This window comes from Pseudomonas sp. ADAK2 TE3594 (assembly GCF_053628675.1).
The window spans coordinates 830,737-888,407 of the sequence record NZ_JBRJGV010000001.1; the positions used below are offsets into that span (position 1 = coordinate 830,737).

The 57,671-nt window shown below is 59.6% G+C and carries 50 protein-coding genes and 1 pseudogene (2 of these 51 only partly in view); 28 read left to right on the forward strand and 23 right to left on the reverse strand.

Annotation, left to right across the window (positions count from 1 at the left end; genetic code table 11):
• Positions 1-3,081, reverse strand: the 5' end (the start) of a protein-coding gene (locus tag AB7M22_RS03690; protein ID WP_454185280.1) for a VCBS domain-containing protein. Its footprint begins 16,977 nt before the window's first position; 3,081 of the gene's 20,058 nt are visible here — the first part of the coding sequence; it begins with the start codon at positions 3,079-3,081; its stop codon lies off the left edge, out of view.
• Between the two features lie 1,260 nt (positions 3,082-4,341).
• Here AB7M22_RS03690 and AB7M22_RS03695 point away from each other — a divergent pair.
• The 4 genes from AB7M22_RS03695 (at position 4,342) to AB7M22_RS03710 (ending at position 9,619) form a co-directional block, all read left to right on the forward strand.
• Complete coding sequence (locus AB7M22_RS03695) at positions 4,342-5,946, forward strand: tetratricopeptide repeat-containing response regulator (protein ID WP_007899136.1); 1,605 nt, start codon at positions 4,342-4,344, stop codon at positions 5,944-5,946.
• A complete protein-coding gene (locus AB7M22_RS03700) occupies positions 5,943-6,635 on the forward strand; it encodes a sensor histidine kinase (protein ID WP_454185281.1) in 693 nt (230 codons plus the stop codon). The genes AB7M22_RS03695 and AB7M22_RS03700 overlap by 4 nt, the downstream gene beginning before the upstream one ends.
• A gap of 288 nt (positions 6,636-6,923) precedes the next feature.
• On the forward strand, positions 6,924-8,165 hold the full coding sequence (locus AB7M22_RS03705) for a glutamine synthetase family protein (RefSeq protein ID WP_177319019.1): 1,242 nt from the start codon (positions 6,924-6,926) through the stop codon (positions 8,163-8,165).
• A gap of 71 nt (positions 8,166-8,236) precedes the next feature.
• Complete coding sequence (locus AB7M22_RS03710; protein ID WP_454185282.1) at positions 8,237-9,619, forward strand: MFS transporter; 1,383 nt, start codon at positions 8,237-8,239, stop codon at positions 9,617-9,619.
• A 63-nt stretch (positions 9,620-9,682) separates the two neighbouring features.
• Here AB7M22_RS03710 and AB7M22_RS03715 read toward each other — a convergent pair whose 3' ends face one another.
• The 4 genes from AB7M22_RS03715 to flgA form a co-directional block, all read right to left on the reverse strand.
• Complete coding sequence (locus AB7M22_RS03715) at positions 9,683-10,429, reverse strand: flagellar brake protein (RefSeq protein ID WP_454185283.1); 747 nt, start codon at positions 10,427-10,429, stop codon at positions 9,683-9,685.
• Between the two features lie 88 nt (positions 10,430-10,517).
• Entirely contained in the window at positions 10,518-10,985 is a 468-nt protein-coding gene (locus AB7M22_RS03720) for a flagella synthesis protein FlgN (RefSeq protein WP_007899131.1), read from the reverse strand.
• A gap of 48 nt (positions 10,986-11,033) precedes the next feature.
• A complete protein-coding gene (gene flgM / locus AB7M22_RS03725) occupies positions 11,034-11,360 on the reverse strand; it encodes a flagellar biosynthesis anti-sigma factor FlgM (protein WP_007899130.1) in 327 nt (108 codons plus the stop codon).
• A gap of 178 nt (positions 11,361-11,538) precedes the next feature.
• On the reverse strand, positions 11,539-12,300 hold the full coding sequence (flgA, locus tag AB7M22_RS03730; protein ID WP_454188758.1) for a flagellar basal body P-ring formation chaperone FlgA: 762 nt from the start codon (positions 12,298-12,300) through the stop codon (positions 11,539-11,541).
• An 82-nt stretch (positions 12,301-12,382) separates the two neighbouring features.
• Here flgA and AB7M22_RS03735 point away from each other — a divergent pair, with 82 nt between their 5' ends.
• The 6 genes from AB7M22_RS03735 to flgE all read left to right on the forward strand — a co-directional run bounded on the left by AB7M22_RS03735 (position 12,383) and on the right by flgE (position 17,452).
• Positions 12,383-13,315 carry a chemotaxis protein CheV gene (locus tag AB7M22_RS03735; RefSeq protein ID WP_454185284.1) on the forward strand — a complete coding sequence of 311 codons (933 nt, stop codon included), beginning with the start codon at positions 12,383-12,385 and terminating at the stop codon, positions 13,313-13,315.
• 46 nt (positions 13,316-13,361) lie between these two features.
• Entirely contained in the window at positions 13,362-14,189 is an 828-nt protein-coding gene (cheR, locus tag AB7M22_RS03740; RefSeq protein WP_007899126.1) for a protein-glutamate O-methyltransferase CheR, read from the forward strand.
• 358 nt (positions 14,190-14,547) lie between these two features.
• Positions 14,548-14,955, forward strand: coding sequence for a flagellar basal body rod protein FlgB (gene flgB / locus AB7M22_RS03745; RefSeq protein ID WP_454185285.1), 408 nt, complete (start codon positions 14,548-14,550; stop codon positions 14,953-14,955).
• Positions 14,956-14,958: 3 nt separating this feature from the next.
• Positions 14,959-15,402 (forward strand): flagellar basal body rod protein FlgC, encoded by a 444-nt coding sequence (gene flgC / locus AB7M22_RS03750; protein ID WP_007937507.1) that lies wholly within the window; start codon positions 14,959-14,961, stop codon positions 15,400-15,402.
• Between the two features lie 15 nt (positions 15,403-15,417).
• Entirely contained in the window at positions 15,418-16,107 is a 690-nt protein-coding gene (gene flgD / locus AB7M22_RS03755; RefSeq protein ID WP_454185286.1) for a flagellar hook assembly protein FlgD, read from the forward strand.
• Between the two features lie 31 nt (positions 16,108-16,138).
• Positions 16,139-17,452: a flagellar hook protein FlgE gene (gene flgE, locus AB7M22_RS03760; protein WP_454185287.1), complete on the forward strand. Its 1,314-nt coding sequence runs from the start codon at positions 16,139-16,141 to the stop codon at positions 17,450-17,452.
• A gap of 300 nt (positions 17,453-17,752) precedes the next feature.
• Here flgE and AB7M22_RS03765 read toward each other — a convergent pair whose 3' ends face one another.
• Complete coding sequence (locus AB7M22_RS03765; protein WP_454185288.1) at positions 17,753-20,647, reverse strand: ribonucleoside-diphosphate reductase subunit alpha; 2,895 nt, start codon at positions 20,645-20,647, stop codon at positions 17,753-17,755.
• Positions 20,648-21,382: 735 nt separating this feature from the next.
• Between AB7M22_RS03765 and AB7M22_RS03770 the strand changes: the two genes are divergently transcribed.
• Positions 21,383-22,105, forward strand: coding sequence for a winged helix-turn-helix domain-containing protein (locus AB7M22_RS03770; protein ID WP_454185289.1), 723 nt, complete (start codon positions 21,383-21,385; stop codon positions 22,103-22,105).
• A complete protein-coding gene (locus tag AB7M22_RS03775) occupies positions 22,102-23,712 on the forward strand; it encodes an ATP-binding protein (RefSeq protein WP_454185290.1) in 1,611 nt (536 codons plus the stop codon). Before AB7M22_RS03770 ends, AB7M22_RS03775 begins: the two co-directional genes overlap by 4 nt.
• A gap of 139 nt (positions 23,713-23,851) precedes the next feature.
• Here the strand turns inward: AB7M22_RS03775 and AB7M22_RS03780 are convergent, their stop codons facing one another.
• Both AB7M22_RS03780 and AB7M22_RS03785 read right to left on the reverse strand, forming a co-directional pair.
• Positions 23,852-24,577, reverse strand: a complete 726-nt coding sequence (locus AB7M22_RS03780; RefSeq protein WP_454185291.1) for a 4'-phosphopantetheinyl transferase family protein — start codon at positions 24,575-24,577, stop codon at positions 23,852-23,854.
• A gap of 149 nt (positions 24,578-24,726) precedes the next feature.
• Positions 24,727-25,518 carry a dienelactone hydrolase family protein gene (locus tag AB7M22_RS03785; protein ID WP_454185292.1) on the reverse strand — a complete coding sequence of 264 codons (792 nt, stop codon included), beginning with the start codon at positions 25,516-25,518 and terminating at the stop codon, positions 24,727-24,729.
• A gap of 147 nt (positions 25,519-25,665) precedes the next feature.
• On the opposite strand from AB7M22_RS03785, the gene AB7M22_RS03790 reads away from it, so the two are divergent.
• The 4 genes and pseudogenes from AB7M22_RS03790 to AB7M22_RS03805 all read left to right on the forward strand — a co-directional run.
• Entirely contained in the window at positions 25,666-26,268 is a 603-nt protein-coding gene (locus AB7M22_RS03790; protein ID WP_008011631.1) for a hypothetical protein, read from the forward strand.
• 286 nt (positions 26,269-26,554) lie between these two features.
• Positions 26,555-27,232, forward strand: coding sequence for a response regulator (locus AB7M22_RS03795; RefSeq protein WP_007899104.1), 678 nt, complete (start codon positions 26,555-26,557; stop codon positions 27,230-27,232).
• A complete protein-coding gene (locus AB7M22_RS03800) occupies positions 27,229-28,575 on the forward strand; it encodes an ATP-binding protein (protein WP_454185293.1) in 1,347 nt (448 codons plus the stop codon). The genes AB7M22_RS03795 and AB7M22_RS03800 overlap by 4 nt, the downstream gene beginning before the upstream one ends.
• A gap of 487 nt (positions 28,576-29,062) precedes the next feature.
• Positions 29,063-29,248 (forward strand): annotated as a pseudogene (locus AB7M22_RS03805) (DUF6124 family protein); the annotation flags it as partial.
• Positions 29,249-29,550: 302 nt separating this feature from the next.
• On the opposite strand, the gene AB7M22_RS03810 reads toward AB7M22_RS03805, so the two are convergent.
• On the reverse strand, positions 29,551-30,549 hold the full coding sequence (locus tag AB7M22_RS03810; RefSeq protein WP_454185294.1) for an AraC family transcriptional regulator: 999 nt from the start codon (positions 30,547-30,549) through the stop codon (positions 29,551-29,553).
• A gap of 340 nt (positions 30,550-30,889) precedes the next feature.
• On the opposite strand from AB7M22_RS03810, the gene AB7M22_RS03815 reads away from it, so the two are divergent.
• Together AB7M22_RS03815 and AB7M22_RS03820 are read left to right on the forward strand one after the other, a co-directional pair.
• Complete coding sequence (locus tag AB7M22_RS03815) at positions 30,890-32,224, forward strand: dicarboxylate/amino acid:cation symporter (RefSeq protein WP_454185295.1); 1,335 nt, start codon at positions 30,890-30,892, stop codon at positions 32,222-32,224.
• A 144-nt stretch (positions 32,225-32,368) separates the two neighbouring features.
• Complete coding sequence (locus tag AB7M22_RS03820) at positions 32,369-33,550, forward strand: CaiB/BaiF CoA transferase family protein (RefSeq protein WP_454185296.1); 1,182 nt, start codon at positions 32,369-32,371, stop codon at positions 33,548-33,550.
• A 136-nt stretch (positions 33,551-33,686) separates the two neighbouring features.
• On the opposite strand, the gene AB7M22_RS03825 is transcribed toward AB7M22_RS03820, so the two are convergent.
• A complete protein-coding gene (locus AB7M22_RS03825) occupies positions 33,687-34,181 on the reverse strand; it encodes a SprT family zinc-dependent metalloprotease (RefSeq protein ID WP_008011643.1) in 495 nt (164 codons plus the stop codon).
• Positions 34,182-34,339: 158 nt separating this feature from the next.
• Entirely contained in the window at positions 34,340-34,942 is a 603-nt protein-coding gene (locus tag AB7M22_RS03830) for a Yip1 family protein (RefSeq protein ID WP_007899096.1), read from the reverse strand.
• A 409-nt stretch (positions 34,943-35,351) separates the two neighbouring features.
• Here AB7M22_RS03830 and ttcA point away from each other — a divergent pair, with 409 nt between their 5' ends.
• Both ttcA and AB7M22_RS03840 read left to right on the forward strand, forming a co-directional pair.
• On the forward strand, positions 35,352-36,176 hold the full coding sequence (ttcA, locus tag AB7M22_RS03835) for a tRNA 2-thiocytidine(32) synthetase TtcA (protein ID WP_007899095.1): 825 nt from the start codon (positions 35,352-35,354) through the stop codon (positions 36,174-36,176).
• 180 nt (positions 36,177-36,356) lie between these two features.
• The gene (locus AB7M22_RS03840) at positions 36,357-37,031 is read left to right on the forward strand and encodes a DNA-3-methyladenine glycosylase I (RefSeq protein WP_454185297.1); all 675 of its coding nucleotides are present in this window, start codon (positions 36,357-36,359) and stop codon (positions 37,029-37,031) included.
• 115 nt (positions 37,032-37,146) lie between these two features.
• On the opposite strand, the gene AB7M22_RS03845 is transcribed toward AB7M22_RS03840, so the two are convergent.
• From AB7M22_RS03845 to arsC, 3 genes are read right to left on the reverse strand one after another with little or no spacing between them, the layout of a single operon-like run.
• Positions 37,147-37,572, reverse strand: coding sequence for a DUF2069 domain-containing protein (locus AB7M22_RS03845; RefSeq protein WP_454185298.1), 426 nt, complete (start codon positions 37,570-37,572; stop codon positions 37,147-37,149).
• 1 nt (position 37,573) lies between these two features.
• Positions 37,574-38,170 (reverse strand): NAD(P)H:quinone oxidoreductase, encoded by a 597-nt coding sequence (gene wrbA, locus AB7M22_RS03850; RefSeq protein ID WP_008011647.1) that lies wholly within the window; start codon positions 38,168-38,170, stop codon positions 37,574-37,576.
• The gene (gene arsC, locus AB7M22_RS03855) at positions 38,167-38,520 is read right to left on the reverse strand and encodes an arsenate reductase (glutaredoxin) (protein WP_007899091.1); all 354 of its coding nucleotides are present in this window, start codon (positions 38,518-38,520) and stop codon (positions 38,167-38,169) included. The genes wrbA and arsC overlap by 4 nt, the downstream gene beginning before the upstream one ends.
• Positions 38,521-38,634: 114 nt before the next feature.
• On the opposite strand from arsC, the gene AB7M22_RS03860 reads away from it, so the two are divergent.
• Entirely contained in the window at positions 38,635-39,102 is a 468-nt protein-coding gene (locus tag AB7M22_RS03860; protein ID WP_454185299.1) for a TlpA family protein disulfide reductase, read from the forward strand.
• A gap of 210 nt (positions 39,103-39,312) precedes the next feature.
• Here the strand turns inward: AB7M22_RS03860 and AB7M22_RS03865 are convergent, their stop codons facing one another.
• Positions 39,313-39,717: an META domain-containing protein gene (locus AB7M22_RS03865; protein WP_454185300.1), complete on the reverse strand. Its 405-nt coding sequence runs from the start codon at positions 39,715-39,717 to the stop codon at positions 39,313-39,315.
• Entirely contained in the window at positions 39,717-40,151 is a 435-nt protein-coding gene (locus tag AB7M22_RS03870; protein WP_007899088.1) for a hypothetical protein, read from the reverse strand. Before AB7M22_RS03870 ends, AB7M22_RS03865 begins: the two co-directional genes overlap by 1 nt.
• Before the next feature lie 134 nt (positions 40,152-40,285).
• Between AB7M22_RS03870 and AB7M22_RS03875 the strand changes: the two genes are divergently transcribed.
• Positions 40,286-40,672: a hypothetical protein gene (locus tag AB7M22_RS03875; RefSeq protein WP_454185301.1), complete on the forward strand. Its 387-nt coding sequence runs from the start codon at positions 40,286-40,288 to the stop codon at positions 40,670-40,672.
• A 5-nt stretch (positions 40,673-40,677) separates the two neighbouring features.
• Here the strand turns inward: AB7M22_RS03875 and AB7M22_RS03880 are convergent, their stop codons facing one another.
• Positions 40,678-41,667, reverse strand: a complete 990-nt coding sequence (locus AB7M22_RS03880) for a 2-hydroxyacid dehydrogenase (RefSeq protein WP_454185302.1) — start codon at positions 41,665-41,667, stop codon at positions 40,678-40,680.
• A gap of 66 nt (positions 41,668-41,733) precedes the next feature.
• A complete protein-coding gene (locus AB7M22_RS03885) occupies positions 41,734-44,484 on the reverse strand; it encodes a response regulator (protein WP_454185303.1) in 2,751 nt (916 codons plus the stop codon).
• A gap of 502 nt (positions 44,485-44,986) precedes the next feature.
• Here AB7M22_RS03885 and AB7M22_RS03890 point away from each other — a divergent pair.
• The 6 genes from AB7M22_RS03890 (at position 44,987) to AB7M22_RS03915 (ending at position 52,273) form a co-directional block, all read left to right on the forward strand.
• Complete coding sequence (locus AB7M22_RS03890; RefSeq protein WP_454185304.1) at positions 44,987-46,009, forward strand: PDDEXK nuclease domain-containing protein; 1,023 nt, start codon at positions 44,987-44,989, stop codon at positions 46,007-46,009.
• Positions 46,010-46,116: 107 nt separating this feature from the next.
• Entirely contained in the window at positions 46,117-47,019 is a 903-nt protein-coding gene (gene cysM, locus AB7M22_RS03895) for a cysteine synthase CysM (RefSeq protein ID WP_367374639.1), read from the forward strand.
• Complete coding sequence (gene rlmD / locus AB7M22_RS03900; RefSeq protein WP_454185305.1) at positions 47,019-48,371, forward strand: 23S rRNA (uracil(1939)-C(5))-methyltransferase RlmD; 1,353 nt, start codon at positions 47,019-47,021, stop codon at positions 48,369-48,371. Before cysM ends, rlmD begins: the two co-directional genes overlap by 1 nt.
• 128 nt (positions 48,372-48,499) lie before the next feature.
• On the forward strand, positions 48,500-50,743 hold the full coding sequence (relA, locus tag AB7M22_RS03905) for a GTP diphosphokinase (RefSeq protein ID WP_008011663.1): 2,244 nt from the start codon (positions 48,500-48,502) through the stop codon (positions 50,741-50,743).
• 125 nt (positions 50,744-50,868) lie between these two features.
• Complete coding sequence (gene mazG / locus AB7M22_RS03910; protein WP_454185306.1) at positions 50,869-51,702, forward strand: nucleoside triphosphate pyrophosphohydrolase; 834 nt, start codon at positions 50,869-50,871, stop codon at positions 51,700-51,702.
• Positions 51,703-51,730: 28 nt separating this feature from the next.
• The gene (locus AB7M22_RS03915; RefSeq protein WP_007899055.1) at positions 51,731-52,273 is read left to right on the forward strand and encodes a DUF2058 domain-containing protein; all 543 of its coding nucleotides are present in this window, start codon (positions 51,731-51,733) and stop codon (positions 52,271-52,273) included.
• A 66-nt stretch (positions 52,274-52,339) separates the two neighbouring features.
• Here the strand turns inward: AB7M22_RS03915 and AB7M22_RS03920 are convergent, their stop codons facing one another.
• From AB7M22_RS03920 to AB7M22_RS03940, 5 genes are all read right to left on the reverse strand, one after another.
• Positions 52,340-52,528 carry a hypothetical protein gene (locus AB7M22_RS03920; RefSeq protein ID WP_030130084.1) on the reverse strand — a complete coding sequence of 63 codons (189 nt, stop codon included), beginning with the start codon at positions 52,526-52,528 and terminating at the stop codon, positions 52,340-52,342.
• A 456-nt stretch (positions 52,529-52,984) separates the two neighbouring features.
• Positions 52,985-54,202, reverse strand: a complete 1,218-nt coding sequence (gene fabB, locus AB7M22_RS03925; protein WP_008074958.1) for a beta-ketoacyl-ACP synthase I — start codon at positions 54,200-54,202, stop codon at positions 52,985-52,987.
• 11 nt (positions 54,203-54,213) lie between these two features.
• Entirely contained in the window at positions 54,214-54,729 is a 516-nt protein-coding gene (fabA, locus tag AB7M22_RS03930; protein ID WP_007899046.1) for a 3-hydroxyacyl-[acyl-carrier-protein] dehydratase FabA, read from the reverse strand.
• Between the two features lie 247 nt (positions 54,730-54,976).
• Positions 54,977-56,878 carry an ATP-binding protein gene (locus AB7M22_RS03935; protein ID WP_454185307.1) on the reverse strand — a complete coding sequence of 634 codons (1,902 nt, stop codon included), beginning with the start codon at positions 56,876-56,878 and terminating at the stop codon, positions 54,977-54,979.
• A protein-coding gene (locus AB7M22_RS03940) for an ABC transporter substrate-binding protein (RefSeq protein ID WP_454185308.1) crosses the window boundary here: on the reverse strand, positions 56,875-57,671 show its 3' portion. 136 nt of this gene lie beyond the right edge of the window; the window shows 797 of its 933 coding nt (coding positions 137-933); its start codon lies beyond the right edge, outside the window; it ends in the stop codon at positions 56,875-56,877. The genes AB7M22_RS03935 and AB7M22_RS03940 overlap by 4 nt, the downstream gene beginning before the upstream one ends.

Consider the following 57,671-nt stretch of genomic DNA (forward strand, 5'->3'; position numbering starts at 1 on the left):
CCAGGCACCGTCAGTGCCGATGGAGAACTGGCCGTAGCTGCCGGTGGTGCCAGACTGCGCGACGAAGGTCGCGGCGCTGTCGACGTCGCTGATGGTCAGGTTGCCGCTGGTGGAGATGTCGGCGGCGGCATCGGTCTCGGTCAGGTTGGCAATGTCGGCGGACAGTACGGCGGCATCGTTGCTGCCGGTGATGGTGACCGTCACTGCGGTCGCGGTGCCGTCGGCACTGCTCACCGCGAAGGTATCGGTGTAGGTGCTGCCGGCGACGAACTCGTTGTGGGCGTTATCGGCGACATAGCTCCAGGCACCATTGGTGCCGAGGGAGAACTGGCCATAACTGCCGGCGGTGTTGGTCTGGGCGACGAAGGTCGCGGCGCTGTCGACATCGCTGATGGTCAGGGTGCCGTTGGTGGTCAGTGCGGCATCGATTTCGGTCAGCGTGACGCTGGCCGAAGACAGCACGGCGGCGTCGTTAGTGCCGCTGACGGTGACGGTGACCAGTTGGGTGTCCAAGCCGCCGAGGCCATCGCTGACCTGCACGCTGAACACTTCATTATGACTTTCGCCCGCCTTCAATGACTGCACGGCACTGGCGACGCCATCGATGCCATTGGCCAGGGTATACGTCCACTTGCCAGTGCTGTCGACGGCGATCGAGCCGTAGGTTCCCGAAGCCGAGCCATTGATGCTCCAAGTGGCGGTGGCCGCGTGGTCGATGTCGGCCGAACTGAACTGGCCGCTGACGCTGAGGGTGGTGTCTTCCTGCACTGCGCCGGCGTCATTGCCGGTCGCAAAGCTGAGCACCGGCGCATCGTTAGTGCCGCTGACGGTGACGGTCACCAGTTGGGTGTCCACGCCACCGAGGCCATCGCTGACCTGCACGCTGAACACTTCATCATGAGTCTCGCCCGCCTTCAACGACTGCACGGCACTGGCGACACCGTCGGTGCCATTGGCCAGGGTGTACGTCCACTGGCCAGTGCTGTCCACGGCGATCGAGCCGTAGGTTCCCGTAGCCGAGCCATTGATGGTCCAGCTGGTCGTGGCCGCGTGATCGATGTCGGCTGAACTGAACTGGCCGCTGACGCTGAGGGTGCTGTCCTCCTGCACGGCACCGGTATCGTCGCCGGTCACGAAACTGAGCACCGGCGCATCGTTAGTGCCAGTGACGGTCACAGTCACCAGCTGAGTGTCCACACCGCCGAGGCCATCGCTGACCTGCACGCTGAACACCTCATCATGAGTCTCGCCAGCCTTCAATGACTGCACGGCACTGGCGACGCCATCGATGCCATTGGCCAGGGTGTAAGTCCACTTGCCAGTGCTGTCGACGGCGATCGAACCGTAGGTTCCCGAAGCCGAGCCATTGATGGTCCAAGTTGCGGTGGCCGCATGATCGATGTCGACCGAGCTGAACTGGCCGCTGACGCTGAGGGTGCTGTCTTCCTGCACGGCGCCGGCATCGTTACCCGTCGCGAAACTGAGCACTGGTGCGTCATTGGTGCCAGTGAGGGTGATGGTCACCGTCTGCGTCGCCGAAGCAGCATTAGCCGCGCCGCTGTTGTCGGTGGCAACCACCGTGTAAGAGAAGGTGACGGTTTCACCGGCACCGAGGAAGTCGAGGTTCTGGCTGGTGCTGTAGTCCCAGCTGTTCTGATCGACCGAGAAACCAGCCACCAGTGCCGAGGCCACGCCCGCATTGAGCGTGCCGCCGCTCCAGGCGATGTTGCCGTTGGAGGTGTGCGACACAGTCACCACGTCGATGTTGTCCACATCGGCAAAACTCAGTGCACCGCTGTCGCTCAGCGTGGCGGTGCCATTGCCTTCGTTCATTGCACCGCTGCTGTCGGCGATCGTCAGCGTCGGCCGGTCGTTGGTGCCGGTGATAGTAATGGTCACGGTCTGCACCGCGCCGTCGCCGATCGCCACGTTATAGGTCTGGGTGATGCTCTGGCCTTGACCCAGGAACTGCAGGGCGGCGTTGTTCACCGCGAAGTTCCAGCCCAGTGAACCGCTGCCCGTGCCGGTGCTGTCGCTCAGATTTGTGGTGAAGTTTCCCAGATAGCCGGAAGCGCCCGGCGTGACCGTGACGCTGTGGGTGTCGATCAGGTCGACGTCGGTGAAGGTGATGCTGCCGTTGGCGGCGTAGTCGCCGCTGTCTTCCTTGGCATCGCCGGCCTGCACGCCGCTGGTGATGTGCACCTGGTCGTTGGTGCCGGTGATAGTGATAGCTACATTCTTCGTGGTCGACGAGCCATGCCCGTCATTGATGGTGACCACATAGGTTTCGGTAACAGTCTGACCCTGGGCCAGGTACTGGGCTGCCGCATTATTCACGGTGTAAGTCCAGTTGACGGTGCCGTTGGCCGCATTGGCCGCTTCAGTCACAGAGGCAAGGGCGAAATTTCCCAGCGCTGTGGTGTTGCCGCCCGCAGCCACGAATGAGGCAGTATGCGTGTCGCTCAGATCTACATCGTTAAATGCGATCGTGCCTGTCGTGCTCAGCGAATCGGTCGAGCTTGGTGTCGTAGCCGCATCTTCGGTTACCGTGCCGGCCTGCACACCTATGCTCATCGTCACGCTGTCATTCGCACCTGCGAATTGCACCTGTGCAGTGGCCCAGCTAAGCGTGCCGTTGCCCAGGCGAATCGCATAAGTAAAGCTGTCCGTCAGGGACCCTCCGGCAGCAAGCGCCTGAAGTTGTGCCTTGAAAGCAGTCGACAAAGTGGCTGTGTCGTAGCCGACCTTGCCATCCGACGTAATCCAGATCTTTGCACCATTGAAACTGGTGTCAGCACTCGTCGCCTCGATTCTGCTCGTGTCCTGGATCAGCAGGTCGGCGGGAGCATAAACCTTGGTGTCGGTAGAAAGACTGGTCGCGTTATCCAGTGACCAGAGTGTCTTCGCGTTGCCACCGAGGTCATTGGACATGACGTCCAGGTACACGACTCCCAGCAGGTCTTCAGTGATGGCCGCGTTGCTTGTGCCAATGACACCTGTAGTGAAAATGTCGTCCTTAGCCTGCGGTGTATTGGAAAACGAAGTAACGGTGCCGCCGCTGGTAGTTGTGGTGGTAGCCATGTCTTTCTCCCGAAAATGCAATTTTTTTATTTTTGGAATCGCTAGGGACTGCTAACAGGACGAAGTCCTGTTCTTGCACCGCTCAGGTCGTTCAAGAGTGGTGCGAGGCGGCCGTCGGACATCGTCGGCCAGCTGACGGGACAAGCGCTGCCGGCAGAGGCGCGCGGGTATTGCGGGGGTGGAAAAACTCGCCGCACTCGAGGAGCGGATCGCAGGTCAGGTTGGGCGAACGTGGGCCCGAACCTGGGGCTGCATTACGCACGGCGCGCAGTAATCTGAGAGCTCCCATGTGGAAGGGACTCCTGAAGTAATGGCTGAATGAGGCCGTGTCTTGGGATAACCCTGACTCAGGAGTACGGCCTTTCCTGATATCAGTTTGATGTGTGTTTAGTTGTGGGCTCAGGCTTTGTAAAGGTGTTAACCGGATGAAACGGTGCCATGTGCCAATATTCCGACAAGTGGATGTTTTGGTGTCAATATTATGTCGATTTGTTTTTGGCGAAGGGGCCGAAGGCTCACAGCATTGGTGCGGCTCAAATGATCTGAAACCCTTATGCGGCATGGGCTGGCTGTGTTTTGTCGGTGCTGGGACACCCAAGAAATTTCAGCGTTCAGTGTTAAAAAGGCCCTGTCAGAGCCTGATGCAGGTCGGTTAAGGATAAATCGGACATGTAGGAGCCAGGCTTGCCGGCGAAGGCGCTCTTAAGGACGCCTTCGCCGGCAAGCCTGGCTCCTACGAAAAGCGGTTCACAGAGTGTTTGCTGTGGCAGGGAACCAAGCAATGCGACACAGAGGCGCGCAGTTCTGGTTATGGACCGACGCCCGGTTACCTCTCCACATCCATGAAGAAGTGCTCGGCGACGGAGTGCAGGTGGAAGTGCGGGCGCGTGTGAGTCATGAGGGGGGCACCCAGGTGTTCATCGGTGTTTACGATGGCCGTGGGATTTTGATGGGGGAGGAGTTTCACGACAGAGGCCGCGATGTACCTTGCTGCGCGGCATTGGAGTGGGGCGCTCAGCGAGCGAAATGCGCAATTGCACTCCTGCCGCTTCAAGGGAACGCGACTACTGGCCGATAACCCGAACAGTCGTTGTCATTTTTATTTCTGGCGGCCGGCAACTGTCATCACGGATTTTTGCGAAATTGCTTGATGGCCTATGGCCTCTCGCTATCATCTGCGCGCCAAAAAAGGCCGCGAAGCTGAGCTCGCCCGTGTAGTTGCCTTTGGGTTGTTCTTCTTAAATTGCCTGGAAATCTTCGATGCTGTCGTATCACCAAAAGAGTTTTCTGATCGTCGATGATTTCTCGGATTTCCGCAGTTCCGTCAGGTCCATGCTGCGGGAGTTGGGCGTCAAGGACGTCGACACCGCCGATACCGGTGAACAGGCGCTGCGCATGTGCTCGCAGAAGTCCTACGACTTCATCCTGCAGGATTTCCATCTGGGCGACGGCAAGAAGAACGGTCAGCAGGTGCTTGAAGACCTGATGATCGAGAAGCTGATCAGCCATGAAAGTGTGTTTGTCATGGTCACCGCCGAAACCAGCCAGGCCATGGTGCTCAGCGCACTGGAGCATGAGCCCGATGCTTACCTGACCAAGCCGTTCAACCGTTCCGGCCTGGCCCAGCGCCTGGAACGCCTGGAGCAGCGCAAGACCTTGCTCAAACCGATCCTGCAAGCCCTTGACCGAGGCAAGCCGGTTGAAGTGCTCAATGCCTGCATCGCCCTGTGCAAACAGGACATTCGTTATTCGCCGCTGTGCCTGCGTTACCGCGCCGATGCGTTGCGTGACATGAACCAGAACGAAGCGCTGGAGCGGCTCTATGACAGCATCATTGCTGATCGGCCTTTGCCATGGGCGTTTGCCGGGTTGGGCCAGTTGCTGTTCAAGCGTGGCCAGGTCAGCCAGGCCAAAGGCGTTTACGAGAAGGCCCTGAAAGTCTTCCCGATGATGCCGGCCCTCTACGACGGCATGGCTGATGTGCTGGTCTGCGAAGGCGACACGAAGACGGCGCAGAGAGTGTTGGAGGAGGCGATTCGCCTGTCGCCGCTGGCGGTGCGCCGACAAGCATTGCTGGGCAAGCTGGCAATGGCCAACGAAGATTTCGACACCGCCTCCAGAGCCTATCGTCAGGCCGTGGCCCAAGGGGCACAGTCACGTTTCAAGGATGCGGAAAGCAACCTCGGCCTGGCCCATGCCCTGATCAGCAAAGGCAGTGAGAAGGGCCTGGACACCCGCACCCGTCTTGAAATCAACACAACGCTGAGTGCGGTGGCGAAGGAGAATCCTTCCGACCCCGGCTTGCAGATTCGTGCGCGTCTGATGAAGGCCACCAGCCTGCTGCTCAACGATGCCGAAACCGCCGAGAAGCTCACCGAGCAGGCGATGATGCGCCTCGATGGCATGGAGCAGTTCATGAGCGCCGAAGCGGCGCTGCTGGTGGCCAAGCAGCTGCAAATGCTCGGGCAGGCGAGTGCCGGCGCTTCGATGCTGAAAAACTGTGCGGAAATCTACGGCGACGATCCGGCCGTGATGAAGGACATCGCCAAGCTGACCGACGACCCGACCATCCTCAAATCCAGCAACGCGGCCGCCGACCTCAACCGTCAGGGCGTGCGGGTGTACAAGACCGGCAACCTGGTGGAAGCCCGGGATGTATTCCGCAAAGCCCTGGCACTGCAGCCGAAGAACATCAGTATTGCCCTGAACATGGCGCAGTCGCTGCTGCATGGCACCGACACCAGTGTGCCGTCGGCCGAACTGGAAGAATGTCGCGCCTGCCTGAAAACCGTCGGCCTGATGCCCGATACCGACGCGCGTTATCCGCGCTACCAGAAACTGAAAATCAAGGCGTTCGGCGAATGATCGACAGCGAACCGTCACTCGACTTTTCCACGGTGATTGCCTCCACCGTGCATGACATGAAGAACTCCCTGGCCATGCTGATGCAGGCGCACAGCCAATGGCTGGCGCGCTTGCCCGATCCCGAACAGCACACCCCGGAGCAGGGCGTGATCGACTTCGAGTTCGCTCACCTCAACGGCATGCTGGTGCAGTTGCTGGGGCTGTACAAACTCGGCGTCAACCAGATGCCGTTGCAGCCGGCCTACCATGAGCTGGATGACTTCATCGAGGCGCAACTGGCGGCTCACCAGGAAGTGTTCGCCAGCCGCGGCATTATCGCGACCTATGAAGTGGACCCGTTGAGCCCGCTGGGTTTCTTCGATCGGGAGTTGATTGCCTCGGTGCTTGCCAACAGCATCAACAACGCCATTCGTTATGCCCGCCATGCCTTGTTGATCAGCGTCAGCGATGAGGCCGGGCAACTGGTGCTGACCATCAACGACGATGGCGAGGGTTATCCGCCCGAGATGATCGAGCGTCAGGCAGATTACGTGCAGGGCATCAACCACAGCAGTGGCAGCACCGGCCTGGGCCTGTACTTTGCCGGGCGAATTGCCGCCTTGCATCAGCGCAATGGCGTGGGCGGACGCACCGAAATCAGCAATGGCGGCCCCTTGGGCGGCGGCTTGTTCAGCCTCTATATCCCCTGAATAACACTCTCCTACAGGTACGGTGTTGTCAGGGCCGGAATACGGGGGGCGTGTTGTTCAGGCCAAGATCGTTGCCTTCGGTGGTTCCTGCACCTTTTTGTTTGACGCTGCTTGATATTCCGAACAGCCGGAGCCTATTTTGTACGAGTCGCCGTTCGCGGCTCGTACAACAACAAGGATTGCGTCATGACAACCGATGGCCATCGTTCACTCGCGCAGCGATTGACGGGCATTGATGAGATTGAATGTGTCACGCCGGACCTGAACGGCGTACCACGCGGCAAGGTGATGACCGCCGAAGGATTTCTTGAAGGGCGGCGTTTGCAGATGGCGCGGGGAGTGCTGCTGCAATGCATTATGGGCGGCTATCCGCCAGCGCGCTTTTACGGCAGCGATGATGGCGACCTGGCGCTGGTGCCTGATCCCGCGCAGATCCACCGCTTACCCTGGAGCTCGCAGCCTCGGGCGCTGGCCATTTGTGATGCGGATGAGTTGACCGGCGAGAGCTCGCCATTGTCGACCCGCGGCCAACTCAAGGCCGTAATCGCTCGATACGCCGCTCTCGGTCTGGCGCCGGTGGTGGCGACCGAACTGGAGTTCTTCGTCTTCGCGCCCAACCCTGACCCGACGCAACCCTTCCAGCCACCACTGGGCCTGGACGGTCGTCGTGAGGACGGTCATTCGGCGTTCAGCGTCAGTTCCAATAACGGCTTGCGGCCGTTCTTCAATGAAGTCTACGAATGCATGGCGGCGCTGGGCTTGCCGCGCGATACCTTCATGCACGAGATGGGCGTCAGCCAGTTCGAGATCAACCTGCTGCACGGCGATCCGCTACTGTTGGCCGACCAGACCTTGTTGTTCAAGCATCTGCTCAAGGAAGTGGCGCTCAAGCATGGCCTGACCGTGGTCTGCATGGCCAAGCCGTTGGCTCACACACCGGGCAGTTCGATGCATATTCATCAGAGCATCGTCGAGATCGACACCGGGCGTAACGTGTTCAGCGACAAGGCCGGCGAGCCGACCGCGACCTTCCGTCATTTCATCGGTGGCCAGCAGGCCGGTATGGCGGATTTCACCGCGCTGTTTGCGCCGAACGTGAACTCCTATCAGCGCCTGTGCCATCCTTTCGCATCGCCGAACAATGCCTGCTGGTCCCACGACAACCGTGCGGCCGGGCTGCGCATTCCGGCCAGTTCACCGGTCGCTCGTCGGGTCGAAAACCGCTTGCCGGGGGCCGATGCCAATCCGTATCTGGCGATCGCCGCGAGCCTGGCCGCGGGGTTGTATGGCATTGAGAACAAACTGGAGCCGAGCGAGCCGATCCAGGGTGAGTTCGTTGTGCCGGATAATCTTTCGTTGCCGTGTACCTTGCATGCCGCTCTTGAACGTCTGAAACGTAGCCAATTGGCGAAGGAACTGTTCGGCAAGGAGTTCATCGAAGGCTACATCGCTTCGAAGACTATGGAGTTGACCAGCTTCTTTGATGAAATTACTCCCTGGGAACGGCGTGTTCTAGCAGCCCAGGCCTGACGACCCGTCGCCGTCGGGCTATCGTTTGTCGATAGCCCGATATTCACTGCAAGGAGCCGCTCGGAACGCCGATGCGCCAAATCTTGAAATCTTTTCGGGGGCTTTATTTCGCCTCGCTGATGATGTTGATCGGCTCGGGCCTGTTGAGTACTTACCTTGCCCTGCGCCTGGCGGCCGATAAAGTCGATAGCCTGTGGGTCGGTGCGTTGATGGCGGCCAACTATTTCGGCCTGGTGCTGGGCGGCAAGATCGGCCATCGGCTGATTGCCCGGGTCGGGCATATTCGAGCCTATTCAGCCTGCGCCGGGATCGTCGGCGCGGCAGTGCTGGGCCATGGCTTGGTGGACTGGTTACCCGCCTGGCTGTTCCTGCGGGTGATCGTCGGCCTGGGCATGATGTGCCAGTACATGGTGATCGAAAGCTGGCTCAATGAGCAGGCAGAAGCCAAGCAGCGTGGCGTGGTGTTCAGCGGCTACATGATCGCCTCATACCTGGGGTTGGTGTTGGGTCAACTGATTCTGGTCATGCACCCGGGCCTGGGCCTGGAACTGCTGATGCTGGTCGCCCTGTGTTTCGCCCTGTGCCTGGTGCCGGTGGCCCTGACACGGCGGATTCACCCGGCACCTTTGCACCCGGCGCCGATGGAGCCACGCTTCTTCATCAAGCGCGTGCCGCAGTCATTGAGTACGGTGTTGGGGTCGGGTTTGATCGTCGGTTCGTTCTACGGTCTGGCGCCGCTGTATGCCTCGCAGCAAGGATTGTCGACCGAGCAGGTCGGTCTGTTCATGGGTAGCTGTATTTTTGCCGGCCTGGTGGTGCAGTGGCCGTTGGGTTGGTTGTCGGATCGCTATGACCGCGCGCTGTTGATTCGCTGTTTCGCGTTTAGCCTGGCGCTGGCTGCGTTGCCGCTGGCGATCATGCGGCAGGTGCCGCTGGAGGTGTTGTTCATCGCCGGGTTCCTCTGCTCGTTGGTGCAGTTCTGCCTGTACCCGCTGGCGGTGGCGTTCTCCAACGACCACGTCGAGGGTGATCGTCGGGTGTCGCTGACGGCGATGCTGCTGGTGACTTACGGTGTCGGCGCGAGTATCGGACCGTTGGTAGCCGGGGTGTTGATGAAGCTGTTTGGCAGTCAGATGCTCTATGCCTTTTTCAGCTTCTTCGCCTTGGTGCTGGTGTGGCGAATCCGCCCGAAAGCGGTCACCAACCTGCATCAGGTGGACGATGCTCCACTGCATCACGTGGCCATGCCGGACAGTATGTCGAGCTCGCCACTGGTGGCGTGCCTTGACCCGCGAGTCGATGAGCAGGTGGTGCAGGATCAGATGCAGAACCCGGTCAACCCGGAACCTGATTTCAACCCGGATGCCGAGCCGGAAACCGAAGCTGAAACAGATTCGGAGTCAGAAGACCCAGACACAGGTCGCGAGCAAAGTTTTACCGAAGCAAGGCCTTGATCAAGGCATAAAAAAACGGGCAGTCACCGCAAGGGACTGCCCGTTTTTTATGGGAGTGGCGTATCAGAAGTCGTCTTTATCGAAACGCCGTGCTTCGCGCTGAAGCTGATAGACGAACCGCTCGACCTGCCGCTGCACCTGGCCGCTCATGTTGTGAAAACGCACGCCGGCGAAGGTGGTGTTGATCCTTTCTTCGAAGTGCAGGTAACGCAGTTCGACCGGTGCCGTCATGCTGCCGAAGGGCAGGGCAGCGACGAAACGGTCGTAGACCTGGCCCAGTTGCAGCCTGGCGGTGATGTCGCCCTCGAAGCGCAACTTGCAGCCGGTGGCGGAGATGTCCAGCAATTTGCCGCTGACGGGCGACTTGAGTTTTTCGCCACCCAAGTCGACATCGACCAGTTGCGCCAGCTTCAACGCGGCACGGAAGGCATTGCGGCGCTGGTGATAAACCACCTCGTCGGGCAGCGCGCCACGGTAGCAGCGGCCATCGCCGGAGTCGTCGATGGTCAGCGGGCCATTGCTTTCCCAGGCGATGCGTACGCCGTCGTGGAAACCTTCGACCTTGAACGGTTCGCCGGCCAGCAGAAAGCGTTCGCCATCGCGGGGGATCATTTCGTCCAGGGCGATCATGTTGCTGTCACGGTCGACGTCCACCAGGTAGCTCTGGAAACGCTGGCTGCGCTCGTGGAACGTGATGATCAGCGGGTCATGGCTGTCTTGCAGCTGACGCAGATTGCCGGAGATTTCCAGGGGTGTGGTGAGCACCTTGGGAGGCTGCGTGGCCTCTTCCGCGCTTAAGGCATTGAACACGGGGTATCAATCTCCAGACAAATATGACTACTGGCCAGCATTCTGCCAGCATGTTTCGTGTCTTGATAGAGCGTGCTCATTGAAAGGCTCAAGCCTGACTGAGCGGGCGTGGTTTTGCGAGCTTTGAGGTTGAACCGCGGGCATCGTAGAGCGCTGGCGGCTCGCCGCCGGTGAGGATTTTCAGCTGGTTGGCCGTGGCGGCCTGCTGAACCAGAATCGACTGGCCATTGTTAACGTTGGCGGCCTGGCACTGGGCCAGGAGATCGGTCAGCACGTCGCTCTGTGCCAGCAACTGATCGCCGATGCTCGAATGGCTGGCAAGTTGCTCCAGGCCTTGGCGATTGGTCGGCAGGTTGAGGCTGGCGAGGATTTCACTGCGCTTGCGGCCATGCTGCTCGAGCAAAATGATCATTGCCTGTTTCTGCGCCAGAATGTCTTCGAGCAGTGGCATGTCGCGACCGTGCAGCGCGAGGGACTCGGTTTGCAGCAGCTCCAGCAGGTGTTGCGCCGGAGCAAAGTCGTCGATGATCAGTTGCAGTAAATTAGTGTCGTGCATGGCTGGCCTTGGGTTTTAAGCGTCCAAAAGCCTGGCGCGGGCCGTGGCCTAGCGCTGGGCTTCGAAGTTGAGCAGTTTGCTGGCTACACGGTTGCTGTCGACTTTATAGCTGCCATCGGCAATCGCTGCTTTCAACTCGGCCACGCGGGCGTTGTCGACGGCAGGCTGATCGCGCAGCTTGTCAGTGACCTTCTGCAACTGTTGAGCCTCATTGCTGAGGTGTACCGATTCCCCGCTTTGGGTGGTATTGGCCTGTTCGGCCGGGGTATTCAGCGGCGCGGATTGGCCAGCTTCGGCGGTTTCCTTAGCAACGCTGGTACGCGTACTGCCCGTAAGTGACGAGGAGCTGTTTAAACGACTGAAATCGATGACCATGACAAAAAACCTCTGGGTATTTGGACGCTTGCCATGTTTTCGGCTCTCCCCCGGAAAACTTTAGGCCCATTTATCAATGAGCTTGCATGCGCCAGCGTGTGTCCTTCATGGGGCACAGTTTAGGCAACAGCCGGGTGGCGCGCCATCTCTTCACGGGCCCAGAGCCCTATAGAGTCGCTCACATAGAAACTTCCACCTGCCCGGGCGCGGTGACTTGCGCCTTGATAACCCGCTGGGAGTTAAGGTTTTTCACGCGAATCTGTTCGCTCATGCCGCCGTTGGACAGCGCTTCACCCGGCATGCGCACGCTGAGCGTACCACTGCGGGCGGTAATCACCACCTGATCGCCCTTGCGAACCACCTCCGCCTGTTCGAGATGCACCAGGGTAATGACCTGATCGGCGACCATTGGTCGGGTAAGTTTCTGTCCGATCGCCTGATCGACGGAGGTCAGAAAACCCTGGTTTATCAGGCTGATATCGCGCTCACGCAGGGTCACGTCCTGGGGTTCGATAATCCCTGTGCGCTTGAGGGGGCGGGTGGTGGTCACGATGTCGCGAAACAGCCGTACTTGAGCGGGTACGAAGACTGTCCAGGGGGAGGCACCGTCGCAGCGAACCTTGACCGTGACCCGACCCAGAGGCCTCGCGGGGCTCTCGAGGGTGGCTGTCAATTCCTTGTCGCACATAGGCATGCGCAGGCGCGGATCGAGCTGGTTGACCTCGATTTCGTAGCGTCCTTGTGTTTGACTCGTGGCCAGATAGTCTTCTACGGTGAATTCAAGAAAGCCCTGAGTGACGCCGATAAGCATGTCAGGCAAGGTAACTGCGTCAGCAAGGGCAGGGCTGCCAGCGTTGAACAGGCAAGCGGCCGACATCGCACAGAGTAATCTGCGGCAGGTTGATGTCAGGTGTCGGAAAAATGTCGGTTCTGTGTTCATAAAAGTTAAAAAGCAAGCGCCGTGCCGTTTAGTGATGAATGTGCGTCGCAAACACACTTAGCGTTGGTGTAGGAGTCTGGGCATGGCTGGTGTAATGGATTCGGTGAACCAGCGCACGCAACTGGTAGGGCAGAATCGCCTTGAGCTGTTGTTGTTCCGTCTTGACGGCCAGCAGCTGTATGGCATCAACGTATTCAAGGTTCGTGAGGTGCTGCAATGCCCCAAGCTGACCCTGATGCCCAAGTCCAGTCCTGTCGTGTGCGGTGTGGCGAATATTCGGGGGGCGACCATTCCGATTCTGGATCTGGCAATGGCGACCGGTTCCGGAGCGCTGAAAGATCAAAGCAATCCCTTCGTGATCATCACGGAGTACAACACCAAGACCCAGGGTTTCCTGGTTCGGTCGGTGGAGCGCATCGTCAACATGAACTGGGAGGAGATTCATCCGCCACCCAAGGGCACCGGGCGCGATCATTACTTGACGGCTGTGACTCGGGTCGACAATCAGTTAGTCGAAATCATCGACGTCGAGAAGGTGCTGGCGGAAGTGGCACCGACTCCTGAAGCGATTTCGGTGGGCGTGGTGGATGTCGAGACTCAGCACAAGGCGTTGTCCTTGCGCGTGCTGACGGTCGATGACTCATCGGTGGCGCGCAAGCAGGTGACCCGTTGCCTGCAAACGGTCGGTGTCGAAGTGGTCGCGTTGAACGACGGCAAACAAGCGCTGGATTACCTGCGCAAGCTGGTCGACGAGGGCAAGAAGCCGGAAGAAGAGTTCCTGATGATGATTTCCGACATCGAGATGCCGGAGATGGACGGGTACACCCTGACGGCCGAGATCCGCAACGACCCGCGCATGCAAAAGCTGCATATCATCCTGCACACTTCGTTGTCGGGTGTGTTCAATCAGGCGATGGTCAAGAAGGTCGGTGCCGATGACTTCCTGGCCAAATTCCGTCCTGATGACCTGGCATCCCGGGTAGTCGACCGGATCAAAGCAGCAGATAACAGCTAGGGGCCTTCTGTCCCTGGCGGTCAACACGATTTAAGAGGCGGCATCTTTGTCTACGGGTAATTTGGATTTTGAACAGTTCCGGGTATTCCTGGAAAAAGCCTGTGGCATTTTGCTCGGTGAAAACAAGCAATACCTGGTCTCGAGCCGTCTCAACAAACTGATGGAACAGCAGGGCATCAAATCGCTGGGTGAGCTGGTTCAGCGCATCCAGACTCAGCCGCGCAGCGGTTTGCGCGAGATGGTGGTGGATGCCATGACCACCAACGAAACCTTGTGGTTTCGTGACACCTATCCGTTTGAAGTCTTGAAGAACAAGGTATTGCCCGAAGCGATCAAGGCAGCCCCCGGCCAGCGCCTGCGGATCTGGTCGGCAGCGTGTTCGTCGGGCCAGGAACCGTATTCGTTGTCGATGTCCATTGATGAGTTCGAGCGGGTCAACATGGGCCAGTTGAAGATGGGCGTGCAGATCGTTGCCACTGACCTGTCCGGCACTATGCTGACCAACTGCAAAACCGGCGAGTACGACAGCCTGGCCATCGGCCGCGGTCTGTCGCCCGAGCGCCTTCAGCGTTACTTCGACCCGAAAGGGCCGGGACGCTGGGCGATCAAGGCGCCGATCAAGAGTCGGGTGGAATTTCGCTCGTTCAACCTGCTCGACAGCTACGCGGCCCTGGGCAAGTTCGATATCGTGTTCTGCCGCAACGTGCTGATCTACTTCTCCGCCGAGGTGAAGAAAGACATCCTGTTGCGCATTCACAGCACGCTGAAGCCGGGCGGTTATCTGTTCCTTGGCGCGTCCGAAGCGCTGAACGGTTTGCCGGATCATTACCAGATGGTCCAGTGCAGCCCGGGGATCATTTACCAGGCGAAGTGATGCAAAAGCGGCAGGCATAAAAACGGGAGTCCTCAGGGGCTCCCGTTTTTTTTGTGCCTGATTTCTCATTCTCGCCGCATCACCTGTAGGAGCGAGGCTTGCCCGCGAAGGCGATGTGTCAGTCAGCGATTTTGTGTCTGATACACCGCCTTCGCGGGCAAGCCTCGCTCCTACAGTGGTCGGTGTAGCTCGTCGGAAGCGGCAGAAAAGCGGCAGGCGGCGGAAATCGGTTGCCGCTTTTCTGGCATTGCCGCCTTGCCACTGCCTGCAAAGCCCCGGTTTACGGGCTTTTTTGAATTGGCACGCCGCTTGCTATGTCCATGTTACGAAAAATCAGGTCACCCGAAGGTTTCCCGACATGAGCATCAGCTTCGATAAAGCGCTCGGTATCCACGAACAAGCCCTGGGCTTCCGCGCTCAGCGTGCCGAAGTCCTGGCCAACAACATCGCCAACGCCGACACCCCGAACTACAAGGCTCGGGATCTGGACTTCTCGAAAGTGCTCGCCGAGCAGAACGAGAAAACCAAAAACGGCAGGTTCGCCTTGAACATGACCAACAGCCGTCACATCGAAGCTGAAGGCCTGGGCAATGGCGACGAGTCGCTGATGTATCGCACGCCGATGCAACCGTCGATCGACCAGAACACCGTGGACGCCCAACTGGAACAGTCGAACTACGCGGAAAACGCGGTTAACTTCCAGGCCAGCTTCACCCTGCTCAACAGTAAATTCAAAGGGCTGGTGTCAGCCCTGCGCGGAGAGTAATCCATGTCTCTATCCAGTGTTTTCAACATTGCCGGTAGCGGCATGAGTGCCCAGACCACTCGCTTGAACACCGTCGCCTCGAACATCGCCAACGCCGAGACCGTCTCGTCGAGCATCGACCAGACTTATCGCGCCCGTCACCCGGTGTTCGCCACCATGTTCCAGGGCGGCCAGAGCGGCGGCAGCGATTCGCTGTTCCAGAACCAGGACGCTGCCGGTCAAGGCGTGCAAGTACTGGGCGTGGTCGAAGACCAGAGCAATCTTGAAGCGCGCTACGAGCCGAACCATCCGGCTGCCGATGCCAAGGGCTACGTCTACTACCCCAACGTCAACGTCGTCGAAGAAATGGCCGACATGATTTCCGCGAGCCGTTCGTTCCAGACCAACGCCGAGATGATGAACACCGCCAAAACCATGATGCAGAAGGTCCTGACCCTCGGTCAGTGATAAGGGGCGATTCGTATGAGCGTTATCAGCGATGTTCTGGCCAACTCTTCGGTCCAGACCACTACCAACAAAGACAGCCTGACCTCGGCCGCTACCGGCGGCCAGGCGCTGGGCAAGGACGCGTTCCTGCAACTGCTGGTAACTCAGCTGAAAAACCAGAACCCGCTCGATCCTCAGGACAACAGCGAGTTCGTGGCCCAGCTGGCGCAGTTCAGTAGCCTGGAAGGTATCACCACGCTGAACGATACAGTCAGCGGCCTTGCCAGCAGCTACAGCTCCTCGCAAGCCTTGCAGGCTTCTTCGCTGGTGGGCCGTTCGGTCATCGCGCAGACCGACAAAGCCGTGGTCGACACCTCCAAGAGCCTCAACGGGACCGTCGTGGTGCCAACTTCGGTTGCCGCCGCCACCGTCAAGATCAACAACTCGGAAGGCAAGACCATCCGTACTCTCGAGTTGGGCAGTCAAAGTGCCGGCAACACCAGTTTCATCTGGGACGGCAAGGACGATGCGGGCGCGGTAGCACCGGCGGGTACTTACACCTTCGGCGCGACGGCCACCATCGATAGCAAGGCGACATCGCTGATTACTTATCTGCCGGCGACCGTTAACAGCGTGACCATCAGCCAGACCGGCGGTGAGTTGATGCTGAACCTGGCAGGCATGGGCAGCGTTGCCCTGTCCAAAGTACAAACCATTGGTATATAGAGCCGACTAACACGGCACAAAGGAGTGGAATATGTCTTTCAGTATCGGCCTTAGCGGTCTCTATGCAGCCAACAAACAACTGGACGTGACCGGCAACAACATCGCCAACGTTGCCACCACCGGTTTCAAATCGTCCCGTGCAGAATTCGAAGACGTGTACTCGGCCACTCGCCTGGGTACCGGCAGCAAGACCATCGGTAACGGCGTGCGTCTGGCCAACGTTTCCCAGCAGTTCAGCCAGGGTGACGTGAACAACACCGGCAACGTGCTGGACATGGGCATCCAGGGCACCGGCTTCTTCATCCTCAGTGACAACGGTTCCCTGAGCTACACCCGTGCCGGTGCGTTCAAGACCGACGCTGAAAACTTTGTGGTCGATAACAACGGCAACCGTTTGCAGGGTTACGGCGTCGATGCCAACGGCAAGATCGTCAACGGTGTGTTGACTGACTTGAAGATCGATACCACGGCCCTCAAGCCGAATCCGACCACCAAAGTCGATCAGACGTTGAACCTGAACTCGGCGGAAACATTGCCGACTGTGGCGACGTTCAGTGCCACCGATACCAATAGCTATAACAAGACCATTTCCACCAAGGTCTACGATAGCCAGGGTAACGAGCACACCATGGATCAGTACTACGTGAAAACGGGGACCAACGCCTGGCGCGTTTATACCTACATGGATGGTCGTTCCCCGGCCAACCCTGCCACCACGCCACCAGTACCGATCACCGCCGACATCACCTTCAACTCCGACGGCAGCATCAACACGCTGACGGCGGGTGCTGGCTGGACCAAGACCGGCAACACGTTGACCATGACCGGTTGGGTGCCTGGTACCGTGACCAACGCAGCAACGATTCCTGTGACCTGGGGCCCGAACGGTTCCATCGCTGCCGCTGGCGGTATCGCGTTCAACATGGCGCTGACCACCTCTTACAACTCGCCAACCGCCCGTACCGCCCAATACCAGGACGGCTACGCCACCGGCCAGATCTCCAGCCTGACCATCGACGCCACCGGCGTCATGACCGCCAACTTCAGCAACCAGCAAACCAAGGCCATCGGCCAGGTTGCAGTCGCCAGCTTCGCCAACGAGCAAGGCTTGCAGCCGATCGGTGGTACTCGCTGGAAAGAAACCTTCGCCTCAGGCGTGGCGGGTGTCGATGCGCCGACAACCGGCACTCTGGGTTCGGTCGTGTCCAACTCCCTGGAAGAGTCCAACGTCAACCTGACCAATGAATTGGTCGAGCTGATCAAGGCCCAGAGCAACTACCAGGCAAACGCCAAGACCATCTCCACCCAGAGCACCATCATGCAGACCATCATTCAGATGACCTGATGTTGGTTAACGGGTAGCGCTTCACAAAGAGCCCCTCGCAAGAGGGGCTTTTTTGTGGCCGGGATCTTTTTCGGGCATCGGGGGGGCGTTGGTGTCTATATGTCGTCCATATGATTAACGCGATCCTGTAGGAGCGAGGCTTGCCCGCGAATGGCGCACCGCGGTTTTGACTGAAGTGACCGCGTTATCGTTCTTCGCGGGCAAGCCTCGCTCCTACGGGAGGCAAAAGAAAACCCCCGACAATCCAGAGGACTGATCGGGGGTTTCGAGTAAGCGCCTTTCAGCGCTCACCGGCTCGGCTTATTGGCAAGCTTCGCAATCCGGCTCGTCGATGGCGCACGCCTTCGGCACTGGAGCAGGGCCGGCAGGAGCTGCCAGGACCGAGTCGTCACCGTGGTTGCCGCCGCTGGAAACAGCGTTCAGCTTACCGGTGTTGATGGTTGACTTCTCGGTGCTGGTCGCGGCCAGGGCGCGGAGGTAGTAGGTGGTTTTCAGACCACGGTACCAGGCCATGCGGTAGGTCACGTCCAGCTTCTTGCCCGAAGCGCCAGCGATGTACAGGTTCAGCGATTGAGCCTGGTCGATCCACTTCTGACGACGGCTTGCCGCGTCAACGATCCACTTGGTGTCCACTTCGAACGCCGTCGCGTAGAGCTCTTTGAGTTCTTGCGGGATGCGCTCGATTTGCTGCACCGAACCGTCGTAGTACTTCAGGTCGTTGATCATGACCGAGTCCCACAGACCGCGAGCCTTGAGGTCGCGAACCAGGTACGGGTTGATCACGGTGAATTCGCCCGACAGGTTCGATTTCACGTAGAGGTTCTGGTAAGTCGGTTCGATCGACTGCGACACGCCAGTGATGTTGGCGATGGTCGCGGTCGGTGCGATGGCCATGATGTTGGAGTTACGAATGCCTTTCTGTACACGGGCGCGAACCGGTGCCCAGTCCAGGGTTTCGTTCAGGTCAACGTCGATGTACTTCTGGCCACGTTGCTCGATCAGGATCTGTTGCGAATCCAGCGGCAGGATGCCTTTGGACCACAGCGAACCCTGGAACGTCTCGTAGGCGCCGCGCTCGTCGGCCAGGTCGCAGGAAGCCTGGATCGCGTAGTAGCTGACCGCTTCCATCGACTTGTCGGCGAACTCGACGGCAGCGTCGGAACCGTAAGGGATGTGCTGCAGGTACAAAGCGTCCTGGAAGCCCATGATGCCCAGACCGACCGGACGGTGCTTGAAGTTGGAGTTCTTCGCTTGTGGCACCGAGTAGTAGTTGATGTCGATAACGTTATCGAGCATGCGAACGGCGGTGTTCACGGTGCGTTCCAGCTTGGCGGTGTCCAGCTTGCCGTTGGTGATGTGGTTCGGCAGGTTGATCGAGCCCAGGTTGCAAACGGCGATCTCGTCCTTGTTGGTGTTCAAGGTGATCTCGGTGCACAGGTTCGAGCTGTGAACCACGCCCACGTGCTGCTGCGGGCTGCGCAGGTTGCACGGGTCTTTGAAGGTCAGCCATGGGTGGCCGGTTTCAAACAGCATGGACAGCATTTTGCGCCACAGGTCTTTGGCCTGGATGGTCTTGAACAGCTTGACCTTGCCTGGGTACTCGGTCAGTGCTTCGTAGTACTCGTAACGCTCTTCGAAAGCCTTGCCGGTCAGGTCGTGCAGGTCCGGCACTTCGGACGGCGAGAACAGGGTCCACTTGCCGTCATCGAAGACACGCTTCATGAACAGGTCAGGGATCCAGTTGGCGGTGTTCATGTCGTGGGTACGACGGCGGTCGTCACCGGTGTTCTTGCGGAGTTCGATGAACTCCTCGATGTCCATGTGCCAGGTTTCCAGGTAGGCACAGACAGCGCCTTTGCGCTTGCCACCCTGGTTAACGGCGACGGCGGTGTCGTTCACTACTTTGAGGAACGGTACAACGCCCTGGGATTTGCCGTTGGTGCCCTTGATGTACGAGCCCAGCGCACGAACCGGCGTCCAGTCGTTGCCCAGGCCGCCAGCGAATTTCGACAACATGGCGTTGTCGTGGATCGCGTGGTAGATGCCCGACAGGTCATCCGGCACGGTGGTCAGGTAGCAGCTCGACAGCTGTGGACGCAAAGTACCGGCGTTGAACAGGGTTGGGGTCGACGACATGTAGTCGAAGGACGACAACAGGTTGTAGAACTCGATCGCACGGTCTTCTTTGTTCTTCTCTTCGATTGCCAGGCCCATGGCCACGCGCATGAAGAAAATCTGCGGCAGTTCGAAGCGGATACCGTCCTTGTGGATGAAGTAACGGTCGTACAGGGTTTGCAGGCCCAGGTACGTGAACTGCTGATCGCGCTCGTGGTTGATCGCCTTGCCGAGTTTTTCCAGGTCGAAGGACGCCAGAACCGGGTTCAGCAATTCGAATTCGATACCTTTGGCGATGTACGCCGGCAGCGCCTTGGCGTACAGGTCGACCATTTCGTGGTGGGTCGCGCTCTCGGCGACGCCCAGGAAGTTCAGGCCTTCGGCACGCAGGGTGTCCATCAGCAGGCGGGCGGTCACGAACGAGTAGTTCGGCTCACGCTCGACCAGCGTACGGGCGGTCATCACCAGGGCGGTGTTGACGTCGGTCAGGGCCACGCCGTCGTACAGGTTCTTCAGGGTTTCGCGCTGGATCAGGTCGCCGTCGACTTCTTCCAGGCCTTCGCACGCTTCGGTGACGATGGTGTTCAGACGACCCATGTCCAGAGGTGCAAGGCTGCCATCGGCGCGGGTGATGCGGATCGACGGGTGAGCCTGAACCGCTTCCTCGGCAGGGGTGCGTACAGCGCGTTCCTTGGAACGGGCGTCACGGTAGATCACGTAGTCGCGCGCTACTTTCTGCTCGCCGGCACGCATCAGGGCCAGTTCGACCTGGTCCTGGATTTCTTCGATGTGGATGGTGCCGCCCGATGGCATGCGACGCTTGAAGGTCGCGGTGACCTGTTCGGTCAGGCGGGCAACGGTGTCGTGGATGCGCGACGAAGCGGCAGCGGTGCCGCCTTCAACTGCAAGAAACGCTTTGGTGATGGCGACGGTGATTTTGTCATCGGTGTAAGGAACGACAGTCCCGTTACGCTTGATCACGCGCAGCTGGCCAGGCGCGGTGGCGGACAGATCCGAATTCGAATCGGCGGCCTGCGGCAAGGTGCCCTGCGGGTTCTCGCGAGTTGTGTCGGTTTGCATGGGGGGTTGTCTCCACATTCTCTATGTTTGTTTGGGCACCATCACGGTGCCCACCGTTCTGTCCTGAAGCACTACAACCGACGTGGCGTCGGGCATAACAACTTCGGGACAGTAGGAAAAGGCTAATGATGCCGCTTCCTTGCCGAAGTCTTTGGCCGCGAGCCAGGGCTCGAAGCCGGATTCCTTTCAGGGGTGCCAGTTTTGACTACAACACCCGTACCGTTCTGGCTGTTCTGGCCTGAAAAAACGGTGCCATCCGCACATGCGGTTTGGGCTTGTAAAATCGTGCTTGGTTCAACCATAAACAGGCAATAAAGCACTTGAGTTTCTGGTCTGAAATGTGGTTGGGCTTTTAAGCTAAAACCCTACATGTAGGGTTTTTTTGGCGCCGAGGTACAAGATAATGCGTTTTGGAGGGTGTTGCAACGTACTACCTGTGGATAAACCTGTGCGTAAATTGTGTGTGAAAGGTGGAACGAGCGTGTAGGCCGCGACCTAGCTGGAGCGGACCGTTTTTCACTGATTTTCAACGATTGAAAACAGTCATTCGGATTTTTAAGGGCGCGAACCCTATCACAAAAAACCGCTGTGTCCGAACGCATTTACCCGCTTGTGTTCCAGACGTGCGCCGTTTATACAATCGGCCAATGCAGATGCATTCTTATCCTCCCCAATCATTACAAAAAGACGGGCGGATCCTTCCTTTTAAAGTGATGTTGGCAAGCAGAGGTCACCGTGGAGCAAGAAGTCTGGCAGGTATTGATTGTCGAGGACGACCAGCGTCTGGCCGAACTGACTCGCGACTACCTCGCAGCCAACGGCCTGCGTGTGTCGATCGAGGGCAACGGCGCTCTCGCCGCGGCACGCATCATCAAGGAAAAACCGGACTTGGTGATCCTCGACCTGATGCTCCCGGGCGAAGATGGCCTGAGCATTTGCCGCAAGGTTCGCGACAAGTATGACGGCCCGATCCTGATGCTCACCGCGCGCACCGATGACACCGATCAAATCCTCGGCCTCGACCTCGGCGCTGATGACTACGTCTGCAAACCGGTTCGCCCACGCCTGCTGCTGGCGCGCATCCAGGCCTTGTTGCGGCGCAGCGAAACCCCTGAAACCGCTCCGGAAAAACAACGGCGTCTGCAGTTCGGCCCGTTGGTGGTGGACAACGCGTTGCGCGAGGCCTGGCTGCATGACAAAGGCATCGAGTTGACCAGTGCCGAGTTCGATTTGCTCTGGCTGCTGGTGGCCAACGCCGGGCGCATTCTGTCACGCGAAGAAATTTTCACCGCGCTGCGCGGTATCGGTTATGACGGCCAGGACCGTTCCATCGACGTGCGCATTTCACGCATCCGCCCGAAGATCGGCGATGACCCGGAGCATCCGCGGCTGATCAAAACCATCCGCAGCAAAGGCTACCTGTTCGTTCCCGAAGCCTGCGCAGACTTGTTGCTGTGAACTCGATCTTCCTGCGCATTTATGGCGGCATGTGCGCGGCGCTGATTCTGGTGGCTGTGCTCGGCGTGCTGGCCTTGCACTTGCTCAATCAGGTGCGCAGCGAGCAATACCGCGAGCGCCTGGCCCACGGCACGTTCTCGCTGATGGCCGATAACCTGCAGCCGATGAACGAAACCGAGCGCCACCGGGCCTTGCTGGTATGGGAGCGCTTGCTCGGGATTCCGTTGGCGCTGAAGACATTCCCCCAGACCGACCTCGACCTGACCCAGCGCACCCGCGTGCTGCGCGGCCAGGCACTGGTGGAGCAGACCGGCCCGCATGCGGCGAAGGTTTACCGTTTGGTCAGCGACAAGGAACAACTGGTGCTCACCGGGGAAGTCCAGCAGATCAGCGAACAACTGGCGCGGGCGACCATTTATCTGTTGGCCGATGAACTGGTGCGCTACCCGGTGGCTGAGCAGCCCAAACGTCTGGCGCAGTTAAAGGAAGAGAAGGGTTTCGGTTTTGATCTGCAGCTGGTCACGATCGATCAGGCTGACATGGACGAAGACCAGAGCCGCCGCGTGTCCGAAGGCGACACCGTAATGGCGCTGGGCAAGGGCGGTGATTCGATCCGGGTGTTTGCCGGCATGGTCGGTACGCCATGGGTGCTGGAAATCGGCCCGCTGTATCAAATGAATCCTTACCCCCCTGAGTGGCTGGTGCTGATCGCGGCCCTTGGCCTGAGCCTGATCGGTTTGATCGTCTATCTGTTGGTGCGTCAGCTGGAGCGTCGTTTGCGCGGGCTGGAAGCCGCCGCCACGCGCATCGCCAAGGGCAGCCTGGAAACCCGCGTACCGGCACGCGGCGCGGACTCGGTGGGGCGCCTGGCCTCGGCGTTCAACGGCATGGCCGAGCACTTGCAGCAATTGTTGGCGATTCAGCGAGAACTGGTGCGCGCCGTGTCCCATGAACTGCGCACGCCGGTCGCGCGGTTGCGTTTTGGCCTGGAGATGATCGGTTCGGCCACCACGCCGCAAGCGCTGGAAAAGTACCGCGAGGGCATGGACCACGACATCGAGGACCTCGATCGGCTGGTCGACGAGATGCTCACTTATGCGCGGCTGGAGCAAGGTTCGCCGGCACTGAATTTTCAGCGGATCGATCTGGATGCGTTGGTCAATCAAGTGATCGAAGAGTTGGCGCCACTGCGCGCCGAGGTCACGGTACAGCGCGGTTTGTGCCTGTCGGCCGCCGATTGTGACGACGCCTGGGTCGAGGCCGAACCGCGTTACTTGCACCGGGCGTTGCAGAACCTGGTGAGCAACGCCATGCGCCACGCCCACTCACGGGTGACCGTCAGTTATCAGGTGGGGCAGCAGCGCTGTCGGGTGGATGTCGAGGATGACGGGCCGGGCGTGCCGGAAACTGCCTGGGAGAAAATCTTCACGCCGTTCCTGCGCCTCGATGACAGCCGCACCCGTGCCTCGGGCGGGCATGGGTTGGGGTTGTCGATCGTGCGGCGAATCATTCATTGGCATGACGGGCGAGCATTGATCGGCAAGAGCAAAAGCCTGGGCGGGGCCTGTTTCAGTTTGAGCTGGCCGAGGAATCAGGAGCGGCGTTGAGATTACGGGTGTCCTTTAGGGCCCTATCGCGAGCAGGCTCGCTCCCACAGGGGCCGTGTCGTACACAAATCTGTGAACGCCACTGAAACTGTGGGAGCGGGCTTGCCCGCGATGAGGCCATCCCAAACACTGAAAGCCTTCAGGCCTTGATGCTGACCAGACTCAACAACTGCCCATCCATCACTGCAAATTGCGCGTCCAGCTCAGTGCCGTGACGCCATTCACTGGACAGGTCGGTCAGCAAGCGCAACCGCACTTCACCACCCGCGCTCCACTCCAGCACTTCGGCGTGTTCGAAATAGAAGCGCTTCTGCACGATAGGGTAGAGCGCCTTGAACAGGCTCTCCTTCACCGAAAACGTCAGCGTCACCAGCATTGCCAATTGATCGCCAGCCCCGGCAGCCATGCGCTGCAACTCAGGCCCCGTGAGGATTTCCCCGGCCAGGCGTTCGGCGCGTTCAGCGTCGAGCAGGTTTTCCAGGTCCATCCCCAATCCGCGCCAGTGCGCCTTGTTCGCGACAATCGCAGCGGCCCGGCCGGTGCTGTGGGTGATCGAGCCGGTGATATGCGCTGGCCACACCGGTGCGCGGTCTTCGCCGATGGCCGGGATGAAACTCAGCCCTTCCAGTTGTTGCAACGCTGCCCGAGCGCAGACACGCCCGGCGAGAAACTCGGCCTGGCGCTTGGCCACCGAACGCTGGATGCTCGCAGGCGGTTCGATGGCGCTGCGCTGGAAATCATCACTGGCCAGTTGCCTGGTATCGAAGTGGGTACCCAACAGGACCGTATCGGGCAGCACAAACGGCAGCGGCCAATGGGCGTCGAGTGGGGTGCAGCAGGCGGGTAGGGCGGGGACGGAATTCATGACGGGCATTTTGCCGGGTTGCCACGCGTGAGGGTAGTAGCAGTTCGACCGAGTTATCGTTCTTCGCGGGCAAGCCTCGCTCCTACAAGGACGATGCAATCCTGTAGGAGCGAGGCTTGCCCGCGAAGGCCGTTACTCGGTCCAGAGTCTTAACCAAATATCTTCTTGAAAAACGCCTGCATGTCCGCCCAGGACTTCTCATCCGCGGTCTTGCTGTAACCAATATCCGGCCCGCCGTGGTCGCCATGGCTCAGACGATCCGCCTCGGGATTGCTGAAGCCATGCTTGGCGCCTTCGAGGGTGACAAACTTGTAATCGGCATTGGCCTTGTCCATTTCTGTCTTGAACGCTGCCACGTTTTGCGCCGTGACCATGCTGTCCAGAGCACCATGTTCCACCAGCACTTTCGCCTTCACGCTGCCAGGCGTCGCTGGCGTATTGGTCACCAGCGCGCCGTGGAAACTCACCACGCCCGCCAGCGGCACGCCTTGACGCGCTGCATCCAGCACCACCTTGCCGCCGAAGCAATAACCAATGGCCGCCAGTTTGGCCGGATCGGTCTGTGGTTGTTTCTTCAGCAAGTCGAGCCCGGCCTGAAACCGCGCACTGGCTGCTGCGCTGTCCTTCAATGCTGCTTGCATGAAGGCCATGGCGTCCTTGGCGTGTTCGGTGTTCTTGCCGTCGCCAAACATGTCGATCGCCAGCGCGCTGTAGCCCAGACCGGCCAGATCACGGGCGCGGCGCTTGGCGTAGTTGTTGAGGCCCCACCATTCATGCACCACCACCACGCCCGGGCGCGGGCCTTTGATGGCGTCGTCGTAGGCGTAATAGCCGATCAACTTGGTGCCGTCGGCACTCTGGTAGGGAATTTCCTGGGTCTGGATGGCGGCCTGGCTGACCCCGCTCAGAGCCAGTAACACGAGGGCGAGGAACACGCGCATGATCAAATCTCCTTATCAAGAGTCGTCAGAACAGCGTAGTCGATTTGATTCAGCTCAGGTTCAGAGTGCGTTCAGGGGCAGTACAGGGAGGGGTCAGTAACCTTGCCCCGTACCCAAAAAGCACATAGCGCATGAGGAAACTCCCCAATGACTACTTTTAAAAAACTGCTTCTGGCTTTCACCGTGATGGGCGCCAGTGTCGCGGCCCACGCCGATACCACCAATTTTGCGGGCCTGACCTTTGGCCAGACCAGCGACAAGGTAAAAAAATCCAGCGCCCTGAACGACAACCTCAACCACCCGAACGCCGACGGTGTGATCGGCAAGGACAACACCTGGGGCGCGCGTCTGGGCCAGCAAGACAGCAAGGGCCGCTACTACGCCACTTATGACAACGTGTCGGGCTCGCACAATGGCATTAAACTGCGTCAGGAAAACCTGCTGGGCAGTTACGATCTGTTCTACCCGGTGGGTGGCAGCACCAAATTGTTCGGCGGTGCCACCGCCGGTTTGACCAAACTGACTCAGGAGTCGCCAGGCTTCAGCCGCGACAGCGACATCGGTTACGCCATTGGCGGCCAGGTCGGTGTATTGCAGCAAGTTTCGCAAAACACCTCGGTCGAGCTGGGTTACCGTTACCTGCGCAGCAACGCCAGCACCGAGATGAGCGAGCGCGGCGGCAGCAAACAGGGTTCGCTGGACTTGACCAGCAGCGCCCAGACCTACCTGTCCGCCAACTACGCTTTCTAAAAAGCGTTTCGCGAGGGTATGTACCGAGGCCTGTTGGTTAAGCGAAATCCCTGTGGGAGCGGGCTTGCCCGCGATGACGGCAGCACATTCACCATTGATGTGTCAGACCGATCGCTATCGCGGGCAAGCCCGCTCCCACAGGTTCCGCGGCTTAACTGACTGGCATTGGTGCACACGCCGGATCAACCCAAGCGGTTGATCCGGCGTCGCCATATTAGTCATCGAGGTACGCGTGCCTTTGGACGCGTTGCGTCTTTGGAGATGTTGATTTGCCCAGGAGAGCGTTATGAAATTGCTGGTCGTCGAAGATGAAGCGCTGTTGCGCCATCACCTGCAAACCCGCCTGACGGATAGCGGCCATGTGGTCGAGTCCGTGGCCAACGCCGAGGAGGCGTTGTATCAGGCCGAGCAGTTCAACCATGACTTGGCGGTGATCGACCTCGGTCTGCCGGGCATGGGCGGGCTCGATCTGATTCGTCAATTGCGTTCCCGGGGCAAGACGTTTCCGATCCTGATCCTCACCGCGCGGGGCAACTGGCAGGACAAGGTCGAAGGCCTCGCCGCCGGCGCTGATGATTACGTGGTCAAGCCCTTCCAGTTCGAAGAGCTGGACGCCCGGCTCAATGCCTTGCTGCGCCGCTCCAGCGGTTTCACCCAGTCGACCATCGTCGCTGGCCCCTTGCTGCTGGACCTCAATCGCAAACAGGCGTCCCTCGATGAACAACCGCTGGCGCTGACCGCCTACGAATACCGGATCCTCGAATACCTGATGCGACATCACCAGCAAGTGGTGGCCAAGGACCGCTTGATGGAGCAGCTCTACCCGGATGACGGCGAGCGTGATCCGAATGTGATCGAAGTACTGGTCGGCCGCTTGCGCCGCAAACTCGAAGGCCCGGCCGGCTTCAAGCCGATCGATACCGTGCGTGGCCTTGGCTACCTGTTTAACGAGCGCTGCACTTGATTCGTTCCCTTCGTGTCCGATTGATGCTTGCCGCCACGGTCCTGGCGGTATTGTTCATGCTGGCGTTGTTGCCTGCGATGCAAGGCGCGTTCAGCCTGGCATTGCAGGATTCCATCGAGCAGCGCCTGGCGTCTGACGTCACCACGCTGATCTCCGCTGCCCGAGTGGATAACAACCGCTTGCAGATGCCCGCGCAATTGCCCGACGAGCGCTTCAACCTCACCGACAGCCGTTTGCTCGGTTACATCTATGACCGCGAAGGTCACCTGGTCTGGCGCTCGAAGGCCACCCAGGAAGAGAAAATCAACTACAAGCCGCGTTACGACGGGCGCGGTAACGAGTTCGCGAGGATCAGCGAAGCCAATGGTGAAGAGTTCTTCGTCTATGACGTCGAGGTCAAACTGCTGGGCGGCCAGAGCGCGGCGTTCAGCATCGTCGCCCTGCAACCGGTGCGCGAATACGAAATCACCCTCGAAGGCCTGCGGGAAAACCTTTATCTGGGCTTCGGCGCAGCCTTGCTGGTGTTGCTCGCCTTGTTATGGATCGGCCTGACCTGGGGCTTGCAGGCGTTGCGCCGGTTGAGCCAGGAGCTGGACCAGATCGAGGGCGGCACGCGTGAAAGCCTGAGTGAAGAACATCCGCGGGAACTGCTGCGCCTGACCGGCTCGCTCAACCGCTTGTTGCACAGCGAACGTGAACAGCGCAGCCGTTATCGCGACTCCCTCGACGACCTGGCCCACAGCCTGAAAACCCCGCTGACGGTGTTGCAAGGCGTCAGCGAAGACATGGCCCAGAAGCCGCAAGAGCGCGATCAGGCCTGGGTGCTGCAAACCCAGATCGAGCGCATGAGCCAGCAGATCAGCTATCAACTGCAACGCGCCAGCCTGCGCAAAAGCGGCCTGGTGCGCCACCAAGTGCGCCTGCGCCCGGTGCTGAAAAGCCTCTGCGATACGCTGGACAAGGTCTATCGCGACAAACGCGTGCAGGTCGCTTTCGATCTGCCGGAGCAGTGTTACGTGCCGATCGAGCAAGGCGCCTTGCTGGAAATGATGGGCAACCTGCTGGAAAACGCCTATCGCCTATGCCTGAGCGAAGTGCGCATCAGCGTGCGCGAAACCCTCAGTGGCATTGAGCTGTGCGTCGAAGACGACGGCCCCGGCGTGCCACCGGATCAGCGTGCGCGGATTCTGCAGCGGGGCGAACGGCTTGATCGTCAGCATCCGGGGCAGGGGATTGGGTTGGCGGTGGTCAAGGACATCATCGAAAGCTACAGCGCCAAACTGACGCTGGGGGATTCGCCAATGGGCGGGGCGGCGTTCCGGATTCATTTTCCGGTGGTTTGATCCCTTGGATTGAGGGTGTTCTTCCGGGCCCCATCGCGGGCAAGCCCGCTCCCACAGGTATCTGCTTTGACCAAGGATTTGTGAACGACACCGATCACTGTGGGAGCGGGCTTGCCCGCGATGAGGCCGGTACAGCCACCACAAGTCTCAGTGTCAGACTGCTAAACAAGCACTGTTTAAACGACACTTCCAGACACTCACTCAGGCTACACATCCTTGCGCCGCTGCCTACGACTACGCCAGAATCCGCCGGCTTGTGCGCCTGGGGTGTGGGCTCTATCGTTTGCGGGTCGCTGACGAATCAGCGATCGGGTTTAGCGATCCGATCTCATACACAGACGCAAAAGCGCCCCAGTTTTGATTGCAGTTTTTAGTGCCTGCAATTCGCGTAATGGTGGCTGTGCGTGGGAGACCTTCGGGTCTACCCGGGGTTTCTGTGACCCGGATCGCTAACCTGCGTACAGCCGCCACCTTTACTTGTTTAGCGATAGATAACGAAACCCTGCTGGTCAACGCCTGCGAATCCCTGGCGTCAGCAAGCATGATGCTCAGCGAGTTCGCCGGGTTGATGGACATGCCACATCGCAACATGATGTTGGGGATTCAATCGGTGGTCATGCTCGGGGAGTTGGCGGTGAATCGGGTGCTGGATAACCTCGACCCGCGAGGCTAGCGAAGAACCTGTGGCGAGGGGGCTTGCCCCCGTTCGGCTGCGAAGCAGTCGTAAAACCGGCATATGCGGAGTACCTGAAAACATGCGGTTGCAGGTTTTGGGGTCGCTTCGCAACCCAGCGGGAGCAAGCTCCCTCGCCACAACAGCATGGCTGGCTGCAAAGTTCTGTGGTGTTTTTTCGGGCCTCATCGCGGGCAAGCCCGCTCCCACAGGAGGCTGTGTTGTTCACAATTTTGTGTCAAAAGTCGAAACTTGTGGGAGCGGGCTTGCCCGCGATGGGGCCAGTCAATTCAACCGAAATATCAGTTCTCTTGGGCGCGATAAGCCCCAGGCGTAAGGCCGGTCCACTTCTTGAACGCCCGGTGAAACGCCGAAGGCTCGGAAAACCCCAACTGCTCGGCAATCTGTTGCAACGACAGATCCGCACGCCCCAGGTGATAAATCGCGATGTCCCGGCGCAACTGGTCCTTCAATTCCTGAAAACTCGTGCCTTCTTCGCGCAAATGCCGACGCAAGGTTTGCGGGCTGATGTGCAGGTGCGCGGCCACCGCTTCCAGGTCCGGCCAGCGCTCATTGTCGCGGCTGAGCAAGCGCCGCAACTGGCTGCTCAGGCTGTCGCCTTCGTCGGGGCGCGATAGCAGGTCGGCGGGGGAGCGCTCAAGGAAGTGCTTGAGGGTTCGTTCGTCCTGCAACAGCGGCATGCTCAGGTAGCGACTGTGGAACAGCAGGCTACTCTGAGTAGTGGAGAATGTTAGTGGGCAGGAAAACAGCAAGTCGTATTCGGCCCCGTGTTCGGGCCTCGGGTAGCTGAACGTGGCCTGCTCCAGACGAATGCGCTGGCCAATCAGCCAGCTGCCGAACCGATGCCAGATCACCAACAGGCTTTCGCTGAGGAAATGGTCCGGGTCCCACAGCGGCGAATCGTCCAGGCTCAGGCGAACCCTGTCGCCTTCGCGGCTCAGCGTCAGATGCGGCGCGCCGGGGAACAGGCTGTAAAACAACAGGCCGCGATTGAGCGCTTTCTCCAGCGTGCGGCAGTGGATGACGGCGTGGCACATCATCGCGAAACTGCCGGGTTTGCTCGGCGCCTGCCCGAAGCCCAGGTATTCGTCGTCCAGGGCCAGCCACAACCCCTGGATCAACCGGGTGAACTGTTCAGGCGCGATTCGCGCACGCGGTTCGTCGAGCAACTCGGGGCTGATCCCCAGTTGCTGCAGCAGGCTCGAATAGTCGTAGCCACGTCGACGCGCGCCACCGAGGGCGGCACGGGCGAAATGGCTGGCGATGGTGCGTTCACGCATAAGAGGGCAGGTCCGTCCACTGAGCAATGGATGGTAGCGGTGCCCGTCGACGATGGACAAGGCGGATATCCGCCAAATTGCAGGACGAGGTTTGGCTGGTGGGCGGAAATCCGCCACATCGTTGTAACCAGTCGGTGACGAAAAAAAACCTGTAACCCTTGATGTCAAAAGGCTCGCAGGCTTTTTGGCGAATGTGGCACGGGCCTTGCGATACAAGCGATAGATGCCTGCCGCCACGCAGCTCGACAAAACAAATCCCTCCAGTGCAGGAGGGTTCGCAATTGAAGTGTCTTGGGCAACAGATGGATGTTGTCATCGGGCACTCTTGAGGAACTTTGCAATGACGACTCGTCAGCCACTGTACAAATCCCTGTATTTCCAGGTGATCGTTGCCATCGCTATCGGCATCCTGCTCGGTCACTTCTACCCGCAGACCGGTGTAGCCCTCAAGCCGTTGGGTGACGGGTTTATCAAACTGATCAAAATGATCATCGCTCCTATCATCTTCTGCACCGTTGTCAGCGGTATCGCGGGTATGCAGAACATGAAGTCGGTCGGCAAGACCGGCGGTTACGCGCTGCTGTATTTCGAAATCGTTTCGACCATTGCCTTGCTGGTCGGTCTGGTCGTGGTCAACATCGTGCAGCCGGGTAATGGCATGCACATCGACGTCACCACGCTGGATGCCTCCAAAATCGCTACCTACGTTGCTGCCGGTGCGGATCAAAGCGTCGTTGGCTTCCTGCTGAACGTCATCCCGGCCACCATCGTCGGTGCGTTCGCCACGGGCGATATTCTGCAAGTGCTGATGTTCTCGGTTATCTTCGGTTTCGCCCTGCATCGCCTGGGTGCTTACGGCAAGCCGATCCTGGACTTCATCGATCGCTTCGCCCACGTGATGTTCAACATCATCAACATGATCATGAAGCTCGCGCCACTCGGTGCCTTCGGCGCCATGGCGTTCACCATCGGTGCTTATGGCGTTGGTTCGCTGGTGCAGCTGGGTCAACTGATGGCCTGCTTCTACATCACCTGCCTGCTGTTCATTCTGATCGTGCTGGGCGGTATCGCTCGCGCTCACGGCTTCAGCGTGCTGAAAGTGATCCGCTACATCCGTGAAGAACTGCTGATCGTGCTGGGTACCTCCTCTTCGGAGTCGGTGCTGCCACGTATGCTGATCAAAATGGAGCGTCTGGGCGCGCAGAAATCCGTGGTAGGTCTGGTGATCCCGACCGGTTACTCGTTCAACCTCGACGGTACTGCAATCTACCTGACCATGGCGGCCGTGTTCATTGCTCAGGCAACCGACACCCAAATGGACATCACTCACCAGATCACTCTGCTGGTGGTGTTGCTGCTGTCCTCCAAAGGCGCTGCTGGCGTGACCGGTAGTGGTTTCATCGTACTGGCCGCTACCTTGTCCGCCGTTGGCCACCTGCCGGTTGCCGGCCTGGCGCTGATCCTCGGTATCGACCGCTTCATGTCCGAAGCCCGTGCCCTGACCAACCTGATCGGTAACGCGGTTGCCACCATTGTTGTGGCCAAGTGGGTCAAGGAACTGGATACCGACGTGCTGCAATCGGAGCTGGCGTCGGGCGGTCGCGGCATTGCCGACGAGCCTAAAGACGATGTTTTGGGCCACGTCGAAGGGGCAACCCCGACGAACGCCAAGTAAACTTGGTTGTAATAAAAAAACCCGCTTCGGCGGGTTTTTTCATACCTGCGATTTGAGCACAACGGTCACCGCCACTGACACATAAGGTGATTGCTGCAATGTCCTCGGCTGCCTAGGCTTGGGGGATTGCACTGGAGAACACTCATGCTCGGTCCACTGGCATCACTCAAGGTTCTGGATTTCTCGACACTGCTGCCGGGGCCGTTCGCCTCGTTGCTGCTGGCAGACATGGGCGCCGAGGTGCTGCGCGTCGAGTCGCCGACCCGCATGGACCTGCTGCGAGTGCTGCCGCCGCATGATCAAGGCGTGTCGGCCAGCCACGCGTACCTCAATCGCAACAAGCGCAGCCTGGCCCTGGACCTCAAGCAGCCCGAAGCGCTGGAGGTGATCAAGCAGTTGCTGCAGGACTACGACATCGTGCTGGAACAGTTCCGTCCCGGTGTGATGGACCGACTCGGCCTGGGGTATGAGGCCTTGAAGGCGATTAATCCGCGGCTGATTTATGTGTCGATCACCGGTTATGGCCAGACCGGCCCCTACAAGGACCGCGCCGGTCACGACATCAACTACCTGGCGCTGGCGGGGCTGGCGAGTTACACCGGTCGCGCCGACAGCGGGCCGGTCCCGTTGGGCATGCAGGTGGCGGATGTCGCGGGTGGCTCGCTGCACGGGGTGATCGGCCTGCTGGCGGCGGTGATCGCGCGACAGCAGACAGGGCAGGGGCAGCATCTGGATGTGAGCATGACCGACTGCGCCTTCAGCCTGAACGCCATGGCCGGTGCCGGGTACCTGGCCTGTGGCGTGGAGCCGGGCAGGGAAGATCAGATGCTCAATGGCGGCAGCTTCTACGACTACTACCGCTCGCGCGATGGACGCTGGTTGTCGGTGGGCAGTCTGGAGCCGGTGTTCATGCAGCAACTCTGCACGGCGCTGGGCCGCCCGGAACTGGCGGCCCAAGGGTTGTCACCCGAACCGGCCCGGCAACAGGCGCTCAAGGAGGCGTTGAAAGTCGAATTCGAAAAATACGACTTTGCCGAGTTGTGTGAGCTGTTTGCCGGGGTCGATGCGTGCGTCGAGCCGGTGTTGAGCCTGGACGAAGCGGTGCGGCACCCGCAGTTGCAGGCGCGGGAATTGGTGGCTGAGGTGCCGCGCTGCGATGGTTCGACTCAGGCGCAGATCGCTTGCCCGTTGAAATTTTCGGACGGCTTGCCTGAGCCTCGGCATATTGGCGCGACGCTGGGAGCGCATACCGATCAGGTGTTGGGGGAGTTGGGGTTCAGTGTTGAGCGGATCGAGGAATTGCGGCGTGCCAGGGTGATTATCTAGCGTCTGTCCCGGCCCCATCGCGGGCAAGCCCGCTCCCACAGGGATCAGCTTTGATTACAAAATTTGTGAACGACTCCGACCACTGTGGGAGCGGGCTTGTCCGCGATGAGGCCGGCCCAGACACCACAAATCTGACTTATTCGACCCGCATCTCGCCACTGAACACCAACGTGCTCCTGCAGCGCCGGCACAAATACCGCCGTCCCTGTCTCACCAAACCATGACGCTGCGCCGAAAACGGGAAATCGCTGTCGGCGCACGGGCATTTGTAGATGTAGCGGGTCACGCTGCGGCGTTTGACGTCGTAGGTGTGGCAGCGGTTGGGCGGCAGTTCGTACACACCACGCATGATCAGTTGCCACTCTTCGCCATGAGGCTGGATGCGGTCGCCGAACAATTGATGGGCGATCAGGTGCGCGACTTCATGCGCCACGGTCTGCTTGAGGAAGTCTTCGGTGTTTTCACGGTACAGCTGCGGATTGAAGCGCAGCAGGTTCTCGTGCAAATGCGCGACACCGGCTTTTTGCCCGCGCAGCTTGAGGCTCACCACGGGGCGTTTGAAAGGTCGTTTGAAAAAGGATTCGGCTTGTTGGAAACAGTCTTCGACGCGGGTATTGAGTTGCTCGGGCATGCTTGATGGATCTCCAGAGACGTCGAGTATGCCGCAACCCTCGGGACTTGCGAATCGCCGAGGCGCTGAATGGTCGTACCTCCTGCTCTTTGTTGGAGAGTAGAAGGCCGCCTTGCGGCGGCCTGTATTGGCAGATCTTGTTTTTGGCGGGTGTGTTGCTAATTCGTATAGACCGGTCCCACGCCAAGCCCCCAGACAATCACCGTGAACGCCATGATCGCCACCAGCACCACCAATCCAACGGCGAGCACCGAGCTTGAAAACAGGAATCCCTCGTCCGACGGAATGTTCATGAACGTCGGCAGGCCTACATACAGCAGGTACACCGTGTAGCAGATGGCTGCGGTGCCGACGATCATTCCCAGCCACATGTGCGGGTAAAGCGCCGCCAGACCGCCGATGAACAGTGGCGTCGCGGTGTACGTGGCGAACGCGACACAACGTGCCAGGCTCGGGTTGGCGTCATAGGTGCGGGCCATCCAGTGGATGAACGCGCCCATTACCGCGACACCGCCAAGCATCGCCAGGTACGACATGATGGTCATCCACAGCGCGCTTTCCGTAGTCAGCATTACCGGCGCTCGACTACCAATGACCCAGCCGACCTGCGTGGTGCCAATAAACGCCGACACGGCAGGGATCGCCGCCAGAATCAGGGTGTGCGTGAGGTACATGTGGCTGATGCTTTCCTCCTGGTCGCCACGGATTTCTTTCCATTCCTGGTCAGGGTGGGTGAAGAGCCCCACTACGTGATGGATCATGCCAGTCACTCCTCTTGTTGTTGCCATCGCCCCCCAGCGGAGCGCTTACGGGCCAAAGTGGCCAGGTAAGTACAGGTCTGAATACGTGTGCGACCTTATGCCGCAGTATAGAAAGGAGTTACCGGAAATAGTGCGAGGGGCTTAGAGCAAATCGCGCTGTAAACAATCTTGTTAATCGCCGCCGGGTCTGTGCCTGTTAAACCCTGTGGCGAGGGGGCTTGCCCCCGTTGGGTCACGAAGTGGCCCCCAATCAGTCGACTATATTTTCCAAGAGGAACCGCAGTGTTTGTTTTACGACTGCTGCGCAGCCGAACGGGGCGATGCGGCGTTCCGACAAGCCCCCTCGCCACAAGTGCAATGTTTTTGCGTAAAATGCCGGCCTTTCGTCACACCTCACGGATTTCGCGTCATGGGCACTCTTACGGTCAACCAGAACAAACTGCAAAAGCGCCTTCGCCGCCAGGCCGGTGAGGCTGTCGCCGATTTCAACATGATTGAAGACGGCGACAAGGTCATGGTCTGCCTGTCCGGTGGCAAGGACAGCTACACCATGCTCGACGTGCTGATGCATTTGCAGAAGGTCGCCCCGATCAAGTTCGACATCGTGGCCGTGAACATGGACCAGAAGCAGCCAGGCTTTCCCGAGCACGTGCTGCCGGCTTACCTTAAAGAACTGGGCATCGAGTACCACATCGTCGAGAAAGACACCTATTCGGTGGTCAAGGAGCTTATTCCTGAGGGAAAGACCACCTGCTCGCTGTGCTCACGCCTGCGTCGCGGCACGCTCTACACCTTTGCCGATGAAATCGGCGCGACCAAAATGGCCCTCGGTCACCATCGCGACGACATCGTCGAGACGTTCTTCCTGAACATGTTCTTCAACGGTTCGCTCAAGGCCATGCCGCCGAAGCTGCGTGCCGACGACGGTCGCAACGTGGTGATCCGCCCGCTGGCCTACTGCAACGAAAAAGACATTCAGGCTTACTCGGACTTCAAGCAATTCCCGATCATCCCGTGCAACCTCTGTGGCTCCCAGGAAAACCTGCAGCGCCAAGTGGTTAAAGAGATGCTTCAGGAGTGGGAGCGCAAGACCCCGGGCCGTACCGAAAGCATTTTCCGCAGCTTGCAGAACGTGATCCCGTCGCAACTGGCGGACCGTAACTTGTTCGATTTCACCAACCTGCGCATCGATGAAACCGCAGCTTCGCGGTTCGTCAACGTAGTAAATCTCTGAACAAATTGTGTGGGAGCGGGCCTGTGGCGAGGGGGCTTGCCCCCGTTTGAGTGCGGAGCAGTCACAAGATCTTTGGTACATCAGAGATTTTGGGGTCGCTTCGCAGCCCAACGGGGGCGAGCCCCCTCGCCACGGGGCGCTCCCACAGTTGGTTTTTCGCTTCAATCCTCAGGAGAGGGCATGCGCGATTACAAGTGGCTGAACGAATACTGCTTGAACCGCTTCGGTTCGGCGGCTGAACTGGAAGCCCATCTGCCGGTTCCCAAGACCCCGGCGCAATTACGCAAGATCAGCGACGACCGCTACCTCTCGACCATGGCGTTGCGGGCGTTCCGCGCCGGGCTCAAGCACAGCCTGGTGGACGCCAAGTGGCCGGCGTTCGAAGAGGTGTTCTTCAAGTTCGATCCGGAAAAAGTCGTGCTGATGAGCGCCGAACATCTGGAGCGCTTGATGCAGGACGCGCGGATCATCCGCCACCTGGGCAAGCTCAAGAGCGTACCGCGCAATGCGCAGTTCATTCTGGACGTGGCCCATGAGAAGGGCAGCTTTGGCGCTTTGATCGCCGAATGGGCGGTGACCGACATCGTCGGGTTGTGGACCTATCTGAAAAAACACGGGCATCAGTTGGGCGGATTATCGGCGCCGCGATTCTTGCGGATGGTGGGCAAGGACACGTTCGTGCCGAGCTACGACGTGGTAGCAGCGCTGAGTGCGCAGAAGATCGTCGACAAGGTCCCGACTAGTCTGAGGGACATGGCCACGGTGCAGAATGCGTTCAACCAGTGGCACGAAGAGAGCGGTGGGCGGCCGATGAGCCAGATTTCGATGATGCTGGCTTACACAGTGAATCATTGAGACCGCATCGAATCCATCGCGGGCAAGCCCGCTCCCACAGGTATTGGTTTTGAGCACAAAATGTGTGAACGACCCCGGTCACTGTGGGAGCGGGCTTGCCCGCGATGGCGATATGTCAGGCGACAGAGATCTCGCCTTCACCCGCCAACTTGCGATTCAACTGAAACCGCCACCGCACATACAACATTGCCGAGCAGAACACCGCCAGGCTCGCGCCCATCTCCAGTAAACCGAACAGTTGCCGGTTCGGGTCATACGCGGCCAATGCGCCTTTCATGAAATACAGGTTCACCACAAAACACATCCACGAATGCCCGCGGGCGCTGCCGACGATCATCCCCGGCGCCAGCAACAGCAGCGGCACCAGTTCGATCAGCAGAATCACCCACGGCCGCGCGCCATGCAGGTCGGCGAATATCAGGTAGTAGGCGCAGAGCAGTCCCACCAGGCCGAAAAAGCACAGCAGGCTGATGACGCGCATCGCCCGTACTCGCGGTTCGAGCCATTCGATGGAAGGCAGGATTTTCGGCTTTTTGGCCATATCAACTCACCAACTTTTGCGCAGTCTTCGCCAACCGCAGGCCCAAGGCCCGGCACAGCGCAACTTCGTGTTCATTCAAACCGCTTTTGCCATCGGCACCGGCGTGATGACTGGCGCCGTAAGGCGTGCCGCCTCCGCGGGTTTCCAGCAGCGCCGACTCGCTGTAAGGCAGGCCGGTGATCAGCATGCCGTGGTGCAGCAACGGCAACATCATCGACAGCAGCGTAGTTTCCTGGCCGCCGTGCAGGCTTGCGGTGGAGGTGAAGACCCCGGCCGGTTTGCCTACCAGGGCCCCGGTCAGCCACAGATTGCTGGTGCCATCGAGAAAGTATTTCAACGGTGCGGCCATGTTACCGAACCGGGTCGGGCTGCCGAGGGCCAGGCCGGCGCAGTTTTTCAGGTCGTCGAGGCTGGCGTACAGTGCGCCTTCATCGGGAATGTCCGGCGACACGGCTTCGCACTCGGTGGAGATCGCCGGCACGGTGCGCAGGCGCGCTTCCATACCGGACTGCTCGACACCACGGGCAATCTGCCGGGCCATTTCATTGGTCGAACCGCTGCGGCTGTAATACAGAACCAGAATGTACGGCGCACTCACGGCAGCAACTCCAGCACATTCTCCGGCGGACGGCCGATGATGGCTTTGTCGCCGACTTCGAGAATCGGGCGCTCCATGAGTTTCGGGTGCGCGGCGATGGCGGCGATCAATTGCGCCTCGCTCAGGCTGTTGTCGGCCAGGTTGAGGGTTTTGTACTCGTCCTCGCCGGTGCGCAGCAATTGCCGGGCGTTGATGCCGAGTTTGCTCAACAGGCTCTGGATTTGCGCGGCGTCCAGCGGCGTTTCCAGGTAGCGGACGACGGTCGGGGCCAGGCCACGGGCTTCGATGAGTTCGAGCGCACCGCGGGATTTCGAGCAGCGCGGGTTGTGATAAAGCGTCAGATCGGTCATGTGCGGGTCGCATCTTGCGTAAGGTGGCGGCTATTCTAACTGGGCGGCGCGTAATCCAGAACCTTGGGAGGCGATGGGTCGCAGGTGCATTCCATTTTTGACAAGGATTGAGACATGACAAGGCGACTGGCAGCGGCATTGGCGATCATGGGGGCGTTATTGCTGGGGGGCTGCGGCAACGACTATGGCGTCGACCAGAACGGTCACAAAGTCGCCGCCGAGCGTCTGGACAAACAATGGCTGGTGCTCAATTACTGGGCCGAATGGTGCGGCCCGTGCCGTACCGAGATTCCCGAGTTGAACGTGCTGGCCGAGCAGCTCAAGGGCAAGAAGATCGGTGTATTCGGGGTCAACTTCGACAATGTGCAGGGCGAAGAGCTGAAAAGCGCCAGCGAGAAACTGGGGATCGCCTTCACCGTGCTGGCCCAGGACCCGGCGGACCTTTTCGAATTACCGCGCAGTGAAGCGTTGCCGGTGACTTACATCATCGATAACAAGGGCAAGGTGCGGGAACAGTTGATGGGGGAGCAGACGGCGGCGGGGGTGATGGCGAAGCTTGAGGCGTTGCAGGCGATTAACTGATCATAAGTGGACCTGTAGGAGCCAGGCTTGCCGGCGAAGGCGTACTTTGGAGCGCCTTCGCCGGCAAGCCTGGCTCCTACGAAAAGCAATTCACTGATCGTTCCCACGCTCTGCGTGGGAATGCTGCCCGGGACGCTCCGCGTCCCTGTGACGCAGAGCGTCACTAGATGCATTCCCACGCAGAGCGTGGGAACGATCAGAGCGAGAGGATCAACCCTCTTCAAGCCACCAACGCAGTGGTTTGCCTTGCGCCGGCCAGAAGCGCATCTGGTCGATCGGTGAGACGTCCCAGCGCTGGACGTTTTCCAACGCTTGCAGGAAGCGTTTTTCCTGCTCCATCAACGCTGGCGCACACATTTTGCGGGTGCTGCCGATCTTGCCGAAGCTCAGCTTGTCGCCTTGCAGGGTATACGGCGCGAACCAGTGGTTGCAGCCGCCATTGCCATAGGCCCGACCGTCATCATCGAGGGTGATGGTCAGATGGCTGTAGTCCATCAGCGGACGTTCGCCGATCCACTCCAGAATGTAGCTGCGGTTGTGTTGCAATTGCACCGGCTCGGCGGCGCAGCCCAACAGGCTGGCGCCAGCCATGGCGGTCAGAGCAAGGCGTTTCATCACGCAGGCTCCTGGCACTTCTTGCACAGGTGCTTGTCGGCAACCGTGGCCCAGCCCAGCTCGGCAATGCGCGCAGTGGCCGCCGGTTTTTCCGCCTTGTTGCCCAGCTTGGCGTCGACCGCGAATTCAAAGCTCAGCTCTTTGGCGCAGCTGTCGCAGTTGACTTTCCAGGTGTGGATCGCCAGTTCGCCGAACACCGGACCACTGGCCACCGCGACCCATTGGCCGGGCGGGTTGATCAGATGGCGAACCGTTTCGACGGTCAGGCGCATGGACAAGTCCTTGCTGCCTTTAAGGGTCACCACCAGCACGTCGTTATTACGAATCGAGCCGCCGTTGCCGGTGACTTGATAACGCCCCGGCACCAGGGCGCGGCATTCGGTGAGGGTGTGTTGCGGGTTCATCAGGCTGTAGCGGAAATCGTGTTCGACCATGGGTCCTCCAAATATGCGCGATATGCTAGCACGGGCATGAACGCAGCATGGCGTGGGCATGTGACCTTCGATCTGGTTCGAATTACCTGCCGACTCATGGCAAACTGCCGCTTTTGCATCTCTAAGGAATAGAAATGGCGTTGATCGAATGTTTTGAGTGCAAGCAACGCATCAGCTCCACGGCGCCTGCTTGCATTCATTGCGGTGCGCCTTCGGTGGCAGAAGCGGCTACATCGACGGCAACGCAGGCGCCTCTTTCTTTCGGGCGCTTACCGACCAATGAGAGTGTGCCCAGGGTGACCCCGGCCGCTTTCGGGCGCAAACGTAAAGCCGAAGTCGAGGCAGAGATCCCGGCAGTGGCACCCGGCGGGCCGCGTCCGGTGGAACTCTGGCTGAAACTGATGATTTTCTTTCTGCCGCCGTTTTTTGTCTGGTTTCTGCTGCGTCGCGGGCATTCGCTGGGACAGCGCTTGCTGGGCTTTGGCTGGCTGGCCCTGATGATCCTTTTGTCCAAGGCCTGAGCCAATCAGCTCTCGACCTGATTCTGTGGCGAACCGGCTGCCCAGGCCGCGATGTTCTGCAGGGTGGTCGCGGCAATCGCGCCAAGGGCTTCGCGGGTGAGGAAGGCCTGGTGCGCCGTGATGATTACATTCGGAAAAGTCAGCAGGCGCGCCAGCACATCGTCCTGCAGCGGCAAGTCGGAGCGATCTTCGAAGAACAGCTGCGCCTCCTCTTCATAAACATCCAGCCCCAGATAGCCCAATTGGCCGTCCTTCAACGCGTCGATTAGCGCCGGGGTGTCCACCAGACCGCCACGCCCGGTATTGATCAACATCGCGCCGGGCTGCATGTGTGCCAGCGATTCGCTGTTGATCAAGTGTTTGCTCTGTTCGTTGAGCGGGCAATGCAGGCTGATGATCTGCGACTCGGCCAGCAGTTGCGGCAAGCTGAGGTAGCGCGCGCCGAGCGCTTCGACCTGCGGGTTCGGGTAAGGATCACAGGCCAGCAACCGGCAGCCGAAGCCGTTCATGATTTTCGCGAAGGTCGCGCCGATCTGCCCGGTGCCGACTACGCCGACGGTCTTGCCCACGAGGTCGAAACCGGTGAGCCCGTGCAGACTGAAATCCCCCTCGCGAGTACGGTTGTAGGCACGGTGCAGGCGGCGATTTAGCGCCAGGATCAGCGCCACCGCATGTTCGGCCACCGCGTGAGGCGAGTAAGCCGGAACCCGCACAATCGCCAGCCCCAGGCGCTTCGCTACCGCCAGATCGACATGGTTGTAACCGGCCGAGCGCAGGGCGATCAGGTGTGTGCCACCCGTGGCCAGACGTTCGAGTACCGGAGCACTGAGGTCATCATTGATGAAGGCACAGACCACTTCGTGATGCTCAGCCAGCGCCACCGTGTCGAGGCTCAGCCGCGCCGGCTGGAAATGCAGCTCGATGCCGGCGGGCAGGTCGGTACTCAGAAAACTGTCGCGGTCATAGGCCTGGCTGCTGAAAAGAATCGTGCGCATGTTGTCCTCCTGGAAGCTACAGACCTTGAGCTTAGCCTTCAAGGCGCCCAGCGTTATTGCGTTGCATCAGGCATTGATACGCGCATGGGCCGCCAGGCGATTGATGGCTCGTTCGAGTTCTTCCAGCGCGCCGGGGGCTTTGGGGTCCTGTTGCTTGAGCAGGGTTTCACTGCGTTGGCAGGCGGCGCGCAGTTGCGGGACGCCGCAATAACGGGTCGCCCCATGCAAGCGATGGACTCGCTCGATCAGGGCATTCTGGTCATTGGCTTCACGAGCGACGCGGATGGCCTCGCGGTCGGCCTCCAGGGAGGCCAGCAGCATTGCCAGCATGTCCGCCGCCAGATCGGCTTTGCCGGCCGCCAGGCGCAGGCCTTCTTCGTGATCGAGCACCTGCAACTCATTACCGTTGTTGCTTTCGCTGGAGCGCTCCGGACCCAGATTACGCAATGCCAGGCCGGTCCATTTCAACACCACCTGCGCCAGTTGCCGCTCGCTGATGGGTTTGGTCAGGTAGTCGTCCATGCCGCTTTGCAGCAACGCACGTTTTTCGTTGGCCATCGCGTGGGCGGTAAGGGCAACGATCGGCAATGGCGTGCAATGCCGCTCGCTTTCCCACTGGCGAATGGCTTCGGTGCTCTGGCGGCCATCCATGCCAGGCATCTGCACGTCCATCAGCACCAGGTCGAAGGTCTCGTTCTGCACGGCCTTGACCGCAGCGTAACCGCTTTCCACCGCGAGCACCTTGGCGCCCATGTCTTCGAGCAGGGTTTGCACCAGCAGCAGATTGGCCGGGTTGTCATCGACGCAAAGGACCTTCGGCGCGCGGCTGGAAACCGGCTCGCCGGGGGCGCTGCGTTGCTGGCGCGGGTTGACCATATCGGCCAGTGCCCGACGCAGTTTGCGCGTGCAGGCCGGTTTGGACTGGAGTTGGCTGTGGGGGTTGGGCACCGAGAGGTGGAACAGCGTCAGTTCGGTGGTCGGGCACAGCACCAACACTCTGCAGCCCAGGTGTTCGAGGTCCCAGATATGCTGGTTGAGGCGCTCCGGCGGCATGTCGTTGCTGGTGATGCCGAGCACTGCCAGGCCGATGGCCTGATCGGTCTGATGGGCGCCGGTCACGCCATTGGCCAGGCTTTCCAGAGTGTTGAACGGCGTGACTGCCAAGCCGCAGTCTTCCAGTTGATGCTGCAAGGCCTGACGGGCCAGTTCATGGTTTTCCAGGACCGCCACCCGATGCCCGAGTAGCGGTGGGCCGGGCAGGTCTTCGGCGTCGTCGCGGGTTTTGGGCAGGCTCAGGCTGATCCAGAATTCCGAACCTTCGCCCGGTGTGCTGTCGACGCCGATCTCGCCGCCCATCTGTTCGATCAGGCGTTTGGAAATCACCAGCCCCAGTCCGGTGCCGCCAGGTTGTCGGGACAGCGAGTTATCAGCCTGGCTGAAGGCCTGAAACAAGGCGCGCACGTCCTGATTCGACAGACCAATGCCAGTGTCCTGAATGCTGATGCGCAGTTGCACGCTGTCTTCATGCTCTTCTTCGAGCATGGCCCGGGCAACGATGGTGCCTTCGCGGGTGAACTTGATCGCGTTGCTCACAAGGTTGGTGAGGATCTGCTTGAGTCGCAGCGGATCGCCCACCAGCGACAGTGGCGTATCGCGATAAACCAGGCTCACCAGCTCAAGCTCTTTGGCGTGGGCGGCCGGGGCGAGGATGGTCAAGGTGTCTTGCAGCAGGTCGCGCAGGTTGAAGGGAATATGGTCGAGCACCAGTTTGCCGGCCTCGATTTTCGAGAAGTCGAGAATCTCGTTGATGATCCCCAGCAAGCTGTCGGCGGATTTTTCGATGGTGCCCAGATAATCGAGCTGGCGCGGCGTCAATTCGCTTTTTTGCAGCAAATGCGTGAAGCCGAGAATGCCATTGAGCGGTGTGCGGATTTCATGGCTCATGTTGGCCAGGAACTCGGATTTGATCCGGCTCGCCTCCAGGGCTTCCTTGCGCGCCAGGTCCAGCTCGATGTTCTGGATTTCGATGGTTTCCAGGTTCTGACGCACGTCTTCGGTGGCCTGTTCGACGCTGTTTTGCAATTCTTCCTGAGCGTTCTGCAGGGTTCCGGCCATGCGGTTGATGCCGGACGCCAGTTCATCCAGCTCATGGCTGCCGAGGGGCGGCAGGCGGGTTTCCAGGTGGCCGTCCTTGAGCTGTGCCACGGCTTGTTTGATTTGGCTCAGAGGCCGGTTGATGGTCCGCCCCATGCGCAACGCCAACAGCGCCGCACCGACCAGTCCCCCGCCGATCAACAGCAGGCTGGCGAACAGGCTACGGTAACCGCGCAGCAACATGCCGTTGTGGGACAGCTCGAGTTCGACCCAACCCAGCAGACGGTCGGATTCATCGGGGATCAGGTCGCCGGCCAGGTTGCGGTGCTTGCCGAACACCGGCAGCAGGTAGCGCGTGGCGTCATTGCCACTGCGGCGCAACATCTGTGAACCGTTGCCCAAAGGCGCCGAATTGAGCATGGTCGGGCCGGCATGGGCCAGTGTCGTGCGGTCGGGGGCGAGGAAGGTCACCGCGCGCACGTCGGTTTGTTCCAGGAACTGGGTGGCGATGCGTTCCAGCAGGTCGTTGTCTTTGCGACCCATGGCCGGGGCCACCAGCGGTGCCAGCTGTTCGGCAATCATTTCGCCGCGCTGCATGAGTTGCGATTGCAGGTCCGATTGCTGCATCCAGGTGAAATAGCCGCCCAGAACCAGCGCCATCAGGGTGGTCGGTAACAGGGTCAGCAGCAGCACGCGGCCTTTAATTCCCAGTTTCTTGAGCACGCATCTCTCCCGCATCCAGCTGTTTATTGACCTGCACATGCGTCCGGCACGCGCCACCTGCGCAGTGTAGCGACTTGCATGCGGGCAATCTCCGTAAAATTGATGTCGTCATTCGTCGGCTGGTTCCGCGCTTTGGTCTTGAGAGGCAAACCTTGGGTTGCCCCTGGTGAGGCGATCTTGAATAGTCGGCAAATGAGAATTATTTGCAGATAATCATGACTCCCATCTCTATCAGTCATCCCCGTATCCTCTCCATCGAAGACGCCATCGCGGGCAAGCCCGCTCCCACAGTTGACGTGTGTCTGCCACAAATTGTGTGATCAACCTCGACTCCCGTGGGAGCGAGCCAGCTCGCGATGCGGCTCTTCCAGCCACCACCGCGCTGATCATGCCGGAGCGTTCCCGTTTATTTGTACGACCTTTCCTAAAGGGGATTGCCGACACCTTATGCCTGATTCGACGGAATAGACTCGCGTTTTTCCTCGTCCTCAAGGAGTTCGGCATGAATGCATCCAGCGTCCCCGACAACGCAACCGACGATCGTTTCAATGAAGTGCTTGCGCTGATTCAAAGTGCCAAACAGCAAGCCATGCAGGCGGTGAATACCCAGCTGATTGAGCTGTATTGGCAGGTGGGTGCTTACATCAGTCGCAAGCTGGAAAAAGCCGAATGGGGCGATTCTGTGGTCAGCCAACTGGCTGAGCATCTGGCCATGTCTCAACCTGGGTTGCGCGGTTTTACTCGCCCCAATCTGTTCCGCATGCGTCAGTTCTATGAGACTTACCGGGGTGACGAGAAAGTCTCACCGCTGGTGAGACAAATACCCTGGACCCATAATCTGGTCATCTTCAGTCAGGGCAAACTCCCGGAAGAGCGGGAGTTTTATCTACGTATGGCGGTTCAGGAGAAGTGGTCGAAGCGCGAGTTGGAGCGTCAGTTCAAAGCTGCACTGTTCGAGCGTAGTGTGACCCAACCGGCAAAAACCTCCGCAGTGCTAAGACATACTCACCCTGCGGCGCTTGAGATTTTCCGCGATGCCTACATGGTCGAGTTTCTCGATCTGCCCGGCGGCCATGCCGAAACCGATCTGCATAAGGGGCTGCTGGCGCGTCTCAAGGAATTTCTGATCGAACTGGGTCGTGACTTCTGCTTTGTCGGCTCCCAATATCCGCTGCAAGTCGGCGGGCGTGATTTCGCCCTGGATCTGCTGTTCTTCCACCGTGGGCTCAACTGTCTGGTAGCCATTGAGCTCAAGGTCGGTCGGTTTGAGCCGGAGTATTTGGGCAAGCTGGATTTCTATCTGGAAGCGCTGGATCGCAATGAGCGCAAACCCCACGAAAACCCTGCCATTGGTGTGTTGCTTTGTGCCAGCAAGGATGACGAGGTGGTCGAGTACGCCCTTAACCGTAGCCTGTCGCCAGCGTTAATTGCCGAATACCAGACTCGCCTACCGGACAAGCAGTTGTTGCAGGCTAAATTGCATGAGTTTTATGCGCTGGATTTTGAGCAGGAGAAGAGCGGGTAATCTCCCTCTTATTCCCATTCGCCATAAGCCCCTTACTTTGCGTGATATGGCCTGCGCACGTTTGCCGGTATGATAGGCGCCCCCGCAGTCTGGATTGCGAATACGCCATGACCTTGCAGTACCCAACCATCGCCGATTGCGTCGGCAACACTCCGCTGGTCCGTTTGCAGCGCCTGCCTGGCGCCACCAGCAACACCCTTTTGCTCAAGCTCGAAGGGAATAACCCGGCGGGTTCGGTCAAGGACCGTCCGGCGCTGTCGATGATCACCCGCGCCGAATTGCGCGGGCAGATCCACGCTGGCGATACGCTGATCGAAGCGACCTCGGGCAACACCGGGATCGCCTTGGCCATGGCTGCCGCGATCAAGGGTTACAAGATGATCCTGATCATGCCGGACAACTCCAGCGCCGAGCGTAAAGCCGCCATGACGGCTTATGGCGCCGAGCTGATTCTGGTCAGCCAGGAAGAAGGCATGGAAGGCGCCCGCGACCTCGCCCAGCGAATGGAAGCCGAAGGTCGTGGCAAGGTGCTGGATCAGTTCGCCAACGGTGACAACCCCGAGGCGCACTACACCACCACCGGTCCGGAAATCTGGCGCCAGACCGAAGGCACCATCACTCATTTCGTCAGCTCGATGGGCACCACTGGCACCATCATGGGCGTTTCGCGCTACTTGAAAGAGCAGAACGACAACGTGCAGATCATCGGGCTGCAACCGATGGAAGGTTCGGCGATTCCGGGCATCCGTCGCTGGCCGCAGGAATACCTGCCGAAGATCTACCAGGCCGATCGCGTGGACCGGATCGTCGATATGGCGCAAAGCGAAGCCGAAGACGTGACCCGTCGTCTGGCGCGCGAAGAAGGCATCTTCTGTGGCGTGTCTTCGGGCGGTGCCGTGGCGGCGATGCTGCGTCTGTCCAAGGAAGTTGAAAACGCGGTGATCGTCGCGATCATCTGCGACCGTGGCGACCGTTACTTGTCGACCGGCATTTTCGACGCGCCCAACTGATGGCCAAGCAAGAGAGAGGCCTGCGCTTCCAGCCCACGGGCGGCAGCAAGGCCCCGCAAGTCCCGACCGGCAAAAAGCAGCGCTTGACGATTGAGCGCCTGGCCAATGACGGTCGCGGTATCGCGTTTTTCGAAGGTCGCACCTGGTTCGTCATCGGCGCATTGGCCGGTGAAGATGTAGAGGCGCGGGTCTTGGGTGCCCACGGCAAAGTGGTCGAGGCGCGCACCGAACGCGTGTTCAACGCCAGTGAATTGCGCCGCCCGGCACCGTGCGCTCATGCCGCTCGCTGCGGCGGTTGCAGCGTGCAGCATCTGCCCCACAACGAACAGCTCGCCCTGAAACAGCGCATGCTCGCCGAGCAATTGTCGCGGGTTGCCGGTGTCGAACCTGATGAGTGGGCAGCGCCGTTGAGCGGTCCGGAATTCGGCTACCGTCGTCGCGCCCGAGTGGCGGTGCGTTGGGACATGAAAGCGAAAAAACTCGAAGTCGGCTTCCGCGCTGCCGGTAGTCAGGACATCGTCGCCATCAACGAATGCCCGGTGCTGGTACAGCCCTTGCAGCCGATCATGAGCCGCTTGCCGGAGATGCTGCGGCGCTTGAGCAAACCTCAGGCGCTGGGGCATGTGGAGTTGTTCAGTGGTTCGTCATTGGCGGTATTGCTGCGGCACATGGCGCCGTTGTCCGAAGCCGACATGACCATCCTCAAGGAATTCTGCGCGTTCCATGAAGCCCAGTTGTGGCTGCATGGCGATGGTGAGCCGCAACCGGTCGAGGCCGATCAGTCGCTGGGCTATCGCCTTGAACAGTGGGACTTGAACCTGGCGTATCGGCCGGGAGATTTCATTCAGGTCAACGCCGGGGTCAACGAAGCGATGGTCGCCCAGGCGTTGGCCTGGTTGGCGCCGAAACCTGATGAGCGGGTTCTGGATCTGTTTTGTGGGTTGGGCAACTTTGCCTTGCCGCTGGCCAAAGCGGTTCGTGAAGTGGTGGCGGTGGAGGGCGTGCAGGCGATGGTCGAGCGTGCCGCCGCGAATGCTGTCAGCAATAATCTGCATAACGCGAAGTTTTTTCAGGCCGATTTATCCCAGCCCTTGGCCGATGCCGAATGGGCCGATGAAGGCTTTTGTGCGGTACTCTTGGACCCACCTCGCGACGGTGCTTTTGAGGTGGTGCGCAAGCTGGCGTCCTTGGGCGCCAAACGATTGGTGTATGTGTCGTGCAACCCTGCAACGCTGGCGCGCGACACGGTCGAATTGATCAAGCAGGGCTACCGGTTAAAACGTGCCGGGATTCTCGATATGTTTCCTCAGACGGCACATGTCGAGGCCATGGCGTTATTTGAAGCGAGCTAGGACGGCTCGTCTGGTCCGACTGACCCGCCCGTGCAAAGCGCATTCGTCTTAGCCCCGCGAGTGCACACGGGCAGCAAGGGTCAGCGATTTGACGCATTGAATCTGCGTCGTAGGGAAGGTAAAGCAAGATGGTACAGGTGAGAGCACACCAGCCGATCAACACCGACGGCAGTATCAATCTCGAGGCTTGGCTCGATCATGCGGTCAGTGTCGATGCGGCACTGGATCGCGAAGCCTTGAAGGAAGCCTGCGAGTTCGCTCGCCAGGCCGAACAACAAGCCAATGCGGCGAAGAATCTGTGGTCCGAAGGGACCTCGAGTTTCCGCACGGGCCTTGAGATCGCCGAGATTCTCGCCGACCTCAAACTCGACCAGGATTCGTTGGTCGCGGCGGTGCTGTACCGCGGCGTGCGCGAAGGCCAGATCCAGTTGCCGGCAGTCAGCCAGCGTTTCGGCCCGGTGGTGGCCAAACTCATCGACGGCGTGTTGCGCATGGCGGCGATCAGCGCCAGCCTGAGCCCCCGTCAATCCCTGGTGCTGGGCACTCAGGGCCAGGTGGAAAACCTGCGCAAGATGCTGGTGGCCATGGTCGACGACGTGCGCGTCGCGCTGATCAAACTGGCCGAGCGCACCTGCGCGATCCGCGCGGTGAAAACTGCCGACGATGAGAAGCGCAACCGTGTGGCTCGTGAAGTCTTCGACATTTACGCGCCGCTCGCCCACCGCCTCGGTATCGGTCATATCAAGTGGGAGCTGGAGGACCTGTCCTTCCGCTATCTTGAGCCCGACCAGTACAAGCAGATCGCCAAGTTGCTCCACGAGCGACGGCTGGATCGCGAGCGCTTTATCGCTGACGTGATGACCCAACTCAAAGACGAGTTGCAGGCCACCGGCGTCGATGCCGACATCAGCGGTCGGGCCAAACACATCTATTCGATCTGGCGCAAAATGCAGCGCAAGGGTCTGGAGTTCAGCCAGATCTACGACGTGCGCGCCGTTCGCGTGCTGGTGCCGGAAATGCGCGACTGCTACACCGCGCTCGGCATCGTCCACACCCTGTGGCGGCACATCCCGAAAGAGTTCGACGACTACATCGCCAACCCGAAAGAGAACGGCTACCGCTCGCTGCACACTGCGGTAATCGGCCCTGAAGGCAAGGTGCTGGAAGTGCAGATCCGCACCCATGCGATGCACGAAGAAGCCGAGTTGGGCGTGTGCGCGCACTGGAAGTACAAGGGCACCGACGTCAAGTCCGGCTCCAACCACTACGAAGAGAAAATCTCCTGGCTGCGTCAGGTCCTCGAGTGGCATGAAGAGCTGGGTGACATCGGCGGTCTGGCTGAACAACTGCGGGTCGATATCGAACCGGACCGGGTCTACATCTTTACCCCGGACGGTCACGCCATCGACTTGCCGAAGGGCGCGACACCGCTGGACTTTGCCTACCGCGTGCACACCGAAATCGGTCACAACTGCCGCGGCGCCAAGATCAACGGGCGGATCGTGCCGCTCAACTACAGCCTGCAAACCGGTGAACAGGTCGAGATCATCACCAGCAAGCACGGCACTCCGAGCCGCGACTGGCTGAACCCGAACCTGGGCTACATCACCACCTCGCGGGCGCGGGCGAAGATCGTTCACTGGTTCAAATTGCAGGCGCGCGATCAGAACGTCGCGGCCGGTAAAACCTTGCTTGAGCGCGAACTCAATCGCCTCGGTTTGCCGCAGGTGGATTTCGACAAGTTGGCTGAGAAGGCCAACATGAAGACCGCCGAGGACATGTTCGCCGCATTGGGCGCAGGCGATTTGCGTCTGGCGCAATTGGTGAATCTTGCGCAGCAACTGGTCGAGCCGGAACGCGGCAACGAACAGCTGGAACTGATCCCGCGCAAAGCCACCGGTTACAAACCGGGCAAGCGTGGCGACATTCAGATCCAGGGCGTCGGCAACCTGATGACCCAAATGGCTGGCTGCTGCCAGCCGCTGCCGGGGGATGCGATCGTCGGTTACATCACCCAGGGCCGTGGCGTGAGCATTCACCGTCAGGACTGCGCCTCGGTGCTGCAACTGGCCGGGCGCGAGCCGGAGCGGATCATCCAGGTCAGCTGGGGCCCGGTGCCGGTGCTCACCTATCCGGTGGACATCATCATTCGCGCCTACGACCGTTCCGGTCTGCTGCGTGACGTGTCACAGGTGCTGCTCAACGAGCGGATCAACGTGCTGGCGGTCAACACCCGTTCGAACAAAGAGGACAACACGGCGTTGATGTCCCTGACCATCGAGATTCCGGGGCTGGATGCACTGGGACGGTTGCTGGGGCGGATTTCCCAGTTGCCGAACATCATCGAAACCCGCCGTAACCGCACACCGTGAGAGACCTGCACGGAAATTGATGGTGACACCTGTAGGAGCGAGGCTTGCCCGCGAAGGCGGCATACCTGACACACCGCCTTCGCGGGCAAGCCTCGCTCCTACAAGTGTGTAGAGATTAATGAAAGATGTATTCACTTGAAGATCTATTGCACCTGATGAACCGTCTGCGCGACCCGCAGTACGGCTGCCCGTGGGACATCAAGCAAACCTACGCGACCATCGTCCCGCACACCCTGGAAGAAGCCTACGAAGTCGCCGATGCGATCGAGCGCGGGGACTTCGATCATTTGCAGGGGGAGTTGGGCGACTTGTTGTTCCAGGTGGTGTATTACAGCCAACTGGCCCGGGAAGAAGGGCGCTTCGAGTTCGATGGCGTGGTCGATAGCATCACGCGCAAACTGATCCGCCGTCATCCTCACGTGTTCCCCACCGGTGATCTGTATGCGCCGCTGGACATCCCGCGCCTGAATGAAGAGCAGGTCAAGCAACGCTGGGAAGATATCAAGGCGGAAGAGCGTGCCGAGAAATCTTCGGCGCCGCAGCAGTTGTCCTTGCTCGACGATGTGCCTGCCGCGTTGCCGGCGCTGTCCCGTTCGGCAAAACTGCAGAAGCGCGCAGGGCAGGTCGGTTTTGACTGGCCGGACGCCTTGCCAGTGCTCGACAAGGTTCGCGAAGAGCTCGATGAAGTGCTCGAAGCCATGGCCGACAATGACTCGGCAGCGATTGCCGATGAAGTCGGCGACCTGCTGTTTTCCGTGGTCAATCTGGCTCGGCACCTCAAGGTCGATCCGGAAACCGCACTGCGCGGCGCGAACTCAAAGTTTGAAAGACGCTTCCGATTTATCGAACAGGCATTGCGCGACACCCACCGTCCCATAGAAGATTGCACCCTCGAAGAGTTGGACGCCTTGTGGGGCGAAGCCAAACGTCAGGAAAAGAATTTGCCCAGCTGCGGTTGAGCAGTTGCCTAAGTGAGAAATAAGCACCATGAGCATTTCCCTTCGCGACCAGTTGCTCAAAGCAGGGCTGGTCAATCAAAAGCAGGCCAAACAGGTCGGCAAAGAGAAGCAGAAGCAGCAACGTCTGGCCCATAAAGGTCAGATTGAACTCGATGACTCCCAGCAGCGTGCCGCTCAGGAAGCCATGGCCGAGAAGGTCAAGCGCGACCAGGAGCTGAACCGCCAGCAGCAGGAGAAGGCCGAAGCGAAGGCCCGTGCCGCCCAGGTCAAGCAATTGATCGAAGTCTCGCGCCTGCCCAAGCTGACCACCGAGGACTACTACAACTTCGTCGATGACAAGAAGGTCAAGCGCATCTCCGTCAACACGCTGATGCGCAACAAGCTCAGCAGCGGTTCGCTGGCGATCGTGCATCACGCTGGCGGTTACGAAGTGATCCCTCGTGAAGCGGCCCTGAAGATTCAGGAGCGCGATCCACAGCGCATCGTGCAGCTGAATGTGAAGACAGAAGAAGTCAGCGCCGAAGACGATCCGTACGCGGCCTATCAGATCCCTGATGATCTGATGTGGTAAGCCGTTAGAGACTGCAAAAACGACAAACCCCGCTCATGGCGGGGTTTGTCGTTTTCAATGCGGTCATTATGCAGAACGCGCTTCGCGTTGCTGCTCCAGTGTTTCCAGTTCGGCCTTGTACTGGTGGGCTTCGGTCTCGGAGTGGAACATCCCGACCAACAGGTCTTGTTGATGTACATCCCAGATGCGGATACCGGCGGCGATGCCTTCGTGGGACATATGTGAATCGTCGCGTTCAGTTACTTTTACAGTCATCTGCTAGCTCCAATCTCTGTTATCTGCAGCAAGGCGTGTGCAGGCCTCCGTTATATGTTTTGTTAGCTGGCTAAGTAAACGGCAGAGTTCGGCAACCCATTTTTGCAAAATCGGCAAAAGTCCTGCAGCCCGCGAAATACGCGACATTCAGTCGCAGGCCATTGAGTTTCATGACAAATGTTTCATGTTCACAAGGCAGAAAACCACGGATTTGAGCCTGATTACCACTTGTAGGAGCCAGGCTTGCCGGCGAAAGCGTCCTTGAGTACGCCTTCGCCGGCAAGCCTGGCTCCTACAGGAAAGCAGAGGCAAAAAAAACGCCCCGAACCAGTCGGGGCGTTTTTGTGTGGGGCTCTATCAGGTTTATGCGAAACCTGTAGGAGCTGGCGAAGCCTGCGATCTTTTCAGCGTCTTAACGGGCGCTAAAGATCAAAAGATCGCAGCCTGCGGCCGCTCTTACGCCTGCCAGCGCTTCAGTACCAGCGTGGCGTTGGTGCCACCGAAGCCGAAGCTGTTGCTCATCACGGTGTTGATGGTGGCGTCTTCGCGAGTCTTGGTCAGGATTGGCATGTCTGCCACTTCCGGGTCCAGTTCGTCGATGTTGGCGGAACCCGCCATGAAGTTGCCTTCCATCATCAGCAGGCAGTAGATCGCTTCGTGAACGCCGGCGGCGCCCAGGGAGTGACCCGACAGGCTCTTGGTGGAGCTGATGGCTGGAGCCTTGTCGCCGAACACTTCACGCACACCTTTCATTTCCATGACGTCGCCGACCGGAGTCGAGGTGCCGTGGGTGTTCAGGTAGTCGATTGGAGTGTCGACGGTGGCCATGGCCATCTGCATGCAGCGGATGGCGCCTTCGCCGCTTGGGGCGACCATGTCGTAGCCGTCGGAGGTCGCGCCGTAGCCGACGATTTCCGCGTAGATCTTCGCGCCGCGGGCCAGGGCGTGTTCCAGCTCTTCGACCACGACCATGCCGCCACCGCCGGCGATGACGAAACCGTCACGCTTGGCGTCGTAGGCACGGGAAGCTTTTTCCGGGGTCTCGTTGTACTGGCTGGACAGTGCGCCCATGGCGTCGAACAGGAACGATTGGCTCCAGTGTTCTTCTTCACCGCCACCGGCGAACACGATGTCCTGTTTGCCCAACTGGATCTGCTCCACAGCGTTACCGATGCAGTGAGCACTGGTGGCGCACGCGGAGGAGATCGAGTAATTCACACCCTTGATCTTGAACGGCGTGGCCAGGCAAGCCGAAACGGTGCTGCCCATGGTCCGCGTGACGCGGTACGGGCCTACGCGTTTGACGCCTTTCTCGCGCAGGATGTCCAGCGCTTCCATCTGGTTCAAGGTCGACGCGCCACCGGACCCGGCGATCAGGCCGGTACGCACGTTGGAAACCTGCTCTTCGGTCAGGCCGGAGTCTGCAATGGCATCTTTCATGGCCAGATAGGCGTAAGCCGCCGCGTGGCCGACGAAGCGATAGATCTTGCGATCGATCAGCTCTTCGAGGGGAAGGTCAATGGAGCCGGAAACCTGGCTACGCAGACCCATTTCAGCATATTCCGGGTTGAACCGGATGCCAGGGCGGCTTGCACGCAGGTTAGCGGAGACGGTCTCTTTGTCATTGCCCAGGCACGAAACGATGCCCAGACCAGTGATAACGACGCGGCGCATGCGGATAACCCTTAGAAGTTGTCAGTGGAGGTGAAAACGCCGACCCGAAGGCCTTCGGCGGTATAGATTTCGCGGCCGTCGACGGTCACCGAACCATCGGCGATGGCCATGTTCAGCTTGCCCTTCAGGACGCGTTTGATATGAATGTTATAGGTGACTTTCTTGGCGGTCGGCAGTACCTGGCCAAAGAATTTCACTTCGCCCGAACCCAGGGCGCGTCCGCGGCCCGGCAAGCCTTGCCAGCCGAGGAAGAAACCGACCAGTTGCCACATGGCGTCTAGGCCCAGGCAGCCCGGCATTACCGGGTCACCTTCGAAGTGGCAGGCGAAGAACCACAGGTCCGGAGTGATATCCAGCTCGGCGACCAATTCACCTTTGCCGTACTTGCCACCCTCTTCGCTGATATGGGTGATGCGATCGACCATCAGCATGTTCGGGGCGGGCAGTTGCGCGTTACCTGGGCCGAACAACTCACCACGACTGCAGCGCAGCAGGTCTTCCCGAGTAAAGGCGTTTTGTTTGGTCATGCGAGCTCCTCAATAGTCCATGCGGCAGGGTGGGGCGAATCTTCCCGGCCGATCGAAGCGTTCATGCCTCGAGTCAGCAGCCTACTCATAGACTATTGCGTTGTGGTGAAAGTCACAGCACCAAGGACATGAATGTACACTTGTGCACTGAAATTATTATTCAAGCCCCTTTTCGGGCCTGTTCGGGTGCTTAAGACTGCCGCACTTTCGTCATTCACGCCAGTCGCAGATAGCCGAAAGGCCTGTACTACTGCACCCAACGCTGCAGAATTTGCTGCAGATCAGTGCGTTTGAAGGGCTTGGCCAGGTAATCGTTCATTCCCGCCGATAAACAGGCTTCGCGGTCGCCCTGCAAGGCATTGGCCGTCAGGGCGATGATCGGCACGTCAGCACAGCCGGGCAGTTGGCGAATCTGTCGGGTGGCCTCGTAGCCGTCGATGACCGGCAGTCGGCAGTCCATCAGAATCGCGTCGAAAGTCCGGCTCTCGGCGCTACGCACCGCTTGAGCACCATCGGTGACGACGCTGACAGTAAAGCCCAGACTGCGCAACATTGCTTCGACAACGGTGCGATTGACCGCGTTGTCCTCCACCAGCAGCACATTGAGACCTTCGCCGTGGTCATTGCCGGTATGTCCTCGCGGTGTCAGCACTGGCAGTGGCTGCTTGTACAGAGCCAAAGGGATTTCCAGGGTGAACACCGAGCCAACGCCTTCTTCGCTCTGAGCACGCAAGGTGCCGCCCATCCGCTCAGCCAGAGTGCGGGCAATCGGAAGCCCCAGCCCGGTACCACCGTAACGTCTTGAAATAGAACTGTCAGCCTGCTGGAACGCGTTGAACATCAATTCCAGGCTTTCGGGCGGGATGCCGATCCCGCTGTCGCGCACGGAGCAGGTGAACCACAGCAGTTCGTGATCCAGGGACTGCCACTGCGGTTCGATCGTGACGCGGCCCCGTTCGGTGAATTTCAGCGCGTTGCCGACCAGATTGACCAGAATCTGCCGGATCCGCGTCGGATCGCCCTGAACCTGCAGGACACGCATGTCCTCGGGTACCCGCAGTTGCAGTTCCAGCCCGCGTTGCGCCGCGCTGTGCTGGAACGACTGGGCGCAACTGCCGATCAGGTCTGCGAGGTTGAACGGGATATGCTCCAGCTCCAGTTCCGAACGCTCGATGCGCGAGAAATCGAGAATGTCGTTAATCACTTTGAGCAGGTGTTCGGTGGATTCGGAGGCCAGCGCCGCGTACTCGATCTGCTCCTCGGTCATCTCGGTGGTTTCCAGCAGTTGCAGCATGCCCAGCACGCCATTCATCGGCGTGCGCAATTCGTGACTCATCATCGCGAGGAAATCGGATTTGGCGTTGTTGGCTTTTTCCGCTTCCTCGCGGGTCTGGATCAATTGCGCCATGGCCTGATGCTGTTCGCGACTGGCTTGCTCAAGGCCTTGGGCAAGGTTGTTGATGTGCTGCGACAGGGCGCCCAGTTCAGTGTCGTCGACAATCGGCAGGGGCGTTTTGTAGTCGCCTTTCTGGATCGCCTTGACGGCGTTGCCGATGTCGTGGATCGGTTGCGACAGGCTGCCAGCCAGACGCCGAGCCAGCAGAAACGTAAACAGCAGAGCGAACAAGGCCAGGACTCCGGCCTTGAAGAGGATTTCCTGCTGGCGCTGGTTGAAGGCATCATTGGACAGGCCGACGATCACCCGGCCCAGATAATCCTCACCCGGCGCACTGGCGGCGCTCCGGCTGTTCTGAAAAAAGTCATTGTGGAGCGCGATGCGTTGCAGGCGCACCGGTGCCTGGAACACTTCGACCTGATGCGAGCGGTTGTGGGCTTCCGACGGTTGCTCGACGTACACCAGAATCCGGTTGGCTCTGTCCTGTACTTCCAAAAAGCGTACGTTGGGCGTGGCCAGGGTGGCCTTGAGCAAACTTTCGAGCACCTCGTTGTTGCCCGAAATCACCCCGTATTCGGTGGCCGGTGCCAGTTGATTGGCGATCAGCTGACCGGTGTGATTGAGTTCCTGGCGCAGGTCCTGGATTCGCACGAAGGTGAAAAAACTGATCAGCAGCAACGTCAGCAGCAGGGCCGGGCCGAGGCTGATGATTTGGGTGCGGGTATTGATGTCCCAACCGCGACGGAAGGTCATGGGCGGTGTTCTCCTTCGGCCAGCTGTGTTGCGACTGAGGCTTCATTCATCGGTTCAATACTGAGTGAGCGAGCCACTTGCGGGTTGCTCAAGACCTTGAAGTGCTGCGGATAAAGTGCGCGCGGCCAGGTGCTCGAGGGTCGGTCGAGCAGCTCGTCGAGAATTTTCAGCCAATCGTTCTGGTCGCTGTAAGTACTGGCCAGACTGCCGGCCCTGACAAAGGCTGCGTTGGGACCGATCAGGGCCAGTTGCCGCGCATAGCTGCTGAGCAGCAGGTTTTTTACGGTTTTCGGGTTGTACAGATCAGGGTCGTCCAGGCCCAGCAGCACATCACTGTTCTTCAGCAGGGCCTGCAAGGGGCGGCTGTCATTGGTGTTATCCCAACGCTCGGTGACCACTTCAAGGCCCAGGGGCAGAGCGGCCTGACGCAGTTCCTTCAACAAGAATTCGCTGTGGCTGTCGAAAAGCACGCCGACCCGCCGGGCCTCAGGCAGGAGCAGTCGGGTCAGGCGCAGCTGTCGGTCCAGCGGTGGATCGCTCCAGAGCAGGCTGAGGTGCGAGGGCATTTCATTGCCCAAGCGTTGGCGGGCTTGCAGGCGGCTGATGCGCAGCACCAGCGTTGCAGGGCCCTGAGTGTCTTGCAGGCGCCAGTCGAGGCTGGGTAAGTCGAGCAGCACCAGGCGGGTGTCGACAGGCAGTTGGCCTGGCGCCGGCAGGCTGGCGAGAGGCTGGAAGCGCACGCTGTCGGTGGGGCGCAACTCGCTGAGGGCCTGAACGAAAGACTCCACCCCGG

Coding starts and splice junctions, on each gene's coding strand:
- AB7M22_RS03765 (WP_454185288.1), bottom strand. CDS start 20,647: ATGCAAACCGACACAACTCGCGAGAACCCGCAGGGCACCTTGCCGCAG.
- AB7M22_RS03890 (WP_454185304.1), top strand. CDS start 44,987: ATGAATGCATCCAGCGTCCCCGACAACGCAACCGACGATCGTTTCAAT.
- AB7M22_RS03795 (WP_007899104.1), top strand. CDS start 26,555: ATGAAATTGCTGGTCGTCGAAGATGAAGCGCTGTTGCGCCATCACCTG.
- AB7M22_RS03815 (WP_454185295.1), top strand. CDS start 30,890: ATGACGACTCGTCAGCCACTGTACAAATCCCTGTATTTCCAGGTGATC.
- AB7M22_RS03785 (WP_454185292.1), bottom strand. CDS start 25,518: ATGCGCGTGTTCCTCGCCCTCGTGTTACTGGCTCTGAGCGGGGTCAGC.
- AB7M22_RS03695 (WP_007899136.1), top strand. CDS start 4,342: ATGCTGTCGTATCACCAAAAGAGTTTTCTGATCGTCGATGATTTCTCG.
- AB7M22_RS03870 (WP_007899088.1), bottom strand. CDS start 40,151: ATGGTCGAACACGATTTCCGCTACAGCCTGATGAACCCGCAACACACC.
- AB7M22_RS03915 (WP_007899055.1), top strand. CDS start 51,731: ATGAGCATTTCCCTTCGCGACCAGTTGCTCAAAGCAGGGCTGGTCAAT.
- arsC (WP_007899091.1), bottom strand. CDS start 38,520: ATGACCGATCTGACGCTTTATCACAACCCGCGCTGCTCGAAATCCCGC.
- flgE (WP_454185287.1), top strand. CDS start 16,139: ATGTCTTTCAGTATCGGCCTTAGCGGTCTCTATGCAGCCAACAAACAA.
- flgB (WP_454185285.1), top strand. CDS start 14,548: ATGAGCATCAGCTTCGATAAAGCGCTCGGTATCCACGAACAAGCCCTG.
- AB7M22_RS03810 (WP_454185294.1), bottom strand. CDS start 30,549: ATGCGTGAACGCACCATCGCCAGCCATTTCGCCCGTGCCGCCCTCGGT.
- AB7M22_RS03845 (WP_454185298.1), bottom strand. CDS start 37,572: ATGGCCAAAAAGCCGAAAATCCTGCCTTCCATCGAATGGCTCGAACCG.
- flgD (WP_454185286.1), top strand. CDS start 15,418: ATGAGCGTTATCAGCGATGTTCTGGCCAACTCTTCGGTCCAGACCACT.
- AB7M22_RS03700 (WP_454185281.1), top strand. CDS start 5,943: ATGATCGACAGCGAACCGTCACTCGACTTTTCCACGGTGATTGCCTCC.
- rlmD (WP_454185305.1), top strand. CDS start 47,019: ATGGCCAAGCAAGAGAGAGGCCTGCGCTTCCAGCCCACGGGCGGCAGC.
- AB7M22_RS03920 (WP_030130084.1), bottom strand. CDS start 52,528: ATGACTGTAAAAGTAACTGAACGCGACGATTCACATATGTCCCACGAA.
- AB7M22_RS03705 (WP_177319019.1), top strand. CDS start 6,924: ATGACCGCCGAAGGATTTCTTGAAGGGCGGCGTTTGCAGATGGCGCGG.
- AB7M22_RS03710 (WP_454185282.1), top strand. CDS start 8,237: ATGCGCCAAATCTTGAAATCTTTTCGGGGGCTTTATTTCGCCTCGCTG.
- ttcA (WP_007899095.1), top strand. CDS start 35,352: ATGGGCACTCTTACGGTCAACCAGAACAAACTGCAAAAGCGCCTTCGC.
- AB7M22_RS03735 (WP_454185284.1), top strand. CDS start 12,383: ATGGCTGGTGTAATGGATTCGGTGAACCAGCGCACGCAACTGGTAGGG.
- AB7M22_RS03820 (WP_454185296.1), top strand. CDS start 32,369: ATGCTCGGTCCACTGGCATCACTCAAGGTTCTGGATTTCTCGACACTG.
- AB7M22_RS03840 (WP_454185297.1), top strand. CDS start 36,357: ATGCGCGATTACAAGTGGCTGAACGAATACTGCTTGAACCGCTTCGGT.
- AB7M22_RS03720 (WP_007899131.1), bottom strand. CDS start 10,985: ATGCACGACACTAATTTACTGCAACTGATCATCGACGACTTTGCTCCG.
- cysM (WP_367374639.1), top strand. CDS start 46,117: ATGACCTTGCAGTACCCAACCATCGCCGATTGCGTCGGCAACACTCCG.
- fabB (WP_008074958.1), bottom strand. CDS start 54,202: ATGCGCCGCGTCGTTATCACTGGTCTGGGCATCGTTTCGTGCCTGGGC.
- flgC (WP_007937507.1), top strand. CDS start 14,959: ATGTCTCTATCCAGTGTTTTCAACATTGCCGGTAGCGGCATGAGTGCC.
- AB7M22_RS03860 (WP_454185299.1), top strand. CDS start 38,635: ATGACAAGGCGACTGGCAGCGGCATTGGCGATCATGGGGGCGTTATTG.
- mazG (WP_454185306.1), top strand. CDS start 50,869: ATGTATTCACTTGAAGATCTATTGCACCTGATGAACCGTCTGCGCGAC.
- flgM (WP_007899130.1), bottom strand. CDS start 11,360: ATGGTCATCGATTTCAGTCGTTTAAACAGCTCCTCGTCACTTACGGGC.
- AB7M22_RS03830 (WP_007899096.1), bottom strand. CDS start 34,942: ATGATCCATCACGTAGTGGGGCTCTTCACCCACCCTGACCAGGAATGG.
- AB7M22_RS03825 (WP_008011643.1), bottom strand. CDS start 34,181: ATGCCCGAGCAACTCAATACCCGCGTCGAAGACTGTTTCCAACAAGCC.
- fabA (WP_007899046.1), bottom strand. CDS start 54,729: ATGACCAAACAAAACGCCTTTACTCGGGAAGACCTGCTGCGCTGCAGT.
- AB7M22_RS03875 (WP_454185301.1), top strand. CDS start 40,286: ATGGCGTTGATCGAATGTTTTGAGTGCAAGCAACGCATCAGCTCCACG.
- AB7M22_RS03935 (WP_454185307.1), bottom strand. CDS start 56,878: ATGACCTTCCGTCGCGGTTGGGACATCAATACCCGCACCCAAATCATC.
- relA (WP_008011663.1), top strand. CDS start 48,500: ATGGTACAGGTGAGAGCACACCAGCCGATCAACACCGACGGCAGTATC.
- AB7M22_RS03865 (WP_454185300.1), bottom strand. CDS start 39,717: ATGAAACGCCTTGCTCTGACCGCCATGGCTGGCGCCAGCCTGTTGGGC.
- flgA (WP_454188758.1), bottom strand. CDS start 12,300: ATGAACACAGAACCGACATTTTTCCGACACCTGACATCAACCTGCCGC.
- AB7M22_RS03790 (WP_008011631.1), top strand. CDS start 25,666: ATGACTACTTTTAAAAAACTGCTTCTGGCTTTCACCGTGATGGGCGCC.
- AB7M22_RS03780 (WP_454185291.1), bottom strand. CDS start 24,577: ATGAATTCCGTCCCCGCCCTACCCGCCTGCTGCACCCCACTCGACGCC.
- AB7M22_RS03880 (WP_454185302.1), bottom strand. CDS start 41,667: ATGCGCACGATTCTTTTCAGCAGCCAGGCCTATGACCGCGACAGTTTT.